The following is a 52,670-nucleotide window of genomic DNA, read 5'->3' as shown; positions in this document are numbered from 1 at the left end:
TCTACTGCAACCGGCCTACTGACCAACGGTGTTGCGACGACCCCTGGAATCCGCCGGGTGGGTGCGGGGCCCTCGTGCGTGGGGCTCAGGAGTCCTGCTCGGCCTCCAGGGCGGCCAGCCGGGTGGCCGGCCGCTCCTTGCGCGGCGCGGACGGCGCGGAGAAACCGGACCGCTTGTGGCTGCCGTCGCAGAACGGCTTGAGCCCGGACTTCCCGCACCGGCACAGCGCGACGACGTCGCGGCCCGGGTCGAACTCGACGCCGTCGGCGTCGACCAGTCGGAAGTCACCGCGCACGACCAGGGGGCCGTCGCGGTAGGGGGTGATGGTGGCGGGCTCGCGGTCGTCGGGCACGGTGCTCCCTTCCCCGCGGACCCGGGGTCCCAATCCCCCTCAGGCGGCGCGCGCGTCGCGCCGGGCGACCTCGTCGCGGACCAGCGGGATGACGTACCGGCCGACGTCGATGGCATCGCCGAGCAGGTCATAGCCGCGCATCGAGAGGATGTCCACGCCCAGGTCGACATAGTCCAGCAGGGCGGCGGCGACGGTCTCCGGCGTCCCGACCAGGGCGTTGGAGTTGCCCGCTCCCCCGCTGGCCTTGGCCGTCGGCGTCCACAGCGCCCGGTCGAACCGCTCGCCGCGCTCGGCGATCTCCAGGAGCCGCTGGGACCCGGCGTTCTCCGGGCCGGCCGCCGAGGGCCGGGCGATGGACAGCGGAGAGCGGCCGTTGCCGTTGCGCATGGCCTCGATCCGGGCGACGGTGCGGTGCGCCTTCTCCCAGGCCAGCTCCTCGGTGGGGGCGATGATCGGCCGGAAGGCGACCTGGATGCGCGGCATCTGCGTGCGCCCGGCGGCCCGTGCCGCGGCGTGCACCCGCTCGATCTGCGCGGCGGTCTCGGCCAGCGGCTCGCCCCACAGCGCGAAGACGTCGGCCTCGGCACCGCCGACGGCGTAGGCGGCGTCCGACGAGCCGCCGAAGGACAGGTCCGGGCGGGGCTGCTGCACCGGGAAGGTGTCGGAGACGAAGTCGGCGAACCGGTAGTGCTCGCCGTCCCAGTCGAAGGGCTCGTGCGACGTCCACGCCTTCTTGACGATCTGCATGTACTCCCGGGTGCGGGCGTACCGGGCGTCCTTGGTGAGGTAGTCGCCCTCGCGCTGCTGCTCGTGGTCGGTGCCGCCGGTGATGACGTGGACGGTCAGCCGGCCGTCGCCGATCTGGTCCAGGGTGGCGAACGTCTTGGCGGCGAAGGTGGGGTAGCTGACGTTGGGCCGGTGGGCCAGCAGCACCTGCAGGGTGTCGGTGTGCGCCAGCAGCCAGGCCGCGGCGGCCGAGGGCTCGGGGGCGCCGGACCCGTAGGCGAACAGCACCCGGTCCCAGCCGAAGTCCTCGTGCGCCCGGCCGAGCCGGACGGTGTAGTCCTTGTCGAAGCTGCCCCCCGAGCGCGGGGTCGTCTCCGACCCGTCGTTGGTGGCGGCGATGCCCAGGAACTCGATCGGCACGGCAGGCTCTCCTCGGGTCGGTGTCCTGCCGGGGCCAACCACCCCGGTCGGGCCGGCTGTTCCCCTACTCGGCGGGTTCCTGGCCGTAGAAGACCCGCTCGACGACCGAGCGGGCCTGCCGGGTCGCCCGGCGGTAGTCGTCGACGAACTCGCCGGGGTCGACGTCGGCGGGGTAGCCGCTGGCCCGGGCGACGCCGGACAGCTCCAGCCCCGGCCGGGGCAGCTGGTCACCCGGGCGGCCGCGGACCAGGAACACCGCGTTGCGGGCACGGCTGGCCCGCTCCCAGGCCACCCGCAGCGCCACCGCGTCCTCGGCGTCCAGCAGGCCGGCGTCGGCCAGGCCGGTGAGGGCGTCGGTGGTGGCGGTGACCCGCAGTGCGGGGTGGTCGTGCGCGTGCTGCAGCTGGAGCAGCTGCACGGTCCACTCGACGTCGGCCAGCCCGCCGCGGCCCAGCTTGGTGTGCGTGGCCGGGTCGGCGCCGCGGGGCAGCCGCTCGCTCTCCACCCGGGCCTTGATCCGGCGGATCTCGGCGACCTGGGCGTCGGTGAGCCCGGCGGCCGGCCAGCGCAGCGGGTCGACCAGGTCGCAGAACTGCCGGCCCAGCTCGACGTCGCCGGCCACCGGCTCGGCGCGGAGCAGAGCCTGCACCTCCCAGACCGACACCCAGCGCTCGTAGTACTCCCGGAACGCCGACAGGCTGCGCGACATCGACCCCTGCCGGCCCTCCGGGCGCAGGTTGGCGTCCACCTCGAACGCCGGGTCCGGGGCCGGCTCGGCGAGCAGCCGGCGCAGCGCGTGCGCGATCTGGTTGGCCGCGCCGACGGCCTTGGACTCGTCGGCGCCGGGCCGCACCCGGTGCACGAAGAGCACGTCGGCGTCGGACCCGTAGCTCATCTCGCGCCCGCCGAGCCGGCCCATGCCGATGACGGCGAGGTCGACCGGGACCTGGTCCACGGGCACCTTGGCGTCGGCGGCCCAGCTGCGGACCGCCGCGGCCAGCCCGGCCTCCAGGGTGGCCACCGCGACGTCGCGCAGGGCGACCCCGACGGCGACGACGTCGAGCAGGCCGAGCAGGTCGGCGCAGGCGATCCGGAGCAGCTCGGTGCGCCGCAGCCCGCGCAGCACCCGCACCCCGGCGGCCGCGTCGCCGGCCCGGGCCACCGACTGCAGCCAGGCCGAGCTCAGCGATGCCGCCGGGCGGGGCACCAGCTCCTCGTCCTTCGCCAGCAGCCGCAGCGCCTCGGGGGTGCGGGTGAGCAGCCCGGCGACGTACTGCGAGGAGCCCAGCAGGCGGGCCAGCCGCTCGGCGACCTGGCCCTCGTCGCGGAGCAGCCGCAGATACCACTGGTTGCCGCCCATGGCCTCGGACACCTGCCGGTAGGCCAGCAGGCCGGCGTCGGGGTCCGCGCACGAGGCCAGGGTCTGCAGCAGCACCGGCAGCAGGTACCGCTGCATCGACGCCGACCGCGACACCCCGCCGGTGAGCGCGGCCAGGTGCCGCAGGGCGCCCTCGGGGTCGGCGAAGCCCAGCGCGCGCAGCCACACCCCGGCGGCCTGCGGGCCCAGCGCCAGCTGCTCGCCGGGCACCCGGGCCACCGCCGACAGCAGCGGCCGGTAGAACAGCTTCTCGTGGATCCGGCGCACCTCGCGGGTGTGCAGCGCCAGCTCGGCCCGCAGCACGGCGACGGCGTCCCCGCGGTGGTCGGGCTTGTAGCCCAGCGAGCGGGCCAGCCAGCGCAGCTGCACCTCGTCGGTGGGCAGCAGGTGGGTGCGCCGCAGCCGGAGCAGCTGCAGGCGGTGCTCCACCGTGCGGAGGAAGCGGTAGGAGGCGGTCAGCGTGGCGGCGTCCTCGCGGCCGACGTAGCCGCCGGCGGACAGCGCCAGCAGGCCGGGCAGCGTGCCGCCGGTGCGCAGCGTGGTGTCCACCCGGCCGTGCACGAGCTGGAGCAGCTGCACGCTGAACTCCACGTCGCGCAGCCCGCCGCGGCCGAGCTTGAGCTCGCGGCCGGCCTGGGCCGGGGGGATCAGCGACTCCACCCGGCGGCGCATGGCCTGCACCTCGCCGACGAAGCCCGGCCGGTCACCGGCTTTCCAGACCAGCGGCCACAGCGCGTCGACGTACTCCCGGCACAGCGACGGGTCGCCCGCCACGCCGCGCATCTTCAGCAGCGCCTGGAACTCCCAGGTGCTGGCCCACTGCTCGTAGTAGGCGACGTGGCCGGCCAGCGTGCGCACCAGCTGCCCGGCCTTGCCCTCCGGGCGCAGCGCGGCGTCGACCTCCCAGGCGGCCTCGTGGCAGACCCGCATGAGCGCCGCGCACACCCGGGCCGCGGTGGCCGTGGCGGCCGCGTCGTCGGCGCCGTCCAGCGGCTCGGCGACGAAGACCACGTCGACGTCGCTCACGTAGTTGAGCTCGCGGCCGCCGCACTTGCCCAGGCCGATGACCGCGATCCGGCAGGGCGTCGCGCCCGGCGGCTGGTCGGCCACGGCGATGGCCAGCCCGGCGACCAGCACGGCGCCGGCCAGGTCGGCCAGCTCGCCGGCGACCTCCTCGGCGGTCAGGTTGTCCCCGAGGTCCCGCCCGGCCACCGCGAGCACCGCCCGCAGGTAGGCCCGGCGCAGGTCGCGGACGCGGGAGACGTCGGAGTCCGGCGCCGGCGTGCCCAGCCCCACGCCCCACGGCGGGTCGTCGGGGTCGGCGCCGACCGCCCGCAGCATCTCCTGCTCCAGCGCCAGCGGGGTCGGCCGGACCGGGCCGTCCTCGCTGTCGAGCACGGTCCAGTCCTCCGGGTGGGCGACCAGGTGGTCGTCGAGCCCGGCGCTGGCGCCCAGGACGGCGAGCAGCCGGGCGCGCAGCGTCGCCGACCCCCGCAACCGGGCCAGCAGGTGCGCGGCCAGCTCGCCGCCCGGGTCCTCCCGGTCGAGCGCCTCCACCAGGCGGGACAGCGTGAACAGCGCCAGGTCGGGGTCGCCGGCCCGTGCGAGCGCCGAGACCACCGGGGCGGCCTCGGGGTCGGCCGGCTCGTTGCGCCCGAGGTCCCACAGGCCCAGCTGCGGCGAGGACAGCAGCCGGGCGGCCTGCTCGCCGTCCTCGAAGCCGAACCGGACCAGCCGGACGACGGCCGGGCGCGGGACCGGGCCCCGGTCGAGCGGGGTCACGTCAGCGGACGGCGGCGCGCGAGCGGACCAGCTCGGCGAACCGGCCGGCGAACGGCGCCCACACCTCGGCGAGGTCCGGGTGCGCGGCCGCGGCCAGGGCGCTGACCACCTCGACGTCCAGCCCGGTCGAGGCGACCCCGACCGGGTCGTGCTCGGCCCAGGACGCGGCGATCTCCGGGGTGGTCTCGATGTGGAACTGCAGGCCGTAGACCGCGCTGCCCACCCGGTAGGCCTGGATGTCGCAGACCGGGTTGGCGGCGAGCACCACGGCACCCGAGGGCAGCCGCTCGACCTCGTCGTGGTGCCAGGCGATGACGTCCGGGGACAGCGGCAGACCGGTGAACACCGGGTCGGTCTCGGCGGCGTCCCGGCGGGCGACCAGGGTGGCCCCGACCTCGGGGCCGTCCGGGCGCACCCGGGTCGCGCCACCGGTGGCCTGGGCCAGCAGCTGCGCGCCCAGGCAGATCGCCAAGGTCGGCACGTCGTCGGCGGCGGCGCGGGCGAGCAGGTCGCGGACCGGGGCGAGCTCGGTGGCGGTGTCGTCCAGCGAGGACTGCGGGCCGCCCAGGACCAGCAGCCCGTCGTGCCCGGACAGGTCGGCCGGCACCGGGTCACCGGCGTCCAGGTGCCGCTCGTCGAGCTCGAGGCCGGCCGCCGTCAGCCACTCCCCCAGCCGGGCCGGCGGGTCGGTGTCGGACGGGACGACGACGAGCAGACGGGTCACACCGCCCACCTTATGGAACGGCCCCCTCGCAGGGACCCGCGGCGTGCGGAGCACGTCGTGGGGGGCGAGGGGGTCCTTCTCACAGCCCCGGGAGGTAGCGGCGGAGCTCGAAGGGGGTGACGTTCTGCCGGTAGGAGTTGAACTCCTCCCACTTGTTGCGCAGGAAGAACTCGAAGACGTGCTCGCCCAGGGTCTCGGCGACCAGCTCGCTGCCCTCCATCGCGCTCAGCGCCTCGCCCAGGCTGACCGGCAGGTCGACGTAGCCCGCGGCCCGCCGCTCGGTGTCGGTGAGCGACCAGACGTCGTCCTCGGCCTCCGGCGGGAGCTCGTAGCCCTCCTCGATGCCCTTGAGCCCGGCGGCCAGCAGCACCGCGAAGGTCAGGTAGGGGTTGCAGGCGCTGTCCGGGGACCGGACCTCGACCCGCGCCGAGTTCGCCTTGGACGGCTTGTAGGAGGGCAGCCGGACCAGCGCCGAGCGGTTGGCCTTGCCCCAGGTGGCCGCGGTCGGCGCCTCGGTGCCGGCCAGCAGGCGGCGGTAGGAGTTCACCGTCTGGTTGGTGACCGCGGTGACCTCGCGGGCGTGGGTGAGCAGCCCGGCGATGAACTGCTTGCCGGTGGTGGACAGCCGCATCGGGTCGTTCGCGTCGTGGAAGGCGTTGCGGTCACCCTCGAACAGCGACAGGTGCGTGTGCATCGCCGAGCCGGCCAGGTCGGTGAACGGCTTGGGCATGAAGGTGGCGTGCACGCCCTGGGCCAGCGCGACCTCCCGGACGACGTGCCGCAGCGTCATGATGTTGTCGGCCATGCTCAGCGCGTCGGCGTAGCGCAGGTCGATCTCCTGCTGGCCGGGGGCGACCTCGTGGTGGCTGAACTCCACCGAGATGCCCATGGCCTCCAGCGCGAAGACCGCCTCGCGGCGGAAGTCGTGCGCCACGTTGTGCGTGGACAGGTCGAAGTACCCGCCGGTGTCGGCCGGGGTGGGCGGCGTCCCGTCGTCGGGCAGGTCCTTGAGCAGGAAGAACTCGATCTCGGGGTGGGTGTAGAAGGTGAACCCCATGTCCGCGGCCTTGCCCAGCGCCCGGCGCAGCACGTGCCGCGGGTCGGCCCAGGCGGGGCTGCCGTCGGGCAACGTGATGTCGCAGAACATCCGGGCGGTCTCGCTGGCCCCGCCCTTGGCCGAGGGCATCACCTGGAAGGTGCCCGGGTCGGGCTTGGCGAGCATGTCGGACTCGTAGACCCGGGCGAAGCCCTCGATCGCCGACCCGTCGAAGCCGATGCCCTCGGCGAACGCCGCCTCGATCTCGGCCGGTGCCACCGCGACGGCCTTGAGGTAGCCCGAGACGTCGGTGAACCAGAGCCGGACGAAGCGGATGTCGCGCTCTTCCAGGGTGCGCAGGACGAACTCCTGCTGGCGGTCCATGGTCGGCATCCTGTCCTCCGCGCGTGTCCGGCTGGTTACGACACCCGGGAGCCTGCCCGGTCGGGGTGCCGGACTACACGCCGGGGTGGAGCGCGGAACCGGCCAGCCACTCGTCCCAGCTGACGTTCCAGTCGCCGAAGCCGTCGGTCTCGGCCAGCCGGGGGCCGGCACCGGCGACCTGGACGACGTCGCCGCGGCCGAAGTTGTCGTAGAACCAGCCGGCGTTGGCCGTGGAGACGTTCAGGCAGCCGTGCGAGACGTTGCGGCTGCCCTGCTGGCCCACCGACCAGGGTGCGGCGTGCACGAAGATGCCGGAGTTGCTGAGCCGGGAGGCGTACTCGACCTCGGTGCGGTAGCCGGCCGGGGCGTCGATCGGGACGCCGTAGGTGGAGGAGTCCATCGTGTAGCGCCGGGACTGCTGCATGACGACGTAGGTGCCCGACGGCGTGGGGCTCGACGACTTGCCCAGCGAGGTCGGCATCGACTGCACGAGCTGGTCGTCGACGTAGAGCCGGAGCACCAGCTCGGAGGCGTCCACGACGCCGACCCGCTTGGGCCCGATGTCGAACTCGACGTGCTTGCTGGCCTGGCCGTGGACGCCGCCGCCCACGTCCACCCCGTAGAGGTCGGCGTCGACGGCCACGTGGGTGCGGGCCGGCCAGAAGTCGGCCGGCCGGTAGTGCACGGTGCGGTCGGACAGCCAGGACCAGGAGCCGTCGACGTGCGGGGTGGTCACCACCGACAGGCGGCGCTCGACGGCGGCCCGGTCGGTGACGTCCTCGTCGAAGGTGATCGAGATCGGCTGGCCCACGCCGACGACCGGGTTGTCCGCGTTCGGGAAGACGGTGGGCATGGTCAGGGTGCGCGGGGAGACCGTGCCGACGGTGCCCGTGCTGGTGGTGGTCCGGCCCGCGGCGTCGGTGGCGGTCGCGGTCACCGTGTAGGTGGTGCCGTAGCCCAGGTCCGTCGACGCGGTCCAGGTCGCCGAGGCCGGGTCGAGCGCGCCGGCCAGCGGCGTGCCGGCGTCGTCGGTCACCGCGACGGCGGACAGCGTCCCGTGCCCAGCGAAGACCCGCAGCGGGGTCACCGGGTCCACGTCGACCGAGCCCAGCGGCGGGTCGATGCTGATGACGGCGGCGTCCACCTCCTGGGCGGCGGCCGGGGTCGGGGCGCTCGACGTCGTCGGCGCGGCTGCCTGCCCACCGTCGACCCCGGACTGGCAGCCGGCCAGCACGACGAGCAGCAGGGCGAGCGGGGCGCAGCGGCTGCGGACCACGGACATGGGGACCTCGGGATCGGGACGGGACGTCGGTGGGCTGATCCAAGCAGCGACCACCGACACGCGGGGCCCGCAGTGCGGTGTGGATCGACGACGTCGGGGCCCGGCACTGGCAGGTGTCCACCGACGGGCCCGGGTGCAGGATGTCGGCGTGACCAGCCCGTCGTCCTCGCCGTCGTCCGAACCGGTCCTGTACGGCGGGGGCTCCCCCACCGCCCGGGTCCGCATCCACCACCTGCAGCAGGCGAAGGCCGACGGGGACAAGTGGGCGATGCTCACCGCCTACGACACCTACGCGGCGCGGGTGTTCGAGGAGGCCGGCATCCCGGTGCTGCTGGTCGGCGACTCCGCCGGCAACGTGGTGCTGGGCCACTCCTCGACCGTGCCGGTGACGGTGGAGGACCTGCTGGTGTTCACCAAGGCGGTCACCCGGTCGACGTCGCGGGCGCTGATCGTGGCCGACCTGCCGTTCGGCTCCTACGAGGCCTCGCCCGAGCAGGCCTTCGGCACCGCGGTCCGGATGATGAAGGAGGGCGGGGCCCAGGCGGTGAAGCTCGAGGGCGGGGCACGGGTCGCGCCGCAGGTGAAGCTGCTGGCCGACAACGGCATCCCGGTGATGGGGCACGTCGGGTTCACCCCGCAGTCCGAGCACGCCCTGGGCGGGTTCCGGGTGCAGGGCCGCGGGGACGCCGGTGACCAGGTGCTGGCCGACGCCCGTGCGGTGGCCGACGCGGGCGCGTTCGCCGTCGTCCTGGAGATGGTGCCGGCCGACGTGGCCGCCCGGGTGACCGCGGAGCTCGCCGTGCCCACCGTCGGGATCGGCGCCGGCGTCGACTGCGACGCGCAGGTGCTGGTGTGGCCGGACATGGCCGGGATGAACGGCGGCCGGGTGCCGAAGTTCGTGAAGAAGTACGCCGACCTGCGCGGCGAGCTGCTGCGGGCGGCCCAGGAGTACTCCGCCGAGGTCCGCGGCGGGCAGTTCCCGGGGCCCGAGCACAGCTTCTGACCCGACCGGGTGAAAAGTTCGCGATTGAGCTGAACTGGATCGTCCGTATTGCCGATCCCCTGGGCAACCACCCGGAGAGGATCGACCATGAAGTTCGACCGTACTGCCGTCGTCGGCGTCGCCTCGGGCGTCGTCTTCCTGGCCGCCGTGATCGGTGGGGTCGCGGCCAACGCCGCCCCCGGCGACCCCGGTACCGCCCCCGCTGCCGAGGTCGCCGCCACGGCCCCGACCGCCGCTGTCGGCGTCCCGGCCGCGACCGCGGCCGCCGCGCCCACCGCCGAGGTCGGCACCACGGCACCGGTCGCCGGCACCGCCGCGGTGGCCGGCACCGCGCCCACCGCGTCCCCCGCCGCCACCGCGAGCCAGGGCACGGTCGGCGTCACCGCCGGCGTCGGCGCCACCGCCGGGCTCGCGGCGACGGCCGGGGTCGGCGTGGCCGCCCCCACCGCCACCGCCGGGGTCGCAGGGGTCGCCGGCGTGGCCGGGGTCGCCGGCGTCGCTGCTCCCACCGCCTCGGTCGGCGTCACCGGCACCGCCGGGGTCGCGGCACCCACCGCCGCGACCGCGGACATCGCCATGCCGCCGAGCGGCACGTGCCCGGCCGGCACCACGGTCGGCGTCGGCCTCCTCGGCATCCCGATCTGCATCCGCCTCTGAGCCTGCGCTGACCGGCCGCCCCACGGGGCGGCCGGTCAGCGGTCGAGCGGTGCCCCGTTCAGCTCGATGCCGCCCGTGCCCCCTGCCCCCGGGAACGACGCGGCCACCTGGTCCAGGAACTCGTCCACCCCGGCCTCGGCGTAGCCCCGCTTGCCGATCGGCGGCTTGCGGAAGACCACCCGGCGCACGTCCTCGGTGTCCATCCCCGGCGGGCGCCCGGCGGCCAGCGCGTCCAGCGCAGCCGCCGCCCGGTCGAGGAATGCGTCGACCTCGTCCGGGGCGTAGCCCCGCTTCCCCCAGCCCGGCTGGGCGAACGTCACCGCCCGCACGTCGTCCCCGCTGAGCCGAGCCATCAGACTCCGGTCACCCGGACGCCGGCATGGGTCTTGTACCGCCGGTTCACCGACACCAGGTTGATCGTCAGCGCCTCGACCTGGCGGGCGTTGCGCAGCCGCCCGGCGTAGACCCCGCGCAGGCCGGGCAGCAGGCCCGCCAGCGCCTGCACCAGGTCCATGGCCGCCCGGTCGTCGCCGACCACCATCACGTCGCCGTCCAGCGTGGGCTGGGACAGGTCCTCCAGCGACACCGCGGACAGGTGGTGGAAGGCACCGACCACCCAGCTGTCGGGCAGCAGCGCCGCGGCCTGCTGGGTCACGCTGCCCTCGGCGACGTCCAGCACGTAGGCGCCCAGCTCGTCCCAGCCCATCGGGACGACGCAGTCGACGACCACCTTGCCGGCCAGCGCCGGGGCCAGCTCGGCCAGCAGCTCGGCGTGCCCGGCGAACGGGACGGCGACCACGACCAGGTCCGCGGCCCCGGCGACGTCGGCGTTCGACCCGCCCTGCACCGAGACCTCTCCCCCGCCGGCCGCCGCGCTCGCCCGGGCCGCCACCGACGCGGCGACCTCGACGGCCCGGTCGGCGTCCCGGGAACCCAGCAGCACCCGCTGACCGGCCGCCGCCCAGCGGACGGCCAGCCCGCGACCCTGCGGTCCGGTGCCCCCCAGGATCCCGACGAGGAGGTCGCCGACGGGGCGCCCCCCGCCGGCCACTGCACTGCTCTCGCTCACGTCGTCTCCCCTGGTCCGCGGGCGCCGGGTCGACCCACGGCGCGGTCCTGCCCGTTCAGCGACGCTCGCCCTGCTCCCAGGCACGGTCGGCGGCGTCGGCCTGCTCGTTGCGCTCGGCCACCTTCTCCAGGGCGGCGGCTGCCTCCTCCTGGGTCGCGAAGGGCCCGAGGCGGTGCCGCTCGGCGCAGCCCTCCGGACCCTCGACGGTGTGGTGCTTGATGCAGAAGAACCACGGTCCCTGGCTCATCCCGCCCCCTCCTCGTCGGGCCGCGCCCCGGTGGTGCACGGCGCCGACAGCCTGGCACCCCCGCCCCGACCCCGCCCGGCGGCCGGTCGCGGCACACGGAGCAGCCGGGGCGCCCGCCGGTGCGGCACACTGCCCGGGTGCCCGCCGCCGAGCGTCGACCCCACCGGGATGCCGGCCGGGTCGCGGACGGGCGCGGCGCCGACGGGCAGGTCGCCGCCCGGGTCCTGGCCGTGCTGATCCTGGTCGGCGCCGGTCTCGGGTCGGCCAACCTGCCCGTGGACGGGGTGCTCCGACCGGGTGCCGGCCGGGCGGCCTACGCCGCCACCATGGCTGCCCTGGTGGTGATCGGCGTGGTGCTGCTCGTCCGGCGGCGGGTGGACCGGCCGGTCATCGGAGTGCTGGTCGGCGTGGGCGACCTGGTCTACGTGGTGGTCGCGCTGTCGATCACCGACCCGATGCTCTACGCACCCCCGCTGATGATGCTGTTCGCCGCGTTCGCCGCGGCCTGGTTCCTCGACGGCTGGATGCTGGGCCTGCACCTGCTGGTGGTCCCGGTCGCCTGCTGGGTGGCGCTGGCCGGCAGCTTCGCCGACCCGGCCGCGCTCGCCGTCCAGGTCGTGGTGCAGTCCGTGGTCCTGGACGTCGCCTCCGGCGGGGTCTACGTGCTGCGCCGGCGCGTGCAGCGGCTGCTGACGGCCACCGAGCGGCTGTCGTCCACCGACCCGCTGACCGGGCTGGCCAACCGGCGCTCGATGGCCGTCGGCGCCGAGCGGCTCTGGCGCCAGGCGCAGCGCGAGGGCGGGTCCGTGGCCGCCTTCCTGCTCGACCTGGACCGGTTCAAGCAGCTCAACGACGAGCACGGGCACGCCGCCGGGGACGCCGTCCTGCTCGCCGTCGCCGACTCGCTGGCCGGGGCCGTGCGGCCGGCGGACGTGCTGGCCCGCACGGGCGGCGAGGAGATGGTGGTGCTGGGCCTGGTCCACGACCACCACGACGCCCGCCAGCTGGGCGAGCGGCTGCGCGCCGCGGTGCGCCAGGCCGGCCACGCGCAGCTCCCGGTGACCGCCTCGGTCGGCGTGGCGCTGACCTCCCCGGTGCCCGGCGAGGACCCGCAGGACGCCGTGTGGCGGCTGATCGACCGGGCCGACCTGGCGATGTACACCGCCAAGCAGGCCGGCCGGGACCGCCTGGAGGTCGCCGTCCCGGTGGTGCCCCGGCCCCGCGTCGGCGGCACCCCCGCGGGCGCCGCCTGACCCCTCCTGGTCGGATGGGGGCATGACGTCCACCGTGCCCCTCCCGCTGCGCGAGCAGGCCGCCGTCCGCGACGGGTGGTTGGACCAGCGGATCGACGAGCTGCTGCCCGGGTTCATGGACGACGCCGGCATCGACCTGTGGGTGGTGGTCGGCCGGGAGTACAACGAGGACCCGGTGCTGCCGACGCTGCTGCCGGCCACCTGGCTGTCGGCCCGCCGCCGCACCGTCCTGCTGCTGCACCGGACCACCGGGGGCGTGACGCCGATGGCGGTCGCCCGCTACCCGGTCGGCCGGTTCGTGCAGGCCTGGGACCCCGCGGACGACGACCCGGCGCTCGGGCAGGAGCAGGCGCAGTGGGCCGCGGTGCGGCGGGCGGTGGACCGGGCGCAGCCGCGCCGGATCGGCGTCGACGTGTCGGCGACCTTCGCGCACGCCGACGGCCTCTCCCACACCGACGCGACCGCGCTGCTGGCCGCGCTGGGGCCGTGGGCCGACCGGGTCGTGCACGCCGAGCAGCTCGTCGTCCGCTGGCTGGAGACCCGGCTGCCGGCGGAGATCGACGCCCTGCACGCCATGAACGCCCTGTCGCACGCCACGATCGCGACCGCCTTCTCACCCGCCGTGGTCACCGTCGGGCAGACCACCGCGCTGGACGTGGCCTGGTGGGTCCGGCAGCGGTTCCACGACCTCGGCGTCGAGCCGTGGTTCCAGCCGACCGTCGGCCTGCAGCGGGCCGGGGTGCCGCTGGGCGGGGTGCCCGAGGACGCCGTCGTCGAGCCCGGCGACCTCCTGCACTGCGACGTCGGGCTCAAGACGCTGGGCCTGACCACCGACACCCAGCGCAACGCCTACGTGCTGCGGCCCGGCGAGACCGCTCCCCCGGCCGGCCTGGTGCACGCCCTCGCCGTCGGCAACCGGATGCAGGACCTGGTCACCGCGGCGATGCTGCCCGGTCGCACCGGGGACGAGGTGCTGGCCGCCGCTCGCGCCGCCGCGGCCGCCGAGGGCGTGGACGGCGACGTCTACAGCCACCCGGTCGGCTTCTACGGCCACGGCGCGGGCCCGGCGATCGGCATGTGGGACGCGCAGGGCGGCGTGCCGGGCACCGGTCAGGCACCGGTCCGCACCGACACCACCTGGGCGCTGGAGCTGTGCGTGCGGGTGCCGGTGCCGGAGTGGGGCGGGCAGGTGGTCCGGATGGCCCTGGAGCAGGGCATCGCGCTGACCGCCGACGGTGTCTCCTACCTGGACGCCCGGCAGACCGGGCTGATCACCCTCTAGCGTCCCGGGTGGCCTTGTCGTTGGCCTTCTGCAGGGCGTCGGCGAGCTCGTCCTTGGTCATCGACGACCGGCCCTCGACCCCGGCGTCCTGGGCGAGTTCGTACAGGTGGGCCTTCGAGGCGTTCGCGTCGACGCCGCCCTTGGAGTCCAGGTCGGTGTCCCGGTTCCCCTTCGCCGACTGCTCGTCGGAGGGGCCCTTGCCGCCGTCCTCCTTGGGCTGCCAGTGGTCGCCCACCTTCTCGTGGGTGTGCTTGACCGCCCCCCACGCCACCCGGTTGGCGGCCTGCTCGTCGCCGTCGTAGGTCTCGACGGCGCTGTCGTGGGTCTTCGCGTACGTCTCCTGCGCCTTGGCGTCCGAGCGCTGCAGCGTGCTGGGCAGCTCGTCCTCGATCGGCTTCCCGCTCTTCGTGGTCTTCGGCATGCGGGGGTGGTTACCCGGCCGGCTCCTCGAGGAACACCGACCACGCGGCCCGCTCGGGCCCGGTCAGCGGCCGCGGGGTCCCGCCGTCGACCACGACCAGGACGGCGACCACGGAGATCGCCACCTCGCCGTCCTGGTGCAGGTCCTGGCGGGTGGTGACCGAGCTGGTGCCCAGGCGGGTCACCCAGCTCTCCACCCGCACCTGCTCACCGGGCCGGTAGAGCAGCTGGCGCCGGTAGTCGACCTCCAGCCTGGCCAGGATGACCGGCGGGGCCGGGTCGCCGTCCGCGACGCCGGCCGCCATCGTCAGCCGGGCGTCCTCGAGCAGGCTCAGTGCCCGGGCGTGGTTGACGTGGCCGTAGACGTCGGGGTCGGACCACCGGAGCTGGACGGCGTGCTGGTGCCGCACGCGCTCAGACGGTCTCGTCGGAGCCGCGGTGGCCGCCCTCGTCGGCGTCCGGGTGCAGGGTGCGCTCCTCGGACTCGGCGAGGATCGCCTCGGCCTGGGCCTCGGGGTCCGCGCTGCCGCCGGTCGAGGTCTCCTCCGGGAGCAGCTCGGCGCGGGTCTCCACGTTGTGCTCGGTGACGTTGTCGCGGGCCTCGGGGCTGGGCGGCTGGCTGGTGGTCATGGGTCCAACCTAGGGCCGGGCAGCTCAGCCCATCAGGTCGCCCAGGTTCATGAACGCCGGCCCGAGGACGACGATGAGCAGCGCCGGGAGGATGCAGACCATCAGCGGGAAGGACACCTTGACCGGCACCTTCATCGCCTTCTCCTCGGCCCGCTGGCGACGCTTGATCCGCATCTCGGCGGCCTGCACGCGCAGCACGTCGGACATCGCGATGCCGTAGGAGTCGGCCTGGTTGACCGCGGCCACGAACCGGCGGAGGTCGTCGATCTTGGTGCGCGCCACCAGGGCCTCGTAGGCCGCCCGGCGCGGGCGGCCGACGTTGACGTCGGCCAGCGTGCGGCGGAACTCCTCGGCGAGGACGCCGGTGCCGTTGGTGGCGACCCAGGTCATGGCCGCCTCGAAGCCCAGCCCGGCCTCCACGGCGATCGTCATCTCGTCCAGGACGTCGGGCAGCTCGCGGGTCAGCTGGGTCTGCCGCTCCGTGGCCCGCCCGTCCAGGACCGCGTCGGGCAGCCAGTAGGAGCCGACGGTGGCCGCGACGCCGATCAGCGCGGTCAGCAGCCCCGGGTGGGTCTCCACCACGACGAACGCGACCAGGCCCACCACCGCGACCAGCAGCGGCTTGGCGGCCAGCACCCGGGTCATCGTCAGGCCGGCCGGGTAGCCGGCGGCCTGCAGCAGCCGCCGGGCGCGCCGGGCCTCCCGCTCGGGGGTGACCGTGCGCAGGAACGACGTCCAGCCGTTGCCCCGGGACTCCAGCGAGCCACCGGTCGGGGTGCTCGTGCTCAGGCCGCGGGTCAGGTTGCGGTGCGCGATGGCCAGCGGGCGCCGCGAGGTGCCGGCGACGAGGTAGACCACGACGGCCAGCGGCAGCGCGACGGCGAACGAGGCGCCCATCAGCAGTCCGGACATCAGAACCTCACCTTCACGATCGACTTGAGCCAGAGGGCGCCGACGACCATGAGGCCCAGCGCGACGAGCAGCAGCACCAGGCCGGTGCCGGTGGTGTAGAGCGGCGCGAGGTAGCCGGGCGCGGTGAGCGACATGATCAGCGCGACCGCGAAGGGCATGGCCAGCAGCACGATGCCGGAGGTGCGGCCCTCGGCCGAGAGCGACCGGGCCTGGCGGAACAGCTGGGCGCGGTCGCGGAGGGTCTCGCCGACCCGGTCCAGCACCTCGGCCAGGTTGCCGCCGACCTCGCGGTGCACGCCGATGGCCTGGACCAGCCAGCGGAAGTCGTCGCTGCCGGTGCGGTCGGCGACCTCGGTGAGCGCCTCGGTCACGTCGCGGCCGACCCGCACCTCGTTGACCACCCGGGAGAACTCCTCCGACATCGGCGCCGGGGTGTCCCGGGAGACCGCGTCGATCGCCCGCAGCAGGCTGTGGCCGGCCCGCAGGCTGCTGGCCATGAGCTGCAGGGCGTCGTCCAGCTGCTCGGCGAAGGCCTTGCGGCGGCGGCCGACCCGCACGGTGAGGAAGGCCCAGGTCCCGGCGGGGGCCGCGACGAGGAGCAGCAGCCCGAGCAGCAGCCCGCCGATCAGGCCGCCCAGCAGCAGCCCGGTGAGGGACCCGACCGCCACCACGACCAGCAGGTCGGCGGCCGACGTGCCCATCCCCGCCAGCTCGACGGTGGCGGCGAGCCGGCCGCGGGGGTCGACCCGCAGCAGCAGCCGCTCGGCGACCGCGACGGTCTCGTCGGCCGTCGTCGCCCGCCGGGTGGGGGCGGCGTTGCCGCTGACCTGCAGCCGGCCGATGTCGACCCGCTGCGGGCGGGCCAGGACGGCCACCGCGGCGAGCGCGAGGGCGATGGCCAGCGCGGCCACCGCACCCCAGACGAGGGCGGGCATCAGACCCGTCCGGTGACGAGCGGACGGCGGCCCGCGGCCGACGGCGGGGGGGCGAAGACCCGGGAGGAGACCGTGACGCCGAGGTCGGCGAAGCGGTCGACGAAGCGCGGCCGGACGCCGGTGGGCACGGCCTTGCCGAGCAGGCGGCCGTTGAGGTCGGCGCCGGCGGAGTGGTCGAAGAGGAAGGCGTCCTGCAGGGTGACGGTGTCGCCCTCCATGCCCTGCACCTCGGTGACGTGGGTGATGCGGCGGGTGCCGTCCCGCAGGCGGGAGATCTGCACGACCAGGTCGACCGCGGAGGTGACCTGCTCCCGGATCGCGCGCAGCGGCAGGTCCATGCCGGCCATCAGCACGAGGGTCTCCAGCCGGGCGATCGCGTCGCGCGGGGTGTTGGCGTGCACGGTGGACAGCGAGCCGTCGTGGCCGGTGTTCATCGCCTGCAGCATGTCCAGGCTCTCCCCGCCGCGGACCTCGCCGACGACGATCCGGTCCGGGCGCATGCGCAGCGAGTTGCGGACCAGCTCGCGGATGGAGACCTCGCCGCGGCCCTCGATGTTGCGGGGGCGGGACTCCAGCCGGACGACGTGCTCCTGCTGCAGCTGCAGCTCGACGGCGTCCTCGATGGTGATGATCCGCTCGGACTCCGGGATGAAGGAGGACAGCACGTTGAGCAACGTGGTCTTCCCGGTGCCCGTGCCGCCGGAGACGATGATGTTCAGCCGGGCCTCGACGCAGGCGCGCAGCAGCTCGGCCATCTCCGGGCTCAGCGTGCCGTAGGAGATCAGGTCGCCGATCCCCAGCGGGGTGCGGGCGAACTTGCGGATGGTCAGCGAGGACCCGCCGAAGGCCAGCGGCGGGATGATCGCGTTGACCCGGGAGCCGTCGGCCAGCCGGGCGTCGACCATCGGCGAGGACTCGTCGATGCGCCGGCCCACGCGGGACACGATGCGCTCGATGACCCGGCGCAGGTGCTCCTCGGAGGTGAACGTGGACGCGGTGCGGACCAGGCGGCCGCCGCGCTCGACGTAGACCGACTCGGGGCCGTTGACCATGATCTCGGTGACGTCGGGGTTGTCCAGGTGCGGCTGCAGCGGGCCGTAGCCGAGCACCTCGTCGGTGACCTCGGTGATCAGCCGGCGGCGGTCGGCGTCCGACAGCGGCGTGGGGTCGTTGGCGACCACCCGCTGCAGCTCGGAGTTGACCAGGCGGTGCAGCTGGTCCTCGGGGATCTCGCTGCTGGACAGCTTGCTGCCCAGCCGGTCGAACAGAGCCTGGGTGGCGCGGGCCCGCAGCTGGGACAGGCCGTCGCCGACGATGACCGCGGCCTCGGGCTGGACCAGCCGGGTCAGCGAGTCGACCTCCGCGTGCACGGACGAGGCGCGCGCGGCGAGCGAGATCTGCTCCACCGCCTGCTCCACGTCGTCGGCCGCGGCGTGCCGGGCCACCCGGACCGGGTCCGGGCCGAAGGCGTCCTCGCCGCGGGCGGTGGCCAACCGGTCGCCCAGCTTCATCGGGCACCGGCCCGCAGGCGGCCGAGCCCACGACGCGGAGCGGCGGCGGGCTCGGGCAGGAAGCGCTCGACGAGGGTCTGCAGGCCGCGGGCGACCTGGTCGCGACCGGCCGCGGCCATGAGCAGCGGCACGCCGGTGTTCGTCGACAGGGTCACCCCCGAGCTGCGCGGCAGGACGACGTCCAGCGCCGAGCCCAGGGTGGCCTCGATGTCGGCCAGGCTCAGGCCGCCGGAGGTGTCCGAGCCGTTGAGCAGGAGGTGGCGGCCCCTGGGGACCAGGTTGAGCTCGGTCAGGACGTCGAGCTCCTTGCGCATGCCCCGGATGCCGGGGACGTCCATGCTGCTCATGAGCACCAGGTCGGTGGCCCGCTCGAGGGTGGTCAGCGTGTGGTCGGACAGGCCGGGGGCGGTGTCCACCACGACGTAGCGGAACTCCTGGCGGAGGGTGTCGACCAGCCGGGCGACCTGCTGCGCGGTGACCGCGTCGCCCGCGGCCGGCGACTCGCTGCCGGCCACGACGTAGAGCCCGCTCTCGTGCCGGCTGAGGAAGCTCTTGAGCACCAGGGGGTCGGTGGAGGCGGCGCCGTGCACGGTGTCGGGCAGCGTGTACTCGGGCACCAGGGCCAGCGCGCTGGCCACGTCGCCGAACTGCACGTCCAGGTCGACCAGCACGGTGGAGCCGGTGCCCGAGCGGGCGAGGCCGACGGCCAGGTTGGTCGAGACGGTGGTCTTGCCGACCCCGCCCTTGGCCGAGCCGACCACGATGACCCGCTGACCGCGGTCGCCGGTGGTCTCCCGCAGCGCGTCGCGGCGGGCCTCGGCCCACTCGGCGCCGCGGGCGACGACGCCGTCCACGTGGTCCTGGTGCGCGTCGGCGGTCAGCAGGTCGCGGACCCCGGCGTGCATGGCGCGCATCCACAGGTCGGGGTCGGTCGAGCTGGTGGCCATGACGATGCAGGTCGGGGCGGCCACCACGTCGGCCCGGGTGGCCAGCGCCAGCGCCCGCTCCTCGGGCACGTCGGGCCCCAGGACGGTGACGCCGGGCGAGCCGGCCTCGGCCACCCGGGCGAACAGCCCGCCGTCGGCGTCGAGGGCCTCGACGCCCAGGGCCACGACGTCGCCGCCGCAGGCCAGGGCGAAACGGGCGACGAGGTCGGCGCCGACGCCGACGGTCAGGACGGTGCTCATGAGGTGCCCCCGTTGGAGGAGTTGGTGGTGGTGGAGGACGAGGTGTCGTCGGTGCTGCCGTCCGAGCCGGCGCCGGCCAGGCCGGAGACGGAGCCGGAGTAGAGCTCGCCGGCCGAGGTGCCGGGGGCCTGCAGGGTCAGGTAGGTGGTGCCCTTGGTCTGGGCCGAGGAGACGGCGACCGCGGCGTCCGGGCTCAGGGCCAGGGTCACCGTGTAGACGCCGTCGGGGTCCGAGGGGTTGGCGACCCGGGTGACCAGCACCCCGTCGAGCTGGAAGGCGACGTCCGGGCCGTCGTTGATCGTGCTGGCGGTGCCGAACACGCCCACCAGGTCACCGGGGACCAGGACACCGCCGACCGCGCGTTGCCGCTCGAGGGTGACGCTGACCTCCTCGGTGCCGTCGGGCGCCGGGAGCGAGCCGTCGGCGCGGGCCGCGGTCGGGTCGCCGAAGCGGCCGCCCTGGACCATGTCGCCGGGCAGCAGCGTCGTGGTGGTCACCAGGCCGCCGACGCCGGACAGGTCGCTCAGCGTCCCGGGGGTCACCAGCCGGGACGGCACCTGCTCCAGGGAGACGGCGGTGCCGAGGTCGGCCACCGGGGTGCCGGCAGGGACCTCGGACCCGACCACGAGGACGGGGACGAGCTCCTCGGCGGCCTGGGCCCGCGCGTCGGCGGTCCGGACGTAGCCGAGGACCACCCACGCACCGGCGGCGGCGACCAGGACGGCCACGACTGCGGCCACGAGACGGCGGTTCATCGGGTCCTTCTCTCTCGGTGGGGGGGGATGGAGGTAGTGAGCGGGGGCGGGAGCGGGGTCAGCACGGGCACCGGGTGCCCTGCCAGTCGGCGGGGTCCCAGAGGAAGACACCGCGGGCGCCGAGGTCCGGCACGGTGGGCATCGCGGTCGGCGTGTCGATCTGCCGGGCCGTGTAGGTGAAGTAGCCGGTCACCGTCGACGGGGCGCCCGAGGTGACCGAGGTGACCCGGAAGGCGGCGTAGCCGTAGACCCGGACCGAGGTCGGGCTGCTCTGGTCGTAGACCGGCAGGACGACGTCGGTGCCGACCAGGCCGGCGAGGTAGCCGGCCGTGCAGGCCGGCGCGGTGGCGACCGTGGCCGTCGTCGTCCCGGCCGTCGAGGCGGTCCGGCAGGCCGAGCCGGTCTGCTCGGTCAGCGCCGTGGCACCCCGGACGGCCGTGCCGTCGGGCGTGGTGCAGGACCCCGTGGTGACGGTGCTCAGCGACAGGGTGGCCGTGGCCCGGTTGGAGGCGAGGTTGCCGGCGTTGAGCGCGGTCCGGTAGCTGCAGTAGGAGACGGCGAGGGACAGCCCCGACGTCGCCTGCGGCAGGCCGGCCCAGCGGGCCATGGTCTCCACGGTCAGCTCGACCTCGGGGACGCCGAGCACCCCGCCGAAGTAGTGCCGGATCGACCAGGTGCCCTGCCCGCGGGTGGCCCGCTGGGCGGGGTCGGTCTGCAGCCAGCCGGTGCCGGGCTGCAGGGAGGCGAGCTTGGCGCCGGAGTTGTTGGTGATGCCGTAGTGGCTGATCATCGCCTCGCCCTCCTCCTTGGTCGGGCAGTCCTGCTCGGCGCAGTCCATGGCCGCGGCGAGCGCGAAGGCGTCGACCGAGGAGAAGACCTGGGTGCGGGCGTTCCACACCGCCGCGGTGTCCACGGCGAGCGCGGCGGCACCGAACAGCAGCGGGAACAGCAGCGCGACGGCGACGGCCACCGCGCCCCGCTCGCCGTCGGCCCCGCGGACCCACAGGCGGCGGCGCCACCGGGCGGCGGTCATCGACCGCACCGGTACAGGGCGCGCGCGGTGATCGGGAAGGCCACGCCGCCGGAGAAGCTGCCGGCGGGCTGGAAGGTGTAGGTGATGGTGACGGTGACGTCGGCGCCGCGGCCGGCCGTGGCGCAGGACGCCGGGCTGATCGACACGCTGGACGACGACAGGGTCACCGCCGAGGTGGTGGCGGCGTTGACCGCCTTCGTCCGGGCCGAGGCCAGGTCGTCGTTGATGGCGAAGTCGCGGGCCGCCTCGCGGGCGGCGCCGGCGAGGGTGGACTGCACCTGGAAGGCGCGGCTCACCGAGATGATGCTGAACAGGAACAGCAGCAGCAGCGGGACGACGAGGGCGAACTCGACGGCGGACGCACCGCGCTCACCGCGCGGGCGGCCGAACCGGCCGGTGCGGCGGGTGCGGGTCATGCGGTGCTCCTCTGCTGGTGGGTGGGTGCGGGGTGCCGCCGGTCGGGCCGGTGGGCGGAGGGGTGCTCCGCCCACCGGGCCCGGACGGACGTCGTCGGGGCTACTTGCCGTTGACGTTGATGCTGGTGAACAGCGCGTTGAGCTTCGGGCCGAAGAGGGCCACGGCGCCGACGACGGCGGCCGCGATGGCCCCGACCAGCAGGGCGTACTCGACGGCGCTGGCGCCGGTCTCGCGCTGCTTGAGGTCGCCGAGGCGGCCCTCGATGCGGTCGCCGAGGGTGACGGTCATGGCGAACAGGGTCTGGAACAGGGCGGTCATGAGGTGCTCCTCCGGGTCACCGTCACCCGGGTGGACCACGATGGCCCTGGGTGCGGTTGCAGGAGCGACATCGGGTTGCGGACAACCGGCCCGTAGCCCAACCCGCCCGCACTCCCCCCGAGGGGTGAGACCCTGGTGCGTCGTGGTTTCGGTACCCGACGGTGCCGAGGTAGGGCGTCAGGCGGCGGCGAGCAGCCCGACGACGAGGGTGCCGGCCAGCAGGGCCGGACCGAAGGCCAGCTGGGTGTCCCGGCCGGCCCGGCGCAGGACCAGCAGGACGACGGCCACCACGGCCTGCAGCACGAAGCCGAGGACCACCCCGGCGAGCACCTGCGACCAGCCCAGCCAGCCCAGGTGGAGCCCGAGCACCAGGCCCAGCTTCACGTCGCCGAGCCCGAGCCCGGCCGGGTTCACCCAGGCCAGGACCAGCAGCCCGGCGGCCAGCGCCAGGGCGGCGAGCACGGCCCGGCCCAGCGCCGTCCAGTCCCCGGTGGTCGCGGCGACGACGCCCAGGAGGGCGAGCGACCCGACCCCGGTCGGCAGCAGCACCCGGTTGGGCAGCAGGTGGTGCTGCAGGTCGACGACCACCAGCACGACCGCGCACCCGGTGAGCCACAGCCAGGCCGGCATCAGCGGGACCGGGCCGAGGACGGCCGCGACCAGCGCGAAGGCGGCCGCGGTGCCCAGCGGTACCCACGGCCCGCCGACGGCGACCGGACGGGTGCGGAGGGTGCCGGGCAGGAGCTCCGCGGCGTCGGGACGGCGGGCGACGACGCGCTGGGCGACGACGTCCAGCGGGCGCCCCAGCAGCAGCCCCAGGACGGCTCCGCCCAGGCCCAGCATCACCGACTCGTCCACGCCCGGGAGGGTCGCACGCAGCAGGGGGGCCGGCCGGGAGGCGAGGCGGACGTCGTGCGGGTGTGCCGAGCAGCCGCGCCGGGTTTCGTCACATCTGGCACCGGATCGACCGCCCGGCAGGCGGGTGACCTGCTGCACGTCCTGCCTACCGTGGAGCCATGCCTCGCACCCAGCTCTCCCCGGCCGACCGCGGTCTTGCCGCGCGCGTCCGCCAGCTGCACCTCATCGCCGCCGCCCGGGTCTCCGCCGCCCGCGCCACCTCGCCCCAGCAGGTCGCCGACATCGTCCGGGTCACCGTGGACGACGAGGTCGACACCCGCACCTTCGCCGCCATCGTCACCGACTGCTCGGCCGGCCTGCCCCGCCGCTGAGCGACCCCTGTCGCCGGCGCCCCGCACCCGCCACCATGGGCCGGTGCCCGACGTCGTCGACGAGTACGTCACCGCCCGCCCGCCGGGGCCGCACCTCGCCGCGCTGACCGGCTGGGCCCAGGCCGGCACCGCACCGCAGGTCCACCGCGGGCTGCCCTCGCCGTGGCTGACGTTCATCGTCACGCTGGCCGACCCGCTGGTCGTCGCGGCCCACCCGGACCCGGCCCAGCAGCCCGGGCGCTACGAGACCCTGGTCGGCGGCCTGCACACCCGGCCGGCGCTGATCACCCACGACGGCCGGCAGTCCGGCGTCCAGCTGTCGGTGCACCCGCTCGCCGCCCGCGGGCTGCTGGGGATGCCCGCCGGTGAGCTGGCCGACCGGGACGAGCACGCCGTCGACGTCCTCGGTCCCTGGGTGGACCGGCTGCAGGACCGGCTGCGCGCGGCCCCGGGGTGGTCCGGCCGGTTCGCGGTCGTCGCCGACGAGCTCGCCGCCCGGCCGCACCGGCCGGTGGCCGCCGAGCTGGTGCGCGCCTGGCACCTGCTGACCCGGACGGCCGTGCCGGTGGCCGCGGTCGCCGCGGACGTCGGGTGGAGCGCCCGGCGGCTGCACGCCCGGTGCCGGGCGGAGACCGGGCTGTCGCCCCAGGAGCTGCGGCGGGTGGCTCGGTTCGACCGGGCCCGCCGGGCCCTGGCCACCGGCACCCCGCCGGCCGTGGTCGCGGCCGAGCACGGCTACACCGACCAGCCGCACCTGACCCGCGACGTCACCCGGTTCGCCGGGCTGCCCCCGCGGCGCTGGCTGGCCGCCGAGCGCCGATCCGTGCAAGACACCGACCCGGGCCCGGCGGCAGGATCGCCGGCATGACTGCACCCGCACCCCAGGTCTGGCCCACCCTGCGCGCGACCGACGCCCCGGCGCTGATCCGCTTCCTGGTCGAGGCGTTCGGCTTCATCGAGGTCGCGGTGATGGCCGAGGGGGACACCGTGCACCACGCCGAGCTCGCCTGGCCGCTGGGCGGTGGCCTCATGCTCGGCTCGGCCCGCCCGGCCGACGGCGACCGCTGGCCGCTGCGCCCGGGCACCTTCGGCGCCTACGTGGTGTGCGACGACGTGGACGCCCTGTTCGCCCGGGCGGTCGCGGCCGGGGCGACCGTGGGCAGCGAGCCCGCGGGCACCGACTACGGCTCGCGGGAGTGCCTGCTGCTGGACCCCGAGGGCAACCACTGGTCCTTCGGCACCTACCGGGGTGAGCCCCGGCCCTGAACGGACCGCTCGACGCAGGTCGGGCAGGCATCCGGGTCACCGGCGTCGAAGGCGGCCCCGGCGGTGGCCCGCACGGAGTGGTTGCACAGCGAGGTGACCAGCTCCAGGTCCTCGGCTCCGGGCTGGACGGCGTGCACCGGGCCGGTCATCTGCTCCCCGGCCCGGTCGCCGTCGGGACCCGGGACGACGACCGGGACCGTCTCCCGTCCGGTGCCGAGCTCCGGGGGTGCGGCCTGGTCGGGGTGCGGGGGCATGCCGCAGCACTGCCCACCCGGCGAACCGCCCAACCCGGTCAGCCCGCGGCGACGACCCGGTCCAGCCACTCCGCCAGCAATCGCCGCTCGGCGCCGGTGAGCGCGGTCAGGTGGTCCACGCCGGCCCGCAGGGCGACCGCAGCCGGCCGCAGCCCGCCGTCCGCGGGCGCCGCGGGGTCCACCAGCACCTGGGCGAGGATGGCGTCCAGCATCGAGGTGGACAGCGCCGGGTCACGGTCGCCGGGAGGCACGGCCAGCAGGGCGAGGACGGCGCCGGTGCCGGCGGCGTGCACCAGCTCGGCGGCGTGCCGCTCCCCCACCCGCAGCCGGCCGGCCAGCGCGACCCGGTGCACCCGGGCGGCCAGCACCTCCCGGCCCGACCGGGCCGCGGCCGACCGGGCCGCGCGGGCCGGGTCGCTGAGCAGTGCGAACACCGCCGGGTGGGTCAGGCCGAACTCGACCTGCCGGTGCCAGCCGGCGCGCAGGTCCTCGACCGGGTCGTCCTCGGCCTCGGCGGCGGCGCGCACCTGGGCCGCCTTCGCCGCGACGAAGGTGGCCAGCTCGTGCTCGACGACGGCCTCGAGCAGCCCGTCCTTGTCCCCGAACAGGCGGTAGAGCGTCGGCGCCTGGACGCCGGCCGCCTCGGCGACCGCCCGGGTGGTGACGGCGTCGCCGCCGGCGTCGCGGAGCAGCCGCGCCGCGGCCTCGACGACGGCGGTGCGGGTGCGGTCCCGGGTGGGGGCGCTGGGAGCCATGACCCGACCCTAGCGCGGATCCGCCCGTCTTGTTAGCGTCGATAACACCATCGGGCTACCAGCGATACGAGGTCACCATGATCACCGTCACCGGCGCCACCGGCGCGCTCAACGGCGCCACCGTCGACCACCTCCTCCAGCACGTCCCGGCCAGCGAGCTCACCGTCGTGGTCCGCGACCCCGCCCGGGCCCAGCGGTTCGCCGACCTCGGCGTGGCCGTCCGCCGGGCCGGCTACGACGACCCCGCCGCGATGCGCGCGGCCTTCGAGGGTGCCGACCAGCTGCTGCTGGTCTCCTCCAACGACCGGGGCGCCGACGCCGTGGCCCTGCACCGGTCGGCGCTGGACGCCGCCGTCGGCGCCGGGGTCGGCCGGGTGCTCTACACCAGCCACCAGGGCGCCCACGCCGACTCCCCGTTCGCCCCGGCCCGGGTGCACCGGGCCACCGAGGACCTGCTCGCGGCGTCGGGGCTGCCGTGGACCTCGCTGCGCAACGGCTTCTACGCGCACAGCCTGGACTGGCTGACCGGCCCGTGGCGGGAGACCGGCGTGGTCACCGTGCCCGCCGACGGTCCGGTGTCCTGGACCGCCCGCGAGGACGCCGCCGAGGCCGCCGCGGCCGTGCTGCTCTCCGCCGGCCGGTTCGACGGCCCGGTGACCCTGACCGCGACGGCGGCACCGACCTTCGCCGAGGTCGCCGACCAGGCCGCCGAGGTGGCCGGGCGGCCGGTCGGGCTCGCCGTCGTCGGCGAGGAGGCGTGGCTGGACGCGCAGCGGGCCGCCGGGCAGCCGGACCCCGTCGCGCAGTTCACCCTCGGCATCTACCGAGCCGCGGCGCAGGGCCTCTTCACCGGCACCGATCCGCTGCTCGCCGAGTTGCTCGGCCGCGAGCCGCGGACCGTCCGCGACCAGCTGGCCGGCTGACTCACCATGGGACGACGTCGGCCCGGTGGTCGAGGAACTGCAGCCCGGGCTCGCCGGCGTGCGCCTGGATCGTCGTCACCAGCCCGGCCACGCTCTGCTCCACGGTCAGCGGCGCCCCCGCTCCCCCGAGCTCGGTCTGCACCCACCCCGGGTGCAGGCAGAGCAGGGTGTGGCCGGTCGCCGCGCGGGTGGCGTAGCTGCGCATCAGCTGGTTGAGGGCGGACTTGCTGGCCCAGTAGACCTCGTGCCCCCCCGCGCGTGTTCAGCGAGATGCTGCCCTGCCGCGAGGACATCACGGCGATCGTCCCGTTGTCACCGCGCGATGGTGCGCCGAGGGTGGTGGACGACGGATGAGTCGGCCTGAACGCCGAAGATCACGAGCCCAGTCGTTGGCCTCCGAAAAGCCGAAGCAGCTCATTTCGAGGGGGCCCACCACCTGAGGCGGCAGCCGATGCTGCGGGCACGGCGATACCTCAAGTCCGCTGGAGTGAAGCGGGACCCCAGAAGGAGACCTGCCGAGTGCTTGAGCCGGTGACCGGGTGGCCTGCGACGGAGACACCTGGTTGCACTCAGATCGATACCCTCGGCGCATGCCGAGCAAGGGGGAGATCAACAGGTCGGGAGCCGTCCTGCGCCGCCTCTGGCTCGGCGATGCCGAGGACGTCGACGGGGACACGTTGGTGAGCGCTCTCGACGCCCTCCGCGAGTTCCGCAAAGGGCACCAGAACCCGATGAAGAAGACGGCCGTGGGAGTTCGGCAGTTCGTCGGCTACGAGGCGCAGACCATCATCGTGGCTCAGAGGCTGAAACGAGTTCCGCAGATCATCCACAAGCTCGGTCGGATGCCGGACACGATGCTTGCTCGGATGGAGGACATCGGGGGATGCCGAGCCGTGCTCGCCGACCGAACTGAGATCGATGGGGTGCTGCTACGCATCAACAAGAACTGGGACGTGAAGCGCGAGCGCGACTACATCGCCGAACCGAAGTCGTCGGGCTACCGCGGTGTTCACGTCGTGATCGAGCGTGACGCCCACCGCATCGAGATCCAGCTGCGCACACGCGGTCAGCAGGACTGGGCCAACACGGTGGAACGGTGGGCCGGGCGCTACCGCATCGGCCTCAAGGATGAACAGGGTCCTGACGAAGTCCTAGAGTGGTTCCGTCTGGCAGGCGAGGGCATCGCCCACGACGAGTTGGGGGAACCGCTCCGGTCGGGATTCGCGACCGACATGCGGGAAGCGCGTCGCAGGGTGGTGCGTTGGCTGAGCGAGAGGGATGGGAGCACCGAATGAGCAAGAGCATGGTCCATTTCCTGCTGGTCTTCGACCACGCCAAAGGCGAGCTCGTCAGCCAGGAGCAGTTTCGCGAGGCCCCGCGTGCTGCCGACGCCTACAGCGCCGCGGAGCAGAAGTACCGCGACGAGAAGGACCTGGAGATCGTCCTCGTCGGCGCCGACTCCATCGAGACCATTCAGATCACCCACGGTCAGTACTTCTCGGCCAGCCCGTTCGCCTCGAAGTACCTGTCGCTGACCTGATCAACGCTTCGACAAGGCCCCCACCCACTGGGCGGGGGCCTTGCTGCACTCTCGGCAGCGTCGGCCGGACCCTGCCAAGCGAGAGCTGACGCAGATGCGATGGACGACGGCACACTCGGTTGTCCTCATGCATCCCGAGGAGCCACAGGTGGCTTCCACGCCTGCAGCAAAGCCGCTGAAGCACAGGAGCTTGCTCCGCTGTCGCCGGAACGTTCGGTGAGGGGACCCGGCTGAGCGATGTGGACGACGGACGAGTCGGCCTGTACGCCGGGTTCTGTCCCCGGGTGCCTCGCGGCGGTCCCGGTGGGCGGTCATCCATCTAGGCCTGTCGTTGCCGGCAGGCTCGAGCGGTCTACCCGGAGACTCGGGCGGGCAGCCCTCGAACGCCTCCGCGGGTCGGCGGCGGACCGCCGTCCCTTCCTGACCTTGCTCCGGGTGGGGTTTACCGAGCCGCACCGGTCACCCGGTGCGCTGGTGGTCTCTTGCACCACCGTTTCACCCTTACCAGTGCGAGCACTGGCGGTCTGTTCTCTGTGGCACTGTCCCGCGGGTCACCCCGGGTCGCTGTTGGCGACCACCCTGCCCTGTGGAGCCCGGACGTTCCTCGGCGACGGGGTCTCCCCCGCCGACGCGACCGCCCAGCCGACTCGTCCGTCGTGCCCGGGAGCCTACCGGCCCGCCGCGACCAGCCGCGGCAGGTCGGCGAAGACCGCATCCAGCGCGGACCGGCCCGCCCCGATCAGCCCGGCGCGGGGGCCGGTGCGCCCGACCACGACCTCCAGGCCGTCGGTGACCAGCGGCGGGCTCTGCGCGTACACCGCGGACCGGACGCCGGCCACGAACGCCTCGGCCTGGCTCAGCCACCCGGCCAGCACCAGCCGGTCGGGGTTGACCAGGTTCACGATGGTGGCCAGCACCGTGCCGGTCCGGTAGCCGGCCTCCCGCAGCAGACCGGTGGTCTGCGGGTGAGCGTCGCGGGCCAGGTCCAGCATCGCGTCCACGCCGTCCACGGGGACACCGTCCTCGCGCAGCCGCTGGGCCAGGGCCGCCCCGCTGGCCACGGCGTCCAGGCAGCCGACCCGGCCGCACGAGCAGGGCACCGGCTCGGCGTCGGGCACCGTCACGTGGCTGATGTCGCCGGCGAAGCCCCGGGCACCCCGCTGCAGCACCCCGTCGACCACCATCCCGCAGCCGATGCCCGACCCCGCCTTGACCAGCAGCAGGTGCGCGGCGGTGGGGTCGCTGGCGTGCTCGCCCAGGGCCATGAGGTTCGCGTCGTTGTCCACCACCACGACGGCGCCGGGCGGCAGGTGCGGGCGGGCCAGTGCGGCGACGTCGGCGCCGTTCCACCCGGGCATCCGGGCCGGCGAGGTGACCGTCCCCTGCGGGTGCGACACCGGGCCGGGCACGCCCAGCCCCAGACCCAGCAGCGGACCGGCGTCGGCCCCCTGGGCGGCGAGCAGCTCGTCGAGCACCCCGGTGACGACGGCGAGCACCGCCTCGGGTCCGTCCCCAACCTGCACCGGCACCCGGCGCTCGGCCAGCACGGCGCCGGTGGCGTCCAGCACCGCGCAGTCGGCGTGCCGCTCCCCCAGCCCGACCGCGCCCACGACGCCCAGCCCGGCCCGCAGCGCCAGTCGGCGCGGCGGACGCCCGCTGCCGGTGGCCGGCCCGACCTCCTCGACCAGCACGCCGTCGCGCACCAGCTCCTCCACCCGGGCGGCGACCGTGGTGGGCGACGCCCCGGTCAGCCGGGCCAGCTCGGCCCGGGACACAGCGGCCCCGGTGCGCACCAGGGCGACCAGCGACGTCGGGGATCCGGGGCGGGCGGTCATGCCGGGCAGTACAGCACGAGGCGGGTCGAATGTCCCCCTCGTTAAAACTATTCTGGATTAACTCGTAACCCTTTTGCGTGGAACTCCCGGGTGCTTACTGTTCGCGGCGTCACACCCACCGCCCACCGACAGGAGCCCGCCGTGCCCGACGCCGACCGGCCGCCCATGGTCAGCCTGCGCGCCGTCGACAAGCACTTCGGCGACCTGCACGTGCTGCAGTCGGTCGACCTGGACGTCGCCGCCGGCGAGGTGGTCGTGGTCATCGGCCCCTCGGGCTCGGGCAAGTCCACGCTGTGCCGCACCATCAACCGGCTCGAGCCGGTGGACTCCGGGCAGGTGCTGGTCGACGGCGTCCCCGTCCCCGCCGAGGGCGCCGCGCTCGCCCGGCTGCGGGCCGACGTCGGCATGGTCTTCCAGTCCTTCGACCTGTTCGCGCACAAGACCGTGCTGGACAACCTCTGCCTGGCCCCCACGATGGTGCGCGGCACCCCGAAGGCGCAGGCCCGCCGGGAGGCGATGGCCCTGCTGGAGCGGGTCGGCATCGCCGACAAGGCCGGCCACTTCCCCGCCCAGCTCTCCGGCGGCCAGCAGCAGCGCGCCGCGATCGCCCGCGCGCTGGCCATGGCGCCCAAGGTGATGCTCTTCGACGAGCCCACCTCGGCCCTGGACCCGGAGATGGTCGCCGAGGTGCTCGCCGTCATGACCTCCCTGGCCGAGGACGGCATGACCATGGTCGTGGTCACCCACGAGATGGGCTTCGCCCGCCGGGCCGCCGACCGGGTGGTCTTCATGGACGCCGGGCGCATCGTCGAGGTCGCCCCGCCCGAGGAGTTCTTCGCCGGCGGCGGCAGCGACCGCACCCGCAGCTTCCTGTCCGCGGTGCTCACGCACTGACCCAGCTCCGGCGCCCGGGCCCCCGCGCGCCGGCCCTCCCCCGCACCGACCGCGGGGCACGTCGAAAGGCAAGGAATGAGCCGCACCCTCCGGCGACGCTCCACGATCGCCGCCTCCCTGGCCCTGGTGGCCTCCCTCGGGCTGGCCGCCTGCGGGAGCTCCGACTCCGGCTCCTCCGCCGTCCCGCCCTCGGCGAGCGGTGGCGGGGAGGACGCACTGCAGGACGTCTACGACAACGCCCCGGTCGCCGACGCCGCCGCGCTGCTGTCGGACTCGACGATGGCCGCCATCCGCGAGCGCGGCGTGCTGCGCGTGGCCGCCGCGCTCGACGCCCCGCTGCTGAGCCAGCAGGACCCCAGCAACCCCGACGACATCCAGGGCTTCGACATCGACCTGGCCAAGATGCTGGCGATCTACATCATCGGCGAGCCCAACATCGAGGTCGTGCCCCCGGCGTCGGAGACCCGCGAGGCGCTGCTGACCAACGGCACCGTCGACGTCGTGTTCAACACCTACACGATCACCGAGGAGCGGGCCGAGCAGATCTCGTTCGCCGGCCCCTACTTCGTCTCCGGCCTGGCCGTCGCGGTCCCGTCGGACAACGAGGACATCACCGGCATCGACGACCTGGGCGGGCGCACCGTCATCGTCGGGGCCAACACCCCCGCGGTGACCGCGGTGCCCGAGCAGCAGCCGACCGCCGAGGTGGTCAGCTTCGCCACCGACCCGCAGTGCGTGCAGGCCCTCACCCAGGGCCGCGGCGACGCCTACGTGCAGGACTACACGCTGCTGGCCGCCGACGCGCAGTCCAACCCCGGCATCAAGGTGGTCGGGCAGCCGTTCACCGAGGAGGCCTACGGGATCGGCCTGCCGCCGAACGACCCGGACTTCAAGGACTTCGTGAACGACTGGCTGGAGCAGATCTACGCCGACGGCTCGTGGGCCCAGGTCTTCGACGCCACCCTGGGCACGGTCGGCGACGGCAGCACGCCCGAGCCGCCGACCATCGGCTCCGTCCCGGGTTCCTGACCTGACCAGCAGCAGCGCCCGCCGGAGGATCCGTTGAGCGCCCTCGTCGACGCCTGGCCCCAGCTCCTCGCGGGCCTGGGCACCACCGTGTTCGTCCTCGTCACCTCCGCCGTGGGGGCCCTCGTCCTGGGCACCCTGGTGACGGTCGCCCGGGTCAGCCCGGTGCCCGTCCTGCGGGCGGCGGCCTTCGGGTACGTCCAGGTGCTCGTCAACGTCCCCCTGCTGGCGCTGCTGCTGCTGGCCGTCTTCGCCCTGCCCGACGCCGGGCTGATCGCCCCGCTGGTGACCACGGCGATCATCGTGCTCACGGTCTACGAGGCCGCCTACGTCGCCGAGGCCCTGCGCAGCGGGATCAACACCGTCCCCCGCGGCCAGGTCGAGGCCTCCCGCGCACTCGGCTTCACCCTGTCCCAGACCCTGCGGCTGGTCGTCGTGCCGCAGGCCGCCCGGGCCGTCGTCCAGCCGCTGGGCAACGTGCTCATCGCGCTGCTGATGAACACCGCGCTGACCGCGACCGTCGGGGTCGTGGAGCTGACCAGCGCGACCAACAAGGTCAACCTGGTCCAGGCCCAGCCGATCCCGATCTTCGGCGCCGCCGGGTTGGTCTACATGGCCCTGGCGCTGGTCATCGGGCTGGGCGCCGGCCGCATCGAGAAGAGGGTGGCGATCCGCCGATGAGGCAGCCCGAGACCGCCTACCTGTACGACGAGCCCGGCCCCCGCGGCCGGCGCCGCATCCGGATCGCCTCGGTGGTCAGCGTGCTGGTCCTCGCCGCCCTGGTCGCCCTCATGCTGCGCCAGTTCGCCTGCCGCGGGCAGCTGGACGCCGACCGCTGGACGCCGTTCCTGTCCTGGCCCATCTGGGAGTACCTGCTCGTCGGCCTGCGCGGCACGCTGCTGGCCGCCGCGGTGGTCGCCGTCCTCGGCGGGGCGCTGGGCGTGCTGCTGGCGCTGGGTCGGCTCAGCCCGCTGCGGCCGCTGCGCTGGCTGTGCACCGGGTTCATCGAGGTGTTCCGCACCCTGCCGGTGCTGCTGCTGATCTACCTGATGCTCTTCGGGCTGCCGGCCTACGGCATCAACCTGCCCGTGCTGTGGAAGCTCGTCGTCCCGCTGACCATCGCCAACGCCGCCGCGTTCGCCGAGATCGTCCGGGCCGGGGTGCTCAGCCTGCCGCGCGGCCAGACCGAGGCCGGCTACTCCCTCGGCATGCGCCGCCTGCAGGTCATGCGGGCCGTCGTGCTGCCGCAGGCGCTGCGCGCGGTCACCCCGTCGCTGGTCGTCCAGCTGGTCAGCCTGCTCAAGGACACCTCGCTGGGCTACGTGGTCGCCTTCACCGAGCTGCTCTACCGCGCCCAGGTGCTCAGCGCCTACAACCGCCTGCTGGTGCAGACCTTCCTCGTCGTCACCCTCGTCTACCTGGTGGTCAACGGCCTGCTGTCCGCGCTGGCGTCCCGGCTGAAGCGCCGGACGACGCGGACCGCCGCCCCGATCGCCCCCGCCACCCCGGCCCAGCCGGGCGCACCCGCCGTGGAGGCCTCCCGTGCCTGACCCCGTGCTCGCCGAGCTCGCCGTCGTCGTCCGCTCCGGCCTCGTGGAGAGCCGCCACCTCGGCTCCCTGGTGGCGCTGGCCGCCGACGGGTCGACCGTGCTCGAGCTGGGCGACCCGGACGCCGTCGTCCTGCCGCGGTCGACGACCAAGCCGCTGCAGGCCCTGGCCTGCCTGGAGGCCGGCGCCCCGCTGAGCGGACCCGCGCTGGCCATCGCCGCCGGGTCGCACACCGGGGAGGACCGGCACGTGGACGTCGTCCGGGCGATCCTCGCGCAGGCCGGGCTGGACGAGTCCGCGCTGCGCTGCCCGCCGGACCTGCCCGAGGACGAGGAGACCCGGCTGCGGCTGCTGCGCGCCGGCGAGAGCGCCTCCCGGGTGCGGATGAACTGCTCGGGCAAGCACGCCGCGATGCTGCTGGCCTGCACCACGAACGGCTGGCCCACCGAGGGGCACCTGCACCCCGACCACCCGCTGCAGCGCCTGGTGCGCGACGTCGTCGCCCGGGAGACCGGGACGCCGGTCGGGCACACCGCCGTCGACGGCTGCGGCGCGGCCCTCTTCGGGACGACGGTGCGCGGCCTGGCCACCGCCTTCCGATCGCTCGCGCTGGCCACCGACGGCCCCGCCGCGCAGGTCGCCGCCGCGATGCGGGCGCACCCGGAGTTCGTCGGCGGCCGCGGGCACGTCAACACCCGGCTGATGGCCGACCTGCCCGGCGTCGTCGCCAAGGGCGGGGCCGAGGGCGTGATCGGCGTGGCCGGGCCGGACGGCCAGGCGGTCGCCATGAAGGTGGTCGACGGCAGCCCGCGGGCCACCACCGTCGTGGCGCTGGCCGTGCTCCGCGGCCTGGGCGTGGACACCACCGCCGTCGCCGACCTGACCACCGTGCCCGTGCTCGGCGGCGGCGTGCCGGTCGGCGAGGTCCGGCCCGGCGCGGCCCTGGCCGCCTGGTGACCGCCGTCGAGATCTGCGTCGACGACGTCGAGGGCGCCCTGGCCGCCGGGTCGGCCGGCGCCGACCGGGTCGAGCTGTGCGCCGCGCTGTCCGAGGGCGGGGTCACCCCGAGCGCGGGCACGCTCGCCGCGGTCGGGTCCCGCGCGCCGGCGCTGTCGGTGACCGTGCTGGTCCGCCCGCGCGGCGGGGACTTCGTGCACTCGCCGATCGAGGTGTCCGTGGTCTGCGCCGACATCTCCGCCGCCCGCAGCATCCTGCCGGTCCTCGGGGTCACCGTCGGCCCGCTGTCCCCGCGCGGCCGGGTCGACCGGCGCGCCCTGGACGCGATGGTCGCCGCCGCCGGCAGCGCCCCGGTCACCTTCCACCGGGCCTTCGACACCCTGGCCGACCAGCCCGGCGCGCTCGAGGAGCTGGTCGACGCCGGGGTCACCCGCGTGCTCACCTCCGGCGGCGCGGCCACCGCGCTGGCCGGCGCCCCCGCCCTGCGGGCCCTCGTCGATCAGGCCGGCGACCGGATCGAGGTGATGGCCGGCGGCGGGGTCCGCGCCGACCACGTCGCCGAGCTCGTGGCCGCCACCGGGGTGCCCGCGGTGCACCTGCGCGCGCCCCGGACGGTGCCCTCGCTCGGCCACCGCAGCGCGACCGCCGTCGGCTACGACACCGGCACCCGGACGATCACCTCGACCGAGCAGGTGGCCGCCGTGGTGGCCGCGCTGGCGACCGGGCGGCCCGGGTGAACGCCGTCCTGGGGCTGGACGTCGGGGGGACGACGACCAAGGCGCTGGTGGTCGCCACCGACGGCACCGTGCTGCACGAGGAGCGCCGACCCACCGCGCACGCGACCGACCCGCTCCCCGGGCTGGCCGCCGAGCTCGACCGGCTGACCGCGCTGGCCGCCGACCGCGGTGCCGCCGTCGTCGGCGCCGGGGTCGTCACCCCCGGGCTGATCGAGGAGTCCACCGGCACGGTGCGGTACGCCTCCAACCTGGGCTGGCGGGACCTGCCGCTGCGCGCGGGGCTGCAGGAGCGAGTCGCCGTCCCGGTCACCACCGGCCACGACGTCCGGGCCGCCGGACTGGCCGAGCAGCTGCTGGGCGCCGCCACCGGGGTGGCCGACGTGCTGCTGCTGACCATCGGCACCGGCATCGCCTCCGCCCTGGTCAGCGGCGGGCGGGCGCTGACCGGCGGGACCGGGGCCGCCGGCGAGGTCGGGCACGCCCCGGTCCGCCCGGGCGGCGAGCTGTGCCCCTGCGGGCAGCGCGGCTGCCTGGAGGTCTACGCCTCCGGCGCCGGGGTGGCCCGCCGGTACGGCGCCCGGACCGGGACGGCGTTCTCGGCTGCCGAGGTGGTCGGCCGGCTGGGGTCCGACGCCGTGGCGCGCGAGGTGTGGGCCGACGCCACGTCCGCCCTGGCCGACGCGCTGGTCACCGCCACCCTGTTGCTGGACCCGTCGGTCGTGGTGCTCGGCGGCGGGCTGACCGCGGCCGGGGCGGACCTGTTGGACCCGGTCCGCGCCGGGCTGGCCGCCGGTCTCACCTGGCGCCCGCCGCCGCCGGTGCACCTGACCGGGCTCGGCCCGCTGGCCGGGTGCCTGGGCGCGGCGGCCCTGGCGATGACCCACGCCGGGCTCGGCGACCACCTAGCCGGGTGGGCCCGCGGCCGGCGGCCGGTCCCGACCGGCACCGGCTGAGCGGCGGTCAGTCCCCGGTCGTCGAGGTGTCGGCGTAGCGGAGCACGGCGCCGACCGTCTGGCCCGGAGGCATCGCGTCGGCCGGCAGGAGACGACGTCGACGTCGGTGGCCAGTGCGGCCCGCACCAGCACCCGGTCCGCCGGTGCCAGCACCCCGTCGCCGACGCCCAGGCCGGCCAGCTCTTCGGCGGTGGCCCCGATGGCGACGGGGTCCGCGCCGGTGGTCAGCTGCTCGTCGGTCGGCTGGTCGCCGAGGACGAGGGTCTCCACCTGCCCCTTGCGCAGGGCGTCGAGGACCGGGCCGACGCCCTGCACCGCCAGCCCGTGCGCCCCGGCGGCGTCCAGCTGCTCGCGCAGCTCGGCGGCCCGGCGGGCCTCGTGCTCGGCGACCACCTCGTCGGCCCGCAGGGCCACGCCGGACAGGTCGGCGCCGTCGCCGCGGCCGCCCGCGTCGGTGGTGACCACCAGCGGGCCGACGTCGGTCGGCAGCTGGTCCAGCACCAGCCGGCGCGCCCGTTCGTCCCCGGCCACCAGCACGAACGCGGCGCCGGTCTGCCGGGCCCGCCGGCCGACCCGGTCCGCCACGGCCTGCGCGTTGGACCGCCACACGTCCTCGGTGCTGTGCTGCACCGACAGGTCGCCGATGCCGCCGACCTTCACCTTGTGCAGGAACAGCGTCTGGCCCTCGATGCTCTCCTCGCGCTCCAGGCCGGGCGCGCCGGGCGACCGTGACGTCGGCCCCGAGGCGGTCGACCACGACCACCACGTACGGCACCCGGCCGGGCAGCTGGCGCAGCAGCGGCAGCAGGTCGGGCAGCGGGGCGAGGTCGACCACCTCGCGGACCGGCGGGCCCACCAGTGCGGTGTCGGTGACCACGGAGCCGTCGCCGGCCACGACCAGTGCCCGCCCGGTGCGCGAGCCGTCGTCGTCCAGCAGCCGGGTGCGGACGGCGTCCACCACCGCGTCGGCGGCACCCAGCTCGGCCAGCCGCTCGGTCGCGGCCCGGACCCGCAGCTCGAGCTCGGTCTGCGCGGACTCGCCGGTGTGCGTGACGTCCAGGGCCACGGTGGCGAAGGGGCCGGGGGCGGCCAGGACGGGCTGCAGCATCGACACGTTCACGGGGGACCTCCAGGGAGGGTTCGTCGGTCGTGCCGGGCTACCCGACGCCTCCGGGCCGGTACACCTGGACCCGGCGGCACCGTCACGATCGGGCATCGATGCTGGTCCGGGCGCTGCGCCCGGTCCTACGGTCGGCCGATGCGACGCACCTGGTGCCTGCTGCCCCTGACCGCCGTCCTGCTCGCCGGCTGCTCGGGCAGCGGTTCGACCAGCGACTCCGGCAGCTACTCCGCGGCCGCCCCGGGCGCGGAGCTCGCCACCCCGGACGACGCGGCCGAACCCCGGCAGGTGGTCACGACCGCCTCGGCCTCGCTCGTGGTGGACGACCCGCGCGCCGGTGCCCAGCAGGTCAGCGAGCTGGTCGAGGACGCCGGCGGCCGGGTCGACCAGCGGTCGGAGCAGGCGGGCGCGGCCGGCGGGCCCGGGGACCTGCCCGGGGAGAGGCCCGGGGACGTCGCGGACCTGGTCGTCCGGGTGCCCGCCGACGAGCTCACCGACCTGCTGCGCGACCTGGAGGACCTCGGCGAGGTCGGCAGCGTCTCGATCACCCGGGACGACGTCACCGGCACCGCGCTGGACCTGGACGCCCGGATCTCCGCCCTGCAGACCTCGGCCGACCGCCTCGAGTCACTCATGGCCGGGGCCACCACCACCGAGGCCCTGCTCGACGCCGAGCAGGCGCTGTCGGAGCGGCAGCAGGAGCTGGAGTCGCTGCAGTCCCAGCGCACCGCGCTGGCCGACCAGGTCGAGCTGTCCACGCTCGCGGTGCACCTGGCCCAGACCGAGGCGGCCGCCGACCCGGGGCGCAGCGGCTTCCTCGGCGGGCTGGACACCGGCTGGCAGGCGCTCACCACCGCAGTGGGCGGGGCGGTCGTCGTCCTGGGGGTGCTGCTGCCCTGGCTGGTCGTCGCCGGGCTGGTCGGCCTGGTCGCGCTGGTGGTGCACCGCCGACGCCGCCGGCCGGCCGGTGCCCCGGTCGGGGACGAGCTGCCGGCTCAGCCCCAGTAGAGCCGGAAGCCGACCCGCCGTCCGCCGTCCTCGGTGAGCGTGGCCTGGTCCACCACCTGGCGGGCCTGCTCCTCGACCGGGACGTCGGGGCTCAGCACCTCCAGGTAGCGCCGGTGCTCGGTGAGCGAGGCGACCGCCGCCTCGACGCCGGAGGTCACGTCCACCGCGTGCGGCGGCTCACCGATCGTCTGCACGGCCACGTACTGCGTCCCCGACCAGGGCTCGTCGACGAGGTCCGGGAAGATCCACTCGTTGCCGGCGTCGGCGACGGCGTCCAGCACCGACCGCGACAGCGCCCGGTGGTCGGCGGAGTTCCAGGCCGCGGGGGTCACGTCGGGCCCGGTCCAGGTGTCCCCGCCGTGCAGGGTGACGACCAGGTCGGGCCGGTGCCGGCGGATCGCGCCGGCCAGGTCGCGGCGCAGCTGCGGGCCCTCGACCACGGTGCCGTCGCGGTGGTCGAGGAACTCCACCTCGGTGACCCCGACGACGGCGGCCGACCGCCGCTCCTCCTCCTCGCGCAACGGGCCGGCCTGCGCCGGCGGCATCCCCGCGATGCCGGCCTCCCCCCGGGTGGCCAGCAGGTAGTGCACCTCCTTGCCGGCCGCCGTCCAGACCGCGACGGCGGCGGCCACGCCGTACTCGATGTCGTCGGGGTGCGCGGCGACGACGAGCGCGCGGGACCAGTCGGCGGGGAACGGGGCAGGCATGCCGCCGAGTGTGCCGCGCCGGTCAACGGACCGGCGCCGCGTCCCCCTCGGGCAGGTGGTCGGGGGTGTGCGGCGCCTCGTGCCGACCGGCCCCGTGCTCGCCGTCGGCCCCGTGCTCGCCGTCGGCCTGGTGCCGGCCGCGGGCCGCGGCGCCGTCCTGCGGGCTCGGTCCGCGGACCATGAGGACGACGAGCACCGCGCCCACCAGCCCGGCGGCACCGGCGACCAGCAGCACGTCGCGCAGGCCGTCGGCGTAGGCGGCGGCCAGCAGGTCCGAGAGCCCGGCCCGGCGGTCGGCCGGTGCCGAGGCCAGCAGCTGCTGGGCCTGGCCGCTGGACAGCGCGGACTCCGTCGCCGCCGGGTCGGGGGCACCGGCGTCGGTCAGCGCGCGGGTGGTGCCCGCGGCGAACACCGACCCCAGCACGGCGACCCCGACGGCGAAGCCGAGCTGCCGGGCGGTGTTCACCGCGCCCGAGGCCATCCCGCCGCGCTCGCGGGGCACCGAGGCCAGCGCGGCCGAGGTGACGACCGGGTTGCAGATGCCGACGCCCAGGCCGAGGACCGCGAGGCCGGGGACCAGGATGCCCCAGCTCGCGCCGCCGTCGACCCGGGCCATGAGCAGCGCGCCGCCGCCGATCAGCGCCAGGCCCACGGCCAGCACGATGCGCGGGGAGCGGTCGGTGAGCGTCTTGCCGACGACGGCCGCGGTCACGAAGCTGACCGCCGACAGCGGGATGAAGACCAGGCCGGCCTGCAGCGGGGTGAGGCCGAGGATCGACTGCAGCCACAGCGACAGGTAGATGCTGTTGGCGAACGCGGCCAGGTTGAGCAGCAGCGAGCCGATCATGATGCCGCTGAACCGGCTGGTGCGGAACAGCCGCAGGTCCAGCATCGGGGCCTCGCGGTGCAGCTCGAGGAACACCCAGCCGACCAGGACGACGACGCCCGCGGCGATCGGCCCCCAGGACCCGACGGTGGACCAGCCGTTGGACGCCGCCTCGACCAGGCCGTAGACCACCGCGCCGGCGCCGAGGGTGAACGTGGCGATGCCCGGGACGTCGGGGTGCGGGGCACCGGACTGCCGGGACTCCTCCACCACCGCGATGGTCAGCACGACGGCGAACAGGCAGATCGGCAGGTTGACCAGGAAGATCCAGCGCCAGGAGATCCCGGTCAGCAGCCCGCCCAGGATCGGCCCGGCCGCGGCGGCGGCGCCGACCACGGCGCCCCAGATGCCGAACGCGGTGCCGCGGTCGCGGCCCCGGTAGATGGCGTTGAGCAGCGCGATGGTGGTGCTGAACATGGCGGCCGCGCCGATGCCCTGCACCGCGCGGGCGGTGATCAGCAGCTCGGCGTTCGGGGCCAGCCCGCAGGCCAGCGAGCTGACCGCGAAGAGCACCAGCCCGCCCAGGTAGAGCCGCCGCCGGCCGTACAGGTCGGCCAGCGACCCGGCGCCCAGCACCAGCGCGGCCAGGCCGAGGGCGTAGATGTCGACCACCCACTGCAGCTGGTCGAACGACGTCCCCAGGGACGTGGCGATGTCGGGCAGCGCGACGTTCACGATGGTGACGTCGATCAGGAGCATGAACGTGCCGGCACAGACCGCTATCAACGGCCACCACTTGCGCATGACGCCCACCATGCCCGGTGGTTGCCCCCCTCAACCTCCCGGGCCTGCGGAAGCGCTGCTGGTCACACTCCGCGGGCGACCCGCAGGGCGACGGCGACCATCGGCACCTGGAACGGCAGCCGGGCCAGGGCGACCGCCCGCCGGCGTCCGTGCAGCACCCGGACGGTGTGCAGGTGGGCCGGCACGAAGGCCGCCAGCAGCCCGGCCGCGGCCCAGCCACCCAGCGACCGGGTCGCCGGGACGGCGAGCAGGCCGGCGGTGGCCAGCTCGACCACCCCGCTGCCGGTCACCCACGGCCGCGCCGGGCCCAGCTCGGGCGGCACCATCCAGTCGAAGGTCGTCGGTCGGACCAGGTGCAGCACCCCCGACCCGCCCAGCGCCACGGCCAGTCCTGCTGCTCGCACGTCGATCCCCATCCCGGAACCGTAGGCTCGCCGCTCGTGTCCGTCGTCGACCTGCTCATCGCCGCCGGGGTGGCCCTGCTCGCCGGGGGGATCAACTCCGTCGCCGGCGGTGGATCGCTGATCCTCTTCCCCACCCTGGTCGCCCTCGGCCTGCCCACCGTGGCGGCCAACGTGACCAACTCCGTGGCCCAGTGGCCCGGCTACCTGGGCGCGGTGGTCGGGTTCCGCGACCACTACCGCGGCCAGCGCACCCGGCTGATTGGCATGTCGGTGGTCGCCGTCCTCGGCGGGACGGCGGGCAGCATCCTGCTGCTGACCACGCCGTCCTCGGCCTTCGACACGATCGTGCCGGTGCTGGTGCTGCTGGCCAGCCTGCTCATCGGGTTCCAGCCGCTGCTGACCAAGCGGCTGAAGGCCAACGAGACCGACGGCGAGCGCCGGGACCCGGTGTGGCTCTACGTCGTGGTCTTCCTCGCCTGCGTCTACGGCGGCTACTTCGGCGGTGCGCTGGGCGTCATCCTCACCGCGGTGCTCGCGGTCGGGCTGGGCCGGCTCAAGCTGGCCAACGCCATCAAGAGCCTGCTGGCCCTGGTCACCGCCAGCACCACCGTGGTGGTGTTCGGCATCTTCGGCCCGGTCGACTGGCAGCTCGTCGCCGTCTGCGCCCCCGCGGCCCTGGTCGGCGGATACCTCGGCGCCAAGGTCGCCACGCGGATCCCGAGCACCCCGCTGCGGGTGTTCATCGTCGTCTTCGGCGTCGCGGTGGCGGTCTACCTGTTCCTCCGGTCGTGACCGTCGACGCGGTCGCCCTGGTGGTGGCCGGGGTCATCCTGGTGGCCGCCCTGGCCGCCGCCGTCGTCGACTCCCCCCGGCTGCCCGCCGCGGCGGTCGCCGTCCCCGGGGCGTTGCTGCTGGCCGCGGTGGGCATCGTCGGATGGCCGGAGGCCGAGGACACCGTCCGGGAGGTCGCGCCCACCGTCGGCTTCCTGGTGGTCATCCTGCTGCTGAGCGACCTGGCCGACCGGGAGGGCCTGTTCACCTGGTCGGCCGCGGTCACCGCCCGCCGGGCCGGCCGCTCGTCGCAGGCGCTGCTGGTCCGGGTGGTCGCGCTGTCCGCGGTGGTCACCGCGGTGCTGTCCCTGGACGCGACGGTGGTGCTGCTGACCCCGGTCGTGCTGGCCACCGCGGCCCGGATGCGGGTCCCCGCCCGCCCGCACGCCTACGCCGCCGGGCACCTGTCCAACTCGGCGTCGCTGCTGATGCCGGTGTCCAACCTGACCAACCTGCTGGCCTTCGCCGCGACCGGGCTGACCTTCCTGCACTTCACCGCGCTGATGGCCGGGCCGTGGGTGGTCGCCGTGCTGGTCGAGTACGCGGTCCTGCGCCGGGTGTTCCGGTCCGACCTGGCGGTCCCGGTGGGCGAGCCGGTGGACGACGTCCCGCCGCCGCCGGTGCTGGCGCTGGTGGTCGTCGGGCTGACCGTCGTGGGCTTCGGGGTGGCGTCGCTGACCGACATCGCCCCGGTGTGGCCCGCGCTGCTCGGCGTCCTGGTGCTGGCCGGCAAGCAGCTCGTCCGCCGCCGCACCCGGCCGGCCGAGCTGGTGGTCGCCGCCAACCTGCCCTTCGCGCTGTTCGTGTTCGGGCTGGCGGTCGTCGTCCTGGCCCTGCAGGTCAACGGGCTGGAGCGGCTGCTCACCGCGGTGCTGCCGGCCGGGGACGACCTGCTGGCGCTGCTGGGCGTGGCGGCGGTCTCCGCGGTGCTGGCCAACGTGCTCAACAACCTGCCCGCCACCCTCGCCCTGCTGCCGGCGGCCGCGGTGGGCGGCCCGCCGACGCTGCTGGCGGTGCTGATCGGGGTCAACGTCGGCCCGAACCTGACCTACGTCGGGTCGCTGGCCAACCTGCTGTGGCGCCGGGTCTTCGCCGCGACCGGGGAGCAATCCCCCAGCGCGGCCCGCTTCAGCCTCGTCGGCCTGGCGACGGTCCCGCTCACCCTGGTGCTGGCGACGGTCGCCCTGTGGGCGGCCCTCCAGGTCTAGGCCTCCCGCCACCGGGCGCGGCAGGCATGGGAGCCCATGCACCCACCTCCAGACACCGTCCCCGGGTGCATGGGCTCCCATGCCGGGGTGGGTCGGTGCGTGAGGCAAAGGAACCTCTGCACCCCCTATCCGCGCGGATAGGGGGTGCAGAGGTTCCCTTTGCCCGCCGTGGGCGAGGGTGTAGCGCCGGCTATTCGCCGCCGCGGCCGGGGTCGCCGATGGCGATCATCGCCTCGACGGCCTTGCGGGCGCGGGCGGCGATGTCGGCGGGCACCTCGATCGCGCCGGAGCCGGTCTGCAGGGTCCGCAGCAGCTTGGCCGGGGTGATCATCTTCATGTAGCGGCAGGCGGCGCGGGAGTTCATCGGCAGGAACTCGGTCGTGGAGTTCAGGTTCCGCAGCTGGTGCAGGATGCCGATCTCGGTGGCCACCAGCACCTGCTTGGCCGTGGTGGCCGCGGCGGCCTCGGCCATGCCGCCGGTGGACAGCACCCGGGTGCGGTCGGCGGGCAGGTCGCCGTTGCTCACCAGGTCGAGCACCGAGGTGGTGCACCCGCACTCGGGGTGCACCAGGATCTCGGCGTCGGGGTGGGCGGCGACCTGGGTGCGGACGTCCGACGGTGAGATGCCCGCGTGCACGTGGCACTCCCCCGCCCAGATCCGGATGTTGTCCCGGCCGGTGACCCGCTTGACGTGCGCACCGAGGAACTGGTCGGGGCAGAAGAGGATCTCGCGGTCGGCCGGGATGGACCGGACGACGTCGGCGGCGTTGGACGACGTGCAGCAGATGTCGGTCTCGGCCTTCACCGCGGCCGTGGTGTTGACGTAGCTGACGACGACCGCGCCGGGGTGCTCGGACTTCCACTCCCGCAGCTGCTCGGCGGTGATCGAGTCGGCCAGGGAGCAGCCGGCGTCCAGGTCGGGCAGCAGCACGGTCTTGTCCGGGGACAGGATCTTGGCGGTCTCGGCCATGAAGTGGACGCCGCAGAACACGATCTCCCGGGCATCGGTCTGCGCGGCCACGCGGGACAGGTAGAGCGAGTCGCCGGTGTGGTGGGCGACGTCCTGGATCTCGGGCACCTGGTAGTTGTGCGCCAGCACGACGGCGCCGCGCTCGTCGGCCAGCCGGCGGACCTCGGCGGCCCACTCCTCGTACTGCGCCGGGCTCAGGGTGCGCTCGTCCCCGGTCGGAGCTGCGGTCACGGGCGGGGCTGCGGTGGTCACGTCAGGTTCTCCTCGGTCGGCGACGGTGACGATGATCCCCCGTCGCCGCCACCCGCCGGTGCGCAGGTGGGCCTTACGATCTGCAGGTTCCCGTCGGTCAAACTCTCAAGGACCTCTCCGTGCGCCGTCGCCCCCTCGCCCTCGCCGTGCTCGCCACCGCTGCCCTCGCGGTGTCCGCGTGCGCGCCGCAGGAGTCCTCCTCCGACGCCTCCGGGTCCGGCTCGTCCGGTGGGTCGTGCACCCCGGAGGACCTGGGCACCGTCACCGCGGACACCCTGACGATCGCCACCGACGAGCCCGCCTACGAGCCGTGGGTGGTCGACGACGACCCGACCTCGGGCGACGGCTACGAGTCCGCGGTGGCCTACGCGGTCGCCGAGCAGCTCGGCTACTCGCAGGACCAGGTCGAGTGGACCCGGGTGCCGTTCAACACGGCCATCTCCCCGGGTGACAAGGACTTCGACTTCGACATCAACCAGTTCACGATCAACGACGAGCGCCGCCAGGCCGTGGACTTCTCCTCGCCGTACTACACCGCGACGCAGGCCGTGATCACCACCGGCGGCTCGGCCGCCGACGGCGCCACCTCCCTGGAGGACCTGCGCGGGCTGCGGCTGGGTGCCCAGGTGGCCACCACCAGCCTGACCGTGCTGACCGACGTCATCGACCCGACCACCGACCCCCAGGTGTTCAACACCAACGACGACGCCAAGCTCGCGCTGCAGAACGGCCAGGTCGACGCCATCGTCGTGGACCTGCCGACCGCGTTCTACATCACCAGCGCCGAGCTGGACGACGGCGTCATCGTCGGCCAGGTCGCGGACTCCGGTGAGTCCGGCGACCAGTTCGGCCTGCTGCTGGCCAAGGACTCGCCGCTGACCGACTGCGTCAGCCAGGCCGTGGACGCCCTGGACGAGGACGGCACGCTGGCCGACCTGCAGCAGCAGTGGCTCTCCGACGCCGCCGACGCGCCGGTCCTCAACTGACCGCCTCCCTGACCGGCGGCGCCCCGGGTCTCCCGGCGCCGTCGCAGCTCGAGCTGGACCGGCGGGCCTTCCGGACCCGCCGGTCCCGGCGCTCCACCGGCGTCGCCCTGCTGTCCACGCTGGTGTTCGCGGTGGTCGCCTACCTCGTCGTGACCCGCTCGCCGGGCTGGCCCCGGGTGCAGACGACGTTCTTCTCGCTGTCGGCCGCCCGCGACGCCTTCCCCGACATCCTGCGCGGGCTCTGGCTCAACGTGCAGGTGCTGGTCATCGGCGGGCTGCTCGTGCTCGTGCTGGGCCTGGGCATCGCGGTGCTGCGCACCCTGCGCGGCCCGGCCTTCGCACCGCTGCGGCTGCTGGCCACCGGGTACGTCGACCTGTTCCGCGGCATGCCGCTGATCATCACGCTGTACCTGGTCGGGTTCGGCCTGCCCGCGCTGCGGCTGCAGGGCGTGCCGAACTCGCCGTTCGTGCTGGGCACCCTGGCGATCGTGCTGACCTACTCGGCCTACGTCGCCGAGGTGTTCCGCGCGGGCATCGAGTCGGTGCACCCCAGCCAGCGGGCCGCCGCCCGGTCCCTCGGGCTCACCCACCGGCAGACCACCCGGATCGTCGTGCTGCCCCAGGCGGTCCGGAACGTGACGCCGGCGCTGCTCAACGACTTCGTGGCGCTGCAGAAGGACGTCGGGCTGATCTCGGTGCTCGGCGCGGTCGACGCCGTCCGGGCCGCGCAGATCCAGGTCGGCCAGACCTTCAACTTCACCCCGTACGTGGTGGCCGGGCTGCTGTTCGTGCTGCTCGCCGTCCCCTCGGCCCGGATCGCCGACGGCGTCGCCGCCCGCGCCCGCCGCCGCCAGCAGACCGGGAGCGTGCTGTGAGCGCCGTCCTCGACGTGCGGGGCGTGGTGAAGTCCTTCGGCGAGAACGTGGTGCTGCGCGGGGTGGACCTCTCCGTGGACGAGCACCAGGTCGTGGCCCTGATCGGCGGGTCCGGGTCGGGCAAGTCGACCCTGCTGCGCTGCGCCTCGCTGCTGGAGACCGTGGACGACGGCCAGGTGCTCCTGGACGGCGAGGACGTCACCGACCCCCGGGTGGACGCCGACGCCGTCCGTCGCCGGCTCGGGGTGGTCTTCCAGACCTACAACCTCTTCCCGCACATGACCGTGCTGGACAACGTCGTGCTGGCGCCCACCCGGGTGCACGGCCGGTCGCGGTCCGACGCCCGGGACGAGGCGCTGGCGCTGCTGGAGCGGATCGGGCTGGCCGACAAGGCCGGCGAGTACCCCGACCGGCTGTCGGGCGGTCAGCAGCAGCGGGTGGCCATCGTCCGGGCACTGGCGGTGCACCCCCGGGTGCTCCTGCTGGACGAGATCACCTCGGCGCTGGACCCCGAGCTGGTCGGCGAGGTGCTGCGGGTGGTCCGCGAGGTCGCGGCGCAGGGCATGACCATCGTGATGGCCACCCACGAGATGGGTTTCGCCAAGCAGGTCGCGGACACCGTGTGCTTCCTGGACCAGGGCGTCGTCCTGGAGTCCGGGCCGCCGGAGCAGGTGCTGGGCGACCCGGTCGAGGCCCGCACCCGGCAGTTCCTGTCCCGGATCATCGACGCCGGACGGTTGTAGGGCCTCTCAGGCCCGCAGGTGGCCGGTGTCGTTGACCAGCCGCACCGACGATGACCCGTCGCTGCCCCAGCTGACCGTAGACAGCGACGCCGCCTCCAGGAACACCTTGTAGACGACCTCGTCGCCGACGCCGAGCCCGGCGGCGAGCATCAGCTTGATCGGCGTCACGTGGGTGACCAGCAGGACGGTCTTCCCGGCGTGCCGGTCGAGGATGCGGGTACGGGCGGCCGCGACGCGGGTGGAGACGTCGACGATCGACTCCCCGCCCGGCGGCCGGACGTCGGGGGCGGTGCGCCAGCGCCGGAAGGCCAGCGGGTTGGCCGCCAGCGCCTCGGCCGCGGTGAGGCCCTCCCACCCGCCGAAGTCCAGCTCGCGCAGGTCCCGGTCGACCTCGATGTCCTGGTCGAGCACCTCGGCCACGGCCCCGGCGGTCTGCCGGCAGCGCTTGAGCGGGGAGGACACGATCACGTCGATCCCCAGCCCCGCGACGGCCTGCGCGGCCGCCGCGGCGTCGGCCCGGCCCAGGTCGGACAGGTCCAGGTCGCTGCTCCCGGAGAACCGGCGCTCCGGGGTGTGCGCCGTCCGGCCGTGCCGGAGCAGGTGGGTCGTGGTGGTGACGACCGGCGCGGGCGGCTCTGTCGGGGCGTCCGGCTGGGGCTCCACCTCGACGGGCGCGACCCCCAGGTCGCGGTGCACCGGCTTGCCGTCCATGGCGGAGTTGGCCAGGGCGTCGGCGGCGGAGTTCTGCGCGCGGGGGATCCAGGTGTAGCGGACCGAGCCGATCAGGCGGGCGAGGTCGCGGGCCTGGACGGCGAGCTTCTTCATGTCCGGGTGCTTGATCTGCCAGCGGCCCGACATCTGCTCGACGACCAGCTTGGAGTCCATCCGCACCTCGACCGACGCGGTCGGGTCGATGGTGAGCACGGCCTGCAGTCCGGCGACCAGCCCGCCGTACTCGGCGACGTTGTTGGTGGCCCGGCCGACCGACTCGGCCCGCTCGGCCAGCAGGGCGCCGGTGTCGGCGTCGCGGACCAGGGCGCCGTAGCCGGCCGGACCCGGGTTGCCCCGGGACCCGCCGTCGGCCTCCACGACGAGGCGGCGGCTCACAGCCCGGACTCGGCGGTGCGGACCAGGATCCGGTTGCAGTTCTCGCAGCGCAGCACCGTGTGCGGGTCGGCGTTGCGGGCGGCGGCAAGCTCGGTGCCGTAGAGCTCGATCCGGCAGCCCTCGCAGCGGCGGGCGTGCAACGCGGCCGCGCCGGTGCTGCCGGTCTGCGTGGCGACCCGGTCGTACAGCGCCAGCAGCGGGGCGCTGATCGTGCCGGCGATCTCGGCCCGCTTCGCGGTGTGGGTCTGCTCGCCCTCGGCGATCTCGGCCAGCGCGACGTCGCGGCCCTCCTCGGCCCGCGCCTGGTCGGCCTTCGCCCCGTCCAGCCCGGCCTGCGCCGTCGCCAGGGTCGCGTCGGCGGTCTCCCGGCGCTCCATCAGCTCGAGCACCTGGTCCTCCAGGTCGCCCTGGCGGCGGGCCAGGGAGGCCATCTCCTGCTGCAGGCTGGTCATCTCCTTGGGCGTCGCCGCTCCTGAGTCCAGCCGCTGCTGGTCCTTGTCCGACCGGGCACGGACGGCGTCCACGTCGGTCTCCAGCCGCTTCTGCTCCCGGTCCAGGTCGCGGACCACGGTCTCGGCCCGGACGACGTCGGCGGTGAACTCCCGCTGGGCGTCCTCCGCGGCGGTGACCGCGGCGTTCTCGGGGAGGGTGCGCCGGCGGTGGGCGAGCTGCGCGAGCGCGACGTCCTCCGCGGCCAGGGTCAGCAGCTTCTGCTGGTCGAAATGGTCTGCCTGCACGCCGTCAACCTACCCGCGCCCGGAGCCCTCCCCCGCCGTCGTCGGCGTCTCGCCGAGCGGATCGGGCAGGTCGCGCACCGACGGGTCCTCGCGCTCGGCCGTGTAGTCGGTGTCCGCGGTGCCGTCCACGCCGTCGTCCACCTTCATCGCGCGCAGCACGAACGTCACCAGGACGACGACGAGCAGGTTGGCCGCCACGGCCAGGAAGCCGGCGTAGACGGTGGTCGTGGTGTCGAAGCCGAGCTTGCTCAGGGAGAACGCCGACCCGGCGAAGTGCTCCTTGACCACCGTGCCGTCGGGCCCCACCCGCTGGACGCTGTAGAGCATCAGGAAGCCGGCGACCATGCCGACCACCCAGCCGGCCACCAGCGCGCCGCGGTGGAACCACCGGGTGTAGAGCCCGATCCCGACCGAGGGCAGCGTCTGCAGGATGATCACGCCGCCGATGAGCTGCAGGTCGATGGAGAACTGCGGGTCGATGAAGATGATCGCGGCGACCGCGCCCAGCTTGACCACCAGCGAGGCCAGCTTGGCGACCTTGGCCTCCTGGGTCGGGGTGGCGTCCTTCTTCAGGTACTCCTTGTAGATGTTGCGGGTGAACAGGTTCGCCGCCGCGATGCTCATGATCGCCGCGGGCACCAGGGCGCCGATGCCCACCGCGGCGAACGCCACCCCGGCGAACCAGCTCGGGAACATCTGCTGGAACAGGGCCGGGACGATGGTGTTGTTGTCGGCCCCGATCGGCTCGGTGCCGGCGGCGATGGCCATGAAGCCCAGCAGCGCGATGAAGCCCAGCGCCAGGCTGTAGATCGGCAGCAGGGACATGTTCTTCTGCAGCGTGCCGCGGCTCTTGGCGGCCAGCACCCCGGTGATCGAGTGCGGGTAGAGGAACAGCGCCAGCGCCGACCCCAGCGCCAGGGTCGCGTACTGCACCTGGCCGGTGCCCGGCAGCAGCAGGCCGCCGGTGCCCGACAGGCTGAACTTCTCCTCCGCGGCGCCGAAGACGACGTCCCAGCCCCCGAGCTTGGTGGGGATGACGATGACCGCGACGATGATCGTCAGGTAGATCAGGATGTCCTTGACGAACGCGATCAGCGCCGGGGCCCGCAGGCCCGAGCTGTAGGTGTAGACCGCCAGGATCACGAAGGCCACGATGATCGGCAGCTCACCGGTGACGCCCATCGTCTTCAGCACGGCCTCGATGCCGACCAGCTGCAGCGCGATGTAGGGCATCGTCGCGACGATCCCGGTGATGGCCACCAGCAGCGCCATGGTCGGGCTGTCGAACCGGGACCGGACGAAGTCCGCCGGCGTCACGAAGCCGCGGACGTGGCTCACCGACCACAGCCGGATGACCACCAGGAAGATCAGCGGGTAGACCACGACGGTGTAGGGCACCGCGAAGAACCCGGCCGCGCCGGCCCCGAACACCAGCGCCGGGACGGCGACGAACGTGTAGGCGGTGTAGATGTCCCCGCCGATGAGGAACCAGGTGATCCAGGTGCCGAAGCTGCGCCCGCCCAGGCCCCACTCGTCCAGGTGCATGAGGTTCTCCGCCCGCCGCCAGCGGGCGGCGCCGAACCCCAGCGCGGTGACGACGACGAAGAACGCGATGAAGACCGCCAGCTCGACGGTGTTGATGCCCTCCACGCCTCAGCCCCGCTTCCCGCGCTGGTGGGCGCGGTGGACCAGGGAGGTGGTGACCACGCCGACGACGACGAAGGCCAGCTGGACCCAGTAGAAGAACGGCCAGCCGAAGAGCTCGGGCTCCGCGCGGTTGAACACCGGGACCAGCAGCGGCAGCACGATCGGCAGCAGCAGCAACCAGTTCCACGGGTTCTTGTCGCTGCGCCGGGGGGCCAGGTCGGCCGCCCTCCGGCTCGTGGTCGGTGGCTGGTCGGTCACGGTGCTCCCCCTCCGGCTGACCCGGAGGCGGGTCAGCCCTGCGTCGTCTCCGTCCGCTCCCCTGCTGCGCGGACGCTGCGTGCGGCCCCCGGGTCGGCGATGTCCTCCACGCGCTGGGGCACGTGCATCGTCCACGGATCGGTGCTCAACCGCGAGACCGCGACGCCCACCCGCGCACGGAGGTCACGGTGCAGGACGTCGGCGGCCACCGACAGCCAGGGCCACTCGCTGGCGAAGTGTGCCACGTCACAGATGGCCGGTCCCGGCACCTCCCCGGCCTCCACGGCCGGGTGGTGCTTCACGTCGCTGGTGAGCAGGACGTCGGCGCCGGCCTCGGCTGCCCGGTCGTACAGCGAGCTGCCGCTGCCGCCGCACACGGCGACGGTGCGGACCATGCGGTCGGGGTCACCGGCCACCCGGACACCGCCGGCGGTGGCCGGCAGCACGGCGGCCGCCCGCTCGGCGAACTCGCGCAGCGTGATCGGGTGGGTGAGCTCGCCCAGCCGGCCGAGCCCGGCCCGGCTGGGGGTCGAGGAGTTCTCGAACACGGCGTAGCCGGGGTCCTCGTAGGGGTGCCACTCGTGCAGGGCGCGCAGCACCTCGGCCTGGGCCGCGCGCGGCACGACCATCTCCAACCGGGTCTCGGGCACCCGCTCGAGGCGGCCGTTCGACCCGATCGACGGGTTGGCCTCGTCGCCGGGGATGAACGTGCCGGTGCCGACGGTCTGCCAGGCGCAGCGGGTGTAGTCCCCGATCACCCCGGCCCCGGCCGCGCTGAGCGCGTCCACGAGCCGGTCGCTGTCCTCGACCGGGGAGAAGACCACCAGCGTGTTGGTCTGGGGTGCGCCGACGGACTCCAGCGGCACGGTGTTGCCCACGCCGAGCGCGGCGGCCAGGGCGTCGTTGACACCGTGGTCGGCGGCCCGGTCGGCGTTGGTGTGCGCCACGAACAGGCCGATGCCGGCGCGGATCAGCCGGTGGACCACCCGGCCCTTGGGGTCGTCGGCGGGCACTCCGTGCACCGGGGTGAGCAGCAGCGGGTGGTGGGTGACCACGAGGTCCACGCCGCGCTCGATGGCCTCGTCGACCACCGCGTCGGTGGGGTCGACGGCGAACAGCACGGAGTGCACGGCCTCGGTGGGGTCCCCGCACACCAGGCCGACGGCGTCCCAGTCCTCGGCGAGCGCCGGGTCGTACCGGGCCTCGAGGGCCGCGATGACCTCCGCCAGCGGCGCGCCGGGCAGGGGGAGGGCATGCACGTTCCCCTGCTGCTCGGGGAAGCCTTCGTCCATCGGTAGAGCCACGATTTCGGACTGTAGGTGGGGTCGCTCCAGTCCGCCTGCCCAGCCGGCAGCACCTCCCCCCTCGGTCCTGGGGAGGTGCTCAGCGGGCTCATGGGCAGCGGTGGTCATCGCCCGGTGTTCGTGGGCAGTGCACCTCCTGGACGGGTCTGCGCGGTCGCGACCGGCGTGGCGGACCTCACGGTCGGCTCAGTCCACCAGCGCATCGGCGGCGTAGGCCGCCCAGAGCACCGCGTAGGGGCCCTCGACCCCGATCAGCTCGTCGTGCGGACCGGCCTGCACCACGCGGCCGTGGTCGAGCACCACCACCCGGTCCGCCCGGGCGGCGGTGGTCAGCCGGTGGGCCACCACGACGGTGGTCCGCCGCCCGGCGACGGCGTCGGCCGCCCGGTTGACCGCGGCCTCCGACGCCAGGTCCAGGGACGCGGTCGCCTCGTCGAGCAGCAGCACGTCGGGGTCCACCAGCTCGGCCCGGGCGAGGGCCAGCAGCTGGCGCTGGCCGGCCGACAGCGACCGGCCGCGCTCGCCCACCCGGGTGCGGTAGCCCTCGGGCAGCGCCGCGACCATCTCGTGCGCGCCCACGGCCCGGGCCGCGCGCTCGACCTCGAGGTCGGAGGCACCGGGTCGGCCGTAGGCGATCGCGTCGCGCACCGTGCCGTCGAACAGGTGCGCCTCCTGCGGCACGACCCCGAGCCGCGCCCGGTAGGCGGCCAGGTCCAGCCCCCGCAGGTCGTGGCCGTCGACGCGCACCGCGCCACCGGTCGGGTCGTAGAACCGGGCGATCAGCTTCACCACCGTGGACTTGCCGGCGCCGGTCTCCCCCACCAGCGCCACGGTCTCGCCGGGGGCGATGCGCAGGTCGACCTCGCGCAGCGCCGGCGTGGACGCGCCGCGGTAGGCGAACGTGACACCGTCGAGCACCACCTCCCCGCGCAGCTGGCCGACCGGCTGCGGGTCGGTCGCCGGCGGCGTCGAGGTCGGGGTCTGCAGCAGGTCGCGCAGCCGGCGCAGGCCCACCGCGGCCTGCTGGTAGCTGTCGAAGACCTGGGACAGGGACTGGACCGGGGAGAAGAACGTGCCCACGTAGAGCAGGAAGGCGACCAGCACGCCGGCGGTGATCGTGCCGGTGGTCAGCCGGGCGGCACCGACCACCAGCACGGCCGCGACGGCGAGCTCGGAGAGGAACTCGACGAACGGGAAGTAGGTGGCGATGTAGCGCTGGGCCCGCAGCCGGACGTCCCGGTAGGCGGTGGCCT

The 52,670-nt window shown here is 74.8% G+C and carries 59 protein-coding genes and 1 other RNA gene (1 of these 60 running past the window's edge); 23 read left to right on the top strand and 37 right to left on the bottom strand.

Translation table 11 applies throughout. From position 1 onward, the window contains the following. Positions 1 to 85: 85 nt before the first annotated feature. From UXQ13_RS08930 to UXQ13_RS08905, 6 genes are all read right to left on the bottom strand, one after another. Positions 86 to 352 (bottom strand): CDGSH iron-sulfur domain-containing protein, encoded by a 267-nt coding sequence (locus UXQ13_RS08930; RefSeq protein WP_225232099.1) that lies wholly within the window; start codon positions 350 to 352, stop codon positions 86 to 88. A gap of 39 nt (positions 353 to 391) precedes the next feature. Further along, positions 392 to 1,498, bottom strand: a complete 1,107-nt coding sequence (locus UXQ13_RS08925) for an LLM class flavin-dependent oxidoreductase (RefSeq protein WP_225232100.1) — start codon at positions 1,496 to 1,498, stop codon at positions 392 to 394. Positions 1,499 to 1,562: 64 nt separating this feature from the next. After that, positions 1,563 to 4,658, bottom strand: a complete 3,096-nt coding sequence (locus tag UXQ13_RS08920) for a bifunctional [glutamine synthetase] adenylyltransferase/[glutamine synthetase]-adenylyl-L-tyrosine phosphorylase (protein ID WP_225232101.1) — start codon at positions 4,656 to 4,658, stop codon at positions 1,563 to 1,565. Between the two features lies 1 nt (position 4,659). Continuing rightward, entirely contained in the window at positions 4,660 to 5,382 is a 723-nt protein-coding gene (locus tag UXQ13_RS08915) for a type 1 glutamine amidotransferase (protein WP_225232102.1), read from the bottom strand. Positions 5,383 to 5,461: 79 nt separating this feature from the next. After that, positions 5,462 to 6,802: a glutamine synthetase family protein gene (locus tag UXQ13_RS08910; protein WP_225232103.1), complete on the bottom strand. Its 1,341-nt coding sequence runs from the start codon at positions 6,800 to 6,802 to the stop codon at positions 5,462 to 5,464. 73 nt (positions 6,803 to 6,875) lie between these two features. Then, entirely contained in the window at positions 6,876 to 8,084 is a 1,209-nt protein-coding gene (locus UXQ13_RS08905; protein WP_225232104.1) for a L,D-transpeptidase, read from the bottom strand. Positions 8,085 to 8,232: 148 nt separating this feature from the next. On the opposite strand from UXQ13_RS08905, the gene panB reads away from it, so the two are divergent. Beyond that, the gene (gene panB / locus UXQ13_RS08900) at positions 8,233 to 9,087 is read left to right on the top strand and encodes a 3-methyl-2-oxobutanoate hydroxymethyltransferase (protein WP_225232105.1); all 855 of its coding nucleotides are present in this window, start codon (positions 8,233 to 8,235) and stop codon (positions 9,085 to 9,087) included. Positions 9,088 to 9,174: 87 nt separating this feature from the next. Continuing rightward, positions 9,175 to 9,744, top strand: a complete 570-nt coding sequence (locus tag UXQ13_RS08895; RefSeq protein WP_336392209.1) for a hypothetical protein — start codon at positions 9,175 to 9,177, stop codon at positions 9,742 to 9,744. 35 nt (positions 9,745 to 9,779) lie between these two features. Here UXQ13_RS08895 and UXQ13_RS08890 read toward each other — a convergent pair whose 3' ends face one another. From UXQ13_RS08890 to UXQ13_RS08880, 3 genes are read right to left on the bottom strand one after another with little or no spacing between them, the layout of a single operon-like run. Further along, positions 9,780 to 10,097 (bottom strand): DivIVA domain-containing protein, encoded by a 318-nt coding sequence (locus UXQ13_RS08890; RefSeq protein WP_225232107.1) that lies wholly within the window; start codon positions 10,095 to 10,097, stop codon positions 9,780 to 9,782. Next, positions 10,097 to 10,813 carry an NADPH-dependent F420 reductase gene (npdG, locus tag UXQ13_RS08885; RefSeq protein WP_225232108.1) on the bottom strand — a complete coding sequence of 239 codons (717 nt, stop codon included), beginning with the start codon at positions 10,811 to 10,813 and terminating at the stop codon, positions 10,097 to 10,099. Before npdG ends, UXQ13_RS08890 begins: the two co-directional genes overlap by 1 nt. 55 nt (positions 10,814 to 10,868) lie before the next feature. Then, on the bottom strand, positions 10,869 to 11,060 hold the full coding sequence (locus UXQ13_RS08880; protein ID WP_225232109.1) for a hypothetical protein: 192 nt from the start codon (positions 11,058 to 11,060) through the stop codon (positions 10,869 to 10,871). Between the two features lie 137 nt (positions 11,061 to 11,197). On the opposite strand from UXQ13_RS08880, the gene UXQ13_RS08875 reads away from it, so the two are divergent. Then, positions 11,198 to 12,313, top strand: coding sequence for a GGDEF domain-containing protein (locus UXQ13_RS08875; RefSeq protein ID WP_336392208.1), 1,116 nt, complete (start codon positions 11,198 to 11,200; stop codon positions 12,311 to 12,313). Between the two features lie 22 nt (positions 12,314 to 12,335). Next, a complete protein-coding gene (locus tag UXQ13_RS08870; protein WP_336392207.1) occupies positions 12,336 to 13,595 on the top strand; it encodes a M24 family metallopeptidase in 1,260 nt (419 codons plus the stop codon). Here UXQ13_RS08870 and UXQ13_RS08865 read toward each other — a convergent pair. From UXQ13_RS08865 to UXQ13_RS08810, 12 genes are all read right to left on the bottom strand, one after another. Beyond that, positions 13,585 to 14,016 carry a ChaB family protein gene (locus UXQ13_RS08865; RefSeq protein ID WP_225232112.1) on the bottom strand — a complete coding sequence of 144 codons (432 nt, stop codon included), beginning with the start codon at positions 14,014 to 14,016 and terminating at the stop codon, positions 13,585 to 13,587. The two genes, UXQ13_RS08870 and UXQ13_RS08865, sit on opposite strands and share 11 nt — an antisense overlap. A 10-nt stretch (positions 14,017 to 14,026) precedes the next feature. Beyond that, positions 14,027 to 14,425 carry an acyl-CoA thioesterase gene (locus tag UXQ13_RS08860; protein WP_225232113.1) on the bottom strand — a complete coding sequence of 133 codons (399 nt, stop codon included), beginning with the start codon at positions 14,423 to 14,425 and terminating at the stop codon, positions 14,027 to 14,029. Between the two features lie 4 nt (positions 14,426 to 14,429). After that, a complete protein-coding gene (locus tag UXQ13_RS08855; protein ID WP_225232114.1) occupies positions 14,430 to 14,645 on the bottom strand; it encodes a hypothetical protein in 216 nt (71 codons plus the stop codon). Between the two features lie 24 nt (positions 14,646 to 14,669). Beyond that, positions 14,670 to 15,557: a type II secretion system F family protein gene (locus tag UXQ13_RS08850; RefSeq protein WP_336392206.1), complete on the bottom strand. Its 888-nt coding sequence runs from the start codon at positions 15,555 to 15,557 to the stop codon at positions 14,670 to 14,672. Next, on the bottom strand, positions 15,557 to 16,492 hold the full coding sequence (locus tag UXQ13_RS08845) for a type II secretion system F family protein (protein WP_225232116.1): 936 nt from the start codon (positions 16,490 to 16,492) through the stop codon (positions 15,557 to 15,559). The genes UXQ13_RS08850 and UXQ13_RS08845 overlap by 1 nt, the downstream gene beginning before the upstream one ends. Then, a complete protein-coding gene (locus tag UXQ13_RS08840; RefSeq protein WP_336392205.1) occupies positions 16,492 to 18,003 on the bottom strand; it encodes a TadA family conjugal transfer-associated ATPase in 1,512 nt (503 codons plus the stop codon). Before UXQ13_RS08840 ends, UXQ13_RS08845 begins: the two co-directional genes overlap by 1 nt. Continuing rightward, entirely contained in the window at positions 18,000 to 19,190 is a 1,191-nt protein-coding gene (locus tag UXQ13_RS08835) for a CpaE/TadZ family protein (protein WP_225232118.1), read from the bottom strand. Before UXQ13_RS08835 ends, UXQ13_RS08840 begins: the two co-directional genes overlap by 4 nt. Beyond that, the gene (locus UXQ13_RS08830; protein ID WP_336392204.1) at positions 19,187 to 19,945 is read right to left on the bottom strand and encodes a CpaB family protein; all 759 of its coding nucleotides are present in this window, start codon (positions 19,943 to 19,945) and stop codon (positions 19,187 to 19,189) included. The genes UXQ13_RS08835 and UXQ13_RS08830 overlap by 4 nt, the downstream gene beginning before the upstream one ends. A 58-nt stretch (positions 19,946 to 20,003) precedes the next feature. After that, entirely contained in the window at positions 20,004 to 20,978 is a 975-nt protein-coding gene (locus UXQ13_RS08825; protein ID WP_225232120.1) for a hypothetical protein, read from the bottom strand. After that, a complete protein-coding gene (locus tag UXQ13_RS08820) occupies positions 20,975 to 21,394 on the bottom strand; it encodes a TadE/TadG family type IV pilus assembly protein (protein WP_225232121.1) in 420 nt (139 codons plus the stop codon). The genes UXQ13_RS08825 and UXQ13_RS08820 overlap by 4 nt, the downstream gene beginning before the upstream one ends. 100 nt (positions 21,395 to 21,494) lie before the next feature. Continuing rightward, positions 21,495 to 21,713 carry a Flp family type IVb pilin gene (locus UXQ13_RS08815; protein WP_225232122.1) on the bottom strand — a complete coding sequence of 73 codons (219 nt, stop codon included), beginning with the start codon at positions 21,711 to 21,713 and terminating at the stop codon, positions 21,495 to 21,497. Positions 21,714 to 21,890: 177 nt separating this feature from the next. Continuing rightward, the gene (locus tag UXQ13_RS08810; RefSeq protein ID WP_225232123.1) at positions 21,891 to 22,571 is read right to left on the bottom strand and encodes a prepilin peptidase; all 681 of its coding nucleotides are present in this window, start codon (positions 22,569 to 22,571) and stop codon (positions 21,891 to 21,893) included. Between the two features lie 158 nt (positions 22,572 to 22,729). Between UXQ13_RS08810 and UXQ13_RS08805 the strand changes: the two genes are divergently transcribed. Genes UXQ13_RS08805 through UXQ13_RS08795 form a run of 3 tightly spaced genes read left to right on the top strand, consistent with a single transcriptional unit; the run spans position 22,730 to position 24,208 of the window. Continuing rightward, positions 22,730 to 22,942: a hypothetical protein gene (locus UXQ13_RS08805; protein ID WP_225232124.1), complete on the top strand. Its 213-nt coding sequence runs from the start codon at positions 22,730 to 22,732 to the stop codon at positions 22,940 to 22,942. A 43-nt stretch (positions 22,943 to 22,985) separates the two neighbouring features. After that, positions 22,986 to 23,810 (top strand): AraC family transcriptional regulator, encoded by an 825-nt coding sequence (locus UXQ13_RS08800; RefSeq protein WP_336392203.1) that lies wholly within the window; start codon positions 22,986 to 22,988, stop codon positions 23,808 to 23,810. Beyond that, positions 23,807 to 24,208, top strand: coding sequence for a VOC family protein (locus UXQ13_RS08795; RefSeq protein ID WP_225232126.1), 402 nt, complete (start codon positions 23,807 to 23,809; stop codon positions 24,206 to 24,208). The genes UXQ13_RS08800 and UXQ13_RS08795 overlap by 4 nt, the downstream gene beginning before the upstream one ends. On the opposite strand, the gene UXQ13_RS08790 is transcribed toward UXQ13_RS08795, so the two are convergent. Both UXQ13_RS08790 and UXQ13_RS08785 read right to left on the bottom strand, forming a co-directional pair. After that, positions 24,184 to 24,462, bottom strand: a complete 279-nt coding sequence (locus tag UXQ13_RS08790) for a hypothetical protein (protein ID WP_225232127.1) — start codon at positions 24,460 to 24,462, stop codon at positions 24,184 to 24,186. The two genes, UXQ13_RS08795 and UXQ13_RS08790, sit on opposite strands and share 25 nt — an antisense overlap. A gap of 38 nt (positions 24,463 to 24,500) precedes the next feature. Beyond that, positions 24,501 to 25,217, bottom strand: a complete 717-nt coding sequence (locus UXQ13_RS08785; protein ID WP_225232128.1) for a TetR/AcrR family transcriptional regulator — start codon at positions 25,215 to 25,217, stop codon at positions 24,501 to 24,503. 77 nt (positions 25,218 to 25,294) lie between these two features. On the opposite strand from UXQ13_RS08785, the gene UXQ13_RS08780 reads away from it, so the two are divergent. Next, complete coding sequence (locus tag UXQ13_RS08780; RefSeq protein ID WP_336392202.1) at positions 25,295 to 26,140, top strand: NAD(P)H-binding protein; 846 nt, start codon at positions 25,295 to 25,297, stop codon at positions 26,138 to 26,140. A 1-nt stretch (position 26,141) separates the two neighbouring features. Here UXQ13_RS08780 and UXQ13_RS08775 read toward each other — a convergent pair whose 3' ends face one another. Further along, positions 26,142 to 26,345, bottom strand: a complete 204-nt coding sequence (locus UXQ13_RS08775) for a Rossmann-fold NAD(P)-binding domain-containing protein (RefSeq protein WP_225232130.1) — start codon at positions 26,343 to 26,345, stop codon at positions 26,142 to 26,144. A gap of 385 nt (positions 26,346 to 26,730) precedes the next feature. Here UXQ13_RS08775 and UXQ13_RS08770 point away from each other — a divergent pair, with 385 nt between their 5' ends. Together UXQ13_RS08770 and UXQ13_RS08765 are read left to right on the top strand one after the other, a co-directional pair. Next, entirely contained in the window at positions 26,731 to 27,435 is a 705-nt protein-coding gene (locus tag UXQ13_RS08770) for a RelA/SpoT domain-containing protein (RefSeq protein WP_225232131.1), read from the top strand. 8 nt (positions 27,436 to 27,443) lie between these two features. Then, the gene (locus UXQ13_RS08765) at positions 27,444 to 27,680 is read left to right on the top strand and encodes a hypothetical protein (RefSeq protein WP_336392201.1); all 237 of its coding nucleotides are present in this window, start codon (positions 27,444 to 27,446) and stop codon (positions 27,678 to 27,680) included. A 247-nt stretch (positions 27,681 to 27,927) separates the two neighbouring features. Here UXQ13_RS08765 and rnpB read toward each other — a convergent pair. Both rnpB and UXQ13_RS08755 read right to left on the bottom strand, forming a co-directional pair. Continuing rightward, positions 27,928 to 28,330, bottom strand: an RNA gene (gene rnpB, locus UXQ13_RS08760) — RNase P RNA component class A. Between the two features lie 18 nt (positions 28,331 to 28,348). Further along, positions 28,349 to 29,515, bottom strand: coding sequence for an ROK family transcriptional regulator (locus tag UXQ13_RS08755; RefSeq protein ID WP_336392200.1), 1,167 nt, complete (start codon positions 29,513 to 29,515; stop codon positions 28,349 to 28,351). Between the two features lie 141 nt (positions 29,516 to 29,656). Here UXQ13_RS08755 and UXQ13_RS08750 point away from each other — a divergent pair, with 141 nt between their 5' ends. From UXQ13_RS08750 to UXQ13_RS08720, 7 genes are all read left to right on the top strand, one after another. Beyond that, positions 29,657 to 30,409 (top strand): amino acid ABC transporter ATP-binding protein, encoded by a 753-nt coding sequence (locus tag UXQ13_RS08750; protein WP_455428447.1) that lies wholly within the window; start codon positions 29,657 to 29,659, stop codon positions 30,407 to 30,409. A 75-nt stretch (positions 30,410 to 30,484) separates the two neighbouring features. Beyond that, complete coding sequence (locus UXQ13_RS08745; RefSeq protein WP_225232134.1) at positions 30,485 to 31,438, top strand: glutamate ABC transporter substrate-binding protein; 954 nt, start codon at positions 30,485 to 30,487, stop codon at positions 31,436 to 31,438. A 33-nt stretch (positions 31,439 to 31,471) separates the two neighbouring features. Further along, positions 31,472 to 32,116, top strand: a complete 645-nt coding sequence (locus tag UXQ13_RS08740; RefSeq protein WP_225232135.1) for an amino acid ABC transporter permease — start codon at positions 31,472 to 31,474, stop codon at positions 32,114 to 32,116. Further along, on the top strand, positions 32,113 to 32,985 hold the full coding sequence (locus tag UXQ13_RS08735; protein WP_336392199.1) for an amino acid ABC transporter permease: 873 nt from the start codon (positions 32,113 to 32,115) through the stop codon (positions 32,983 to 32,985). Before UXQ13_RS08740 ends, UXQ13_RS08735 begins: the two co-directional genes overlap by 4 nt. Beyond that, positions 32,978 to 33,940, top strand: a complete 963-nt coding sequence (locus UXQ13_RS08730; protein ID WP_336392198.1) for an asparaginase — start codon at positions 32,978 to 32,980, stop codon at positions 33,938 to 33,940. Before UXQ13_RS08735 ends, UXQ13_RS08730 begins: the two co-directional genes overlap by 8 nt. Continuing rightward, positions 33,937 to 34,677 (top strand): copper homeostasis protein CutC, encoded by a 741-nt coding sequence (locus UXQ13_RS08725; protein ID WP_225232137.1) that lies wholly within the window; start codon positions 33,937 to 33,939, stop codon positions 34,675 to 34,677. The genes UXQ13_RS08730 and UXQ13_RS08725 overlap by 4 nt, the downstream gene beginning before the upstream one ends. Next, complete coding sequence (locus UXQ13_RS08720) at positions 34,674 to 35,630, top strand: ROK family protein (RefSeq protein ID WP_225232138.1); 957 nt, start codon at positions 34,674 to 34,676, stop codon at positions 35,628 to 35,630. The genes UXQ13_RS08725 and UXQ13_RS08720 overlap by 4 nt, the downstream gene beginning before the upstream one ends. Here the strand turns inward: UXQ13_RS08720 and UXQ13_RS08715 are convergent. Further along, positions 35,580 to 36,290 (bottom strand): baeRF2 domain-containing protein, encoded by a 711-nt coding sequence (locus tag UXQ13_RS08715; protein WP_336392197.1) that lies wholly within the window; start codon positions 36,288 to 36,290, stop codon positions 35,580 to 35,582. The genes UXQ13_RS08720 and UXQ13_RS08715 overlap by 51 nt on opposite strands. 598 nt (positions 36,291 to 36,888) lie before the next feature. On the opposite strand from UXQ13_RS08715, the gene UXQ13_RS08710 reads away from it, so the two are divergent. After that, positions 36,889 to 37,758, top strand: coding sequence for a DUF4349 domain-containing protein (locus UXQ13_RS08710; RefSeq protein ID WP_336392196.1), 870 nt, complete (start codon positions 36,889 to 36,891; stop codon positions 37,756 to 37,758). Here the strand turns inward: UXQ13_RS08710 and UXQ13_RS08705 are convergent. The 3 genes from UXQ13_RS08705 to UXQ13_RS08695 all read right to left on the bottom strand — a co-directional run bounded on the left by UXQ13_RS08705 (position 37,746) and on the right by UXQ13_RS08695 (position 40,511). After that, the gene (locus UXQ13_RS08705; RefSeq protein ID WP_225232141.1) at positions 37,746 to 38,465 is read right to left on the bottom strand and encodes a PIG-L deacetylase family protein; all 720 of its coding nucleotides are present in this window, start codon (positions 38,463 to 38,465) and stop codon (positions 37,746 to 37,748) included. The two genes, UXQ13_RS08710 and UXQ13_RS08705, sit on opposite strands and share 13 nt — an antisense overlap. Before the next feature lie 22 nt (positions 38,466 to 38,487). Beyond that, positions 38,488 to 40,095 carry an MFS transporter gene (locus UXQ13_RS08700; RefSeq protein WP_225232142.1) on the bottom strand — a complete coding sequence of 536 codons (1,608 nt, stop codon included), beginning with the start codon at positions 40,093 to 40,095 and terminating at the stop codon, positions 38,488 to 38,490. A 62-nt stretch (positions 40,096 to 40,157) separates the two neighbouring features. Then, complete coding sequence (locus UXQ13_RS08695) at positions 40,158 to 40,511, bottom strand: DoxX family protein (RefSeq protein ID WP_225232143.1); 354 nt, start codon at positions 40,509 to 40,511, stop codon at positions 40,158 to 40,160. A 24-nt stretch (positions 40,512 to 40,535) separates the two neighbouring features. On the opposite strand from UXQ13_RS08695, the gene UXQ13_RS08690 reads away from it, so the two are divergent. Together UXQ13_RS08690 and UXQ13_RS08685 are read left to right on the top strand one after the other, a co-directional pair. Further along, a complete protein-coding gene (locus UXQ13_RS08690; RefSeq protein ID WP_225232144.1) occupies positions 40,536 to 41,291 on the top strand; it encodes a sulfite exporter TauE/SafE family protein in 756 nt (251 codons plus the stop codon). Then, a complete protein-coding gene (locus UXQ13_RS08685; protein WP_225232145.1) occupies positions 41,288 to 42,538 on the top strand; it encodes an SLC13 family permease in 1,251 nt (416 codons plus the stop codon). Before UXQ13_RS08690 ends, UXQ13_RS08685 begins: the two co-directional genes overlap by 4 nt. A gap of 190 nt (positions 42,539 to 42,728) precedes the next feature. On the opposite strand, the gene nadA is transcribed toward UXQ13_RS08685, so the two are convergent. Next, entirely contained in the window at positions 42,729 to 43,760 is a 1,032-nt protein-coding gene (gene nadA, locus UXQ13_RS08680) for a quinolinate synthase NadA (protein ID WP_225232146.1), read from the bottom strand. Positions 43,761 to 43,879: 119 nt separating this feature from the next. Between nadA and UXQ13_RS08675 the strand changes: the two genes are divergently transcribed. The 3 genes from UXQ13_RS08675 to UXQ13_RS08665 are packed head-to-tail and all read left to right on the top strand — an operon-like array spanning position 43,880 to position 46,364. After that, positions 43,880 to 44,746 carry an ABC transporter substrate-binding protein gene (locus tag UXQ13_RS08675; protein WP_225232147.1) on the top strand — a complete coding sequence of 289 codons (867 nt, stop codon included), beginning with the start codon at positions 43,880 to 43,882 and terminating at the stop codon, positions 44,744 to 44,746. Further along, positions 44,707 to 45,621, top strand: a complete 915-nt coding sequence (locus UXQ13_RS08670; RefSeq protein WP_225232148.1) for an amino acid ABC transporter permease — start codon at positions 44,707 to 44,709, stop codon at positions 45,619 to 45,621. Before UXQ13_RS08675 ends, UXQ13_RS08670 begins: the two co-directional genes overlap by 40 nt. Beyond that, positions 45,618 to 46,364 carry an amino acid ABC transporter ATP-binding protein gene (locus UXQ13_RS08665; RefSeq protein WP_336392195.1) on the top strand — a complete coding sequence of 249 codons (747 nt, stop codon included), beginning with the start codon at positions 45,618 to 45,620 and terminating at the stop codon, positions 46,362 to 46,364. Before UXQ13_RS08670 ends, UXQ13_RS08665 begins: the two co-directional genes overlap by 4 nt. A gap of 6 nt (positions 46,365 to 46,370) precedes the next feature. On the opposite strand, the gene UXQ13_RS08660 is transcribed toward UXQ13_RS08665, so the two are convergent. The 6 genes from UXQ13_RS08660 to UXQ13_RS08635 form a co-directional block, all read right to left on the bottom strand. After that, complete coding sequence (locus tag UXQ13_RS08660; protein ID WP_225232150.1) at positions 46,371 to 47,471, bottom strand: bifunctional RNase H/acid phosphatase; 1,101 nt, start codon at positions 47,469 to 47,471, stop codon at positions 46,371 to 46,373. Then, complete coding sequence (locus UXQ13_RS08655) at positions 47,468 to 48,208, bottom strand: zinc ribbon domain-containing protein (RefSeq protein ID WP_225232151.1); 741 nt, start codon at positions 48,206 to 48,208, stop codon at positions 47,468 to 47,470. The genes UXQ13_RS08660 and UXQ13_RS08655 overlap by 4 nt, the downstream gene beginning before the upstream one ends. Positions 48,209 to 48,217: 9 nt before the next feature. Continuing rightward, the gene (gene mctP, locus UXQ13_RS08650; protein ID WP_225232152.1) at positions 48,218 to 49,858 is read right to left on the bottom strand and encodes a monocarboxylate uptake permease MctP; all 1,641 of its coding nucleotides are present in this window, start codon (positions 49,856 to 49,858) and stop codon (positions 48,218 to 48,220) included. A 3-nt stretch (positions 49,859 to 49,861) separates the two neighbouring features. After that, entirely contained in the window at positions 49,862 to 50,113 is a 252-nt protein-coding gene (locus UXQ13_RS08645) for a DUF3311 domain-containing protein (protein WP_225232153.1), read from the bottom strand. Positions 50,114 to 50,145: 32 nt separating this feature from the next. Beyond that, the gene (locus UXQ13_RS08640; protein WP_225232154.1) at positions 50,146 to 51,417 is read right to left on the bottom strand and encodes a Nif3-like dinuclear metal center hexameric protein; all 1,272 of its coding nucleotides are present in this window, start codon (positions 51,415 to 51,417) and stop codon (positions 50,146 to 50,148) included. Positions 51,418 to 51,603: 186 nt separating this feature from the next. After that, positions 51,604 to 52,670: the end of an ABC transporter ATP-binding protein gene (locus tag UXQ13_RS08635; RefSeq protein ID WP_225232155.1), read on the bottom strand. It continues 2,659 nt past the right edge of the window; the window shows 1,067 of its 3,726 coding nt (coding positions 2,660-3,726); its start codon lies off the right edge, out of view; its stop codon occupies positions 51,604 to 51,606.

The organism is Klenkia terrae (genome assembly GCF_037083865.1).
Lineage (GTDB): Bacteria > Actinomycetota > Actinomycetes > Mycobacteriales > Geodermatophilaceae > Klenkia > Klenkia terrae.
The sequence above is the reverse complement of the archived record's forward strand: the minus strand, read 5'-3'. Positions and strand labels throughout refer to the sequence as shown.

Excerpts from the sequence above, each read along its gene's own strand:
- UXQ13_RS08825 (WP_225232120.1), bottom strand. The coding sequence starts at position 20,978 with ATGACCGCCGCCCGGTGGCGCCGCCGCCTGTGGGTCCGCGGGGCCGAC.
- UXQ13_RS08835 (WP_225232118.1), bottom strand. The coding sequence starts at position 19,190 with ATGAGCACCGTCCTGACCGTCGGCGTCGGCGCCGACCTCGTCGCCCGT.
- UXQ13_RS08830 (WP_336392204.1), bottom strand. The coding sequence starts at position 19,945 with ATGAACCGCCGTCTCGTGGCCGCAGTCGTGGCCGTCCTGGTCGCCGCC.
- UXQ13_RS08775 (WP_225232130.1), bottom strand. The coding sequence starts at position 26,345 with ATGCGCAGCTACGCCACCCGCGCGGCGACCGGCCACACCCTGCTCTGC.
- UXQ13_RS08700 (WP_225232142.1), bottom strand. The coding sequence starts at position 40,095 with ATGCGCAAGTGGTGGCCGTTGATAGCGGTCTGTGCCGGCACGTTCATG.
- UXQ13_RS08755 (WP_336392200.1), bottom strand. The coding sequence starts at position 29,515 with ATGACCGCCCGCCCCGGATCCCCGACGTCGCTGGTCGCCCTGGTGCGC.
- UXQ13_RS08795 (WP_225232126.1), top strand. The coding sequence starts at position 23,807 with ATGACTGCACCCGCACCCCAGGTCTGGCCCACCCTGCGCGCGACCGAC.
- UXQ13_RS08905 (WP_225232104.1), bottom strand. The coding sequence starts at position 8,084 with ATGTCCGTGGTCCGCAGCCGCTGCGCCCCGCTCGCCCTGCTGCTCGTC.
- UXQ13_RS08745 (WP_225232134.1), top strand. The coding sequence starts at position 30,485 with ATGAGCCGCACCCTCCGGCGACGCTCCACGATCGCCGCCTCCCTGGCC.
- UXQ13_RS08895 (WP_336392209.1), top strand. The coding sequence starts at position 9,175 with ATGAAGTTCGACCGTACTGCCGTCGTCGGCGTCGCCTCGGGCGTCGTC.
- UXQ13_RS08705 (WP_225232141.1), bottom strand. The coding sequence starts at position 38,465 with ATGCCTGCCCCGTTCCCCGCCGACTGGTCCCGCGCGCTCGTCGTCGCC.
- UXQ13_RS08790 (WP_225232127.1), bottom strand. The coding sequence starts at position 24,462 with ATGCCCCCGCACCCCGACCAGGCCGCACCCCCGGAGCTCGGCACCGGA.
- UXQ13_RS08780 (WP_336392202.1), top strand. The coding sequence starts at position 25,295 with ATGATCACCGTCACCGGCGCCACCGGCGCGCTCAACGGCGCCACCGTC.
- UXQ13_RS08890 (WP_225232107.1), bottom strand. The coding sequence starts at position 10,097 with ATGGCTCGGCTCAGCGGGGACGACGTGCGGGCGGTGACGTTCGCCCAG.
- UXQ13_RS08765 (WP_336392201.1), top strand. The coding sequence starts at position 27,444 with ATGGTCCATTTCCTGCTGGTCTTCGACCACGCCAAAGGCGAGCTCGTC.
- UXQ13_RS08855 (WP_225232114.1), bottom strand. The coding sequence starts at position 14,645 with ATGACCACCAGCCAGCCGCCCAGCCCCGAGGCCCGCGACAACGTCACC.
- UXQ13_RS08710 (WP_336392196.1), top strand. The coding sequence starts at position 36,889 with ATGCGACGCACCTGGTGCCTGCTGCCCCTGACCGCCGTCCTGCTCGCC.
- UXQ13_RS08880 (WP_225232109.1), bottom strand. The coding sequence starts at position 11,060 with ATGAGCCAGGGACCGTGGTTCTTCTGCATCAAGCACCACACCGTCGAG.
- UXQ13_RS08785 (WP_225232128.1), bottom strand. The coding sequence starts at position 25,217 with ATGGCTCCCAGCGCCCCCACCCGGGACCGCACCCGCACCGCCGTCGTC.
- UXQ13_RS08850 (WP_336392206.1), bottom strand. The coding sequence starts at position 15,557 with ATGTCCGGACTGCTGATGGGCGCCTCGTTCGCCGTCGCGCTGCCGCTG.
- UXQ13_RS08770 (WP_225232131.1), top strand. The coding sequence starts at position 26,731 with ATGCCGAGCAAGGGGGAGATCAACAGGTCGGGAGCCGTCCTGCGCCGC.
- UXQ13_RS08820 (WP_225232121.1), bottom strand. The coding sequence starts at position 21,394 with ATGACCCGCACCCGCCGCACCGGCCGGTTCGGCCGCCCGCGCGGTGAG.
- UXQ13_RS08815 (WP_225232122.1), bottom strand. The coding sequence starts at position 21,713 with ATGACCGCCCTGTTCCAGACCCTGTTCGCCATGACCGTCACCCTCGGC.
- UXQ13_RS08695 (WP_225232143.1), bottom strand. The coding sequence starts at position 40,511 with ATGGGGATCGACGTGCGAGCAGCAGGACTGGCCGTGGCGCTGGGCGGG.
- UXQ13_RS08870 (WP_336392207.1), top strand. The coding sequence starts at position 12,336 with ATGACGTCCACCGTGCCCCTCCCGCTGCGCGAGCAGGCCGCCGTCCGC.
- UXQ13_RS08805 (WP_225232124.1), top strand. The coding sequence starts at position 22,730 with ATGCCTCGCACCCAGCTCTCCCCGGCCGACCGCGGTCTTGCCGCGCGC.
- UXQ13_RS08840 (WP_336392205.1), bottom strand. The coding sequence starts at position 18,003 with ATGAAGCTGGGCGACCGGTTGGCCACCGCCCGCGGCGAGGACGCCTTC.
- UXQ13_RS08845 (WP_225232116.1), bottom strand. The coding sequence starts at position 16,492 with ATGCCCGCCCTCGTCTGGGGTGCGGTGGCCGCGCTGGCCATCGCCCTC.
- UXQ13_RS08865 (WP_225232112.1), bottom strand. The coding sequence starts at position 14,016 with ATGCCGAAGACCACGAAGAGCGGGAAGCCGATCGAGGACGAGCTGCCC.
- UXQ13_RS08910 (WP_225232103.1), bottom strand. The coding sequence starts at position 6,802 with ATGGACCGCCAGCAGGAGTTCGTCCTGCGCACCCTGGAAGAGCGCGAC.
- UXQ13_RS08735 (WP_336392199.1), top strand. The coding sequence starts at position 32,113 with ATGAGGCAGCCCGAGACCGCCTACCTGTACGACGAGCCCGGCCCCCGC.